Below are 55,640 nucleotides of genomic sequence, written 5' to 3'. Positions count from 1 at the left end.
GCTGAAATCGCAAAGCAAGCAGGTGTTTCGCAAGCATTTGTGAGTAAGCATACTAACTACTCGGAGTTGAAAATTGCTCGCTTGGCTACGCAGGAAAATTCTATTGAAGAAGAAGAGCTTGAAATCTTGTTGGAAAAAATTAAGTTTGATATAGAAATCGAATATAGCCTTAAAAAGCAAAAAATAACAAAGATTTATTCTATATAATAATTATCTTGTAGCAAGCTTGGGCATGGGATTTAAAATTTCAAATATTGTTTTTTAAATTCTAACGTGCTTGTTGGCTTTATCAAAATTTGTCGACACAGGCGTCGGAGATATACGTTTAATTTCTAATCGCTGAGCTTCAATGATTTTATCTTTGGCCTTAATTTTGGCTTCAAGCTCTTGAATCGTTTTTAGCTTATTGCCGTGATACTCTATCTTTTTGGATGCCTCTTCAATCTGTTTTTTGGCCTCTAATTTTAGTTTTTCAATCAGCTTGTACTCTTGTTCTCGATCCAGCTTAACCAATGATTTAAGAGCTTTGTTGCTTTTTGCCAATATTTTTAGCTTTGGAATGAGTTTGGCGGAAATGGCTTTTTCAACTACGGCTTTGGTATTCACGTATATTTAGCTCACTTAGCACAGCGTCTACCATTTTTTCAATAGTGCTGCTGTAATCCTCACTCATTGCGAATTTAACGAGCTTTTCATATTCTTTGGGTGCGATTTTCTCAGTCATAGAATCCTCCACGGGTCTTTTTAGGTTAAATTTTTCATTGGCTTTGGCATAGGCCGTTAAGAATTTCTTCCAAAAAACTGGGTTCCAGCGATTTGCGTTTAAACTGGTCACAGTTTTTTCTTGGGTGCCGTACTGGTTCCTGTATTTAAGGGTCTTGGTTTGCTCGGGGGAGAGCATCAAATGGATGTAAGGGGTCTTCTCGTCCAAATGCAAAACTGCGAATTTCAAAGCATCCGGCCCAAAGTGCCTTCTAATGAAATCCATTTGGACCGGCAACCACGCATCTAACTTGGCTTTGGCGGCTGGTGTTAATGCACCATTTTGGTGCAAAGCATCGCCCCAGAACTCGGGGCTGGTTGTTAACACCAGATCAATCAAAAAAACGCTATCGCTTTTCATTTGTATCACGTTTGCTTCCCAGTGTTGTTCAAAACACCGGGCCATGCTTTTGGATAGTTTAGGATCGATGCCGAGCGGGTTTTCTAAAATCCTATTTAGCTCGGTGCGTGCTGGGTCAATTCTCTTTTTATCTGCCACGCTCAAATGCAATCGAAGATTGTGATTTGCCATCGCTGTTATTTTTCGTGTGTCTTTGACTTTTTCAAATTGCGCTATACAATACATAAATGCCTCCCTGTTTTTTTGTTATTGGTCTTTCTATTAAAACAGAATGCATTGGAAAGGCAACAAATCCCCTTGCGGGGATTTGTTGCCTTTCCATTACTTAAAATGGAAACCCTCAAAAAAGCTGGCGCTTTTTCTCTGGGTTTCCACCGCAAAGCCTACGGCTTTACTTTTCAAGCCACCGTGCCGGTGGATCGCTAATACCAAACGCCGCACATAAAAAACCCGCTGTACGCGGGTTCTTTTATTAGCGTGTCTTGAATCAAAAGCCAATGATTTTCAAGAGCCCTCGTTGGCACGGAACCACCATTTCTGCCAATTCGTCCAATGAATAATCTTTCCCATAAACCTGAACATTAACGTGATTCAGCTCGTGCCCAATGATTTGGCAACGTGCTTCAAGTGGCACCTTGTTGTGTTGAAGGTAAGTGTTGAAAGTTTTTCGAAGACTATGGAACGTCTGTTTTTCGCCTTCATAACCGATGGCGTTCTTATGTGCATCCAAGAGTTTGCGAACAGGGTCACTGGCTCCCTTCCCATCGGGACGCACTACAAATCCGAACCCGCCACTTGATTTAATAAATTCGAAAAATAGCACAAAAAATTCTTTGGGCAGAGGCACGGCCAGTAGCAATGTAATCAGTTTTCGTGGCATCGGTCAAAGTACTTTTGAGCGAAAAGAATTTGCCAACCAACCCGAGCAGTGTGAGCGCCTCTTGGGCGTCTGCAACCTGTGCCACAGGCTCAACAACGGCCGCAGGCCGAGGGCTCTGCGAAGCTTTGGCCATCAGCTTCAATGCCTGCATGAGGCGTTTGTGATCCTCTGGGTCCGTGGCGTTGGCGATCCCCCGGGACAGATCAATCTCGTACCTTGACCGATCAGCCTCGTTGAATTTGAAGTCGCCCAGCTTGGGTTTGTGCATATCAATCACCCGCAGGAACTCGATGGCTCGCAGTTTAGCGATGAGCGGATCACTCGTTCCCAGGCTGCGTTTGAAGTGGATGCCGCTGATGCGGGTGTGAAAGTAGTAGGTGTGCCCCCGCAGGTACACAGGCAGTTTGAGCATGATTTGCTACCAAAACTGCTACCACCCCAAAAGGAAAAGCCCCTGCAAGTCATTGACTTACAAGGGCTTCCATAGCTGGCGGAGTGGACGGGACTCGAACCCGCGACCCCCGGCGTGACAGGCCGGTATTCTAACCAACTGAACTACCACTCCTGGTAGACAACGTTCACTCCTCGCGGAGCCAAGTGCTGACGACTTGTGCCTGCTTCACCGAAGTGAAACTGGCGACCCTACGGGGATTCGAACCCCGGTAGCCACCGTGAAAGGGTGGTGTCCTAGGCCTCTAGACGATAGGGTCAAAACCTTAGGAACCGCGTTGCGATCAACGCTTAGTCTTCTCGATACCGCAATCAATGGTGGAGGTAAACGGGATCGAACCGATGACCTCTTGCATGCCATGCAAGCGCTCTCCCAGCTGAGCTATACCCCCGTTGGTATCGAGACTCGAATTATATACCTATATTTCGAGACCGCGCAAGCGCATCGAAATTTCTTTGGAAGAAAAGAGCGCGAGCACCGCGTCGAGCGACGGCGTCTGGGGCGTGCCCAGCACCAGCACGCGCACGGGCATGGCCAATGCGGGCATCTTCAGGCCGTGCACGGCGAGCGTTTCCTTGATGGCCGCGGCGATCGGCGCCTTCTCCCATGCGGCCACCTGCTCGAGCTTGTCGGCCAACGTCGCCAGCGCCGGGCGCACGGCATCGGTCACGTGCTGCGCGATGTCGGCCGGCGCCGGCGTGATGCCGGCGTAGAACTTCGACGCCCACGCCGCCAGCGCCACGGTGGTGTCGCAGCGGTCGCGGAACAACGCGCAGATGTCGGCCAGGCGCGCGTCGGCGTCGATGCCGTGCCGCTTCTTCAGTTGGGCGGCGACCAGCGTCGTCAGCGCGCCGATGTCCATCTGCTTGATGTGGTGCGCGTTGACCCACTTGAGCTTGGCCGGGTCCCACTGGGCCGGGCTGCGCGAGAGGTGGCTGCCGTCGAACCAGGCGACCATCTGCTCGCGCGTGAAGAGCTCCTCGTCGCCGTGGCTCCAGCCCAGGCGCGCGAGGTAGTTGAGCATCGCCTCGGGCAGGTAGCCGTCCTCCTCGTAGGCCGTGACGCTGACGGCGCCCTTGCGCTTGGAGAGCTTGTGGCCGTCGTCGCCCAGGATCACCGGCACGTGGCCGAACAGCGGCAGCGGCGCGCCCAGGGCGTTGAAGATGTTGATCTGCCAGGGCGTGTTGTTGACGTGCTCGTCGCCGCGGAAGACGTGGCTGATCTGCATGTCCCAGTCGTCGACGACGACGCAGAAGTTGTACGTCGGCACGCCGTCGGGGCGCACGATGATCAGGTCGTCGATCTCGCGGTTGTTGATGGTGATCGGGCCCTTGACGAGGTCGTCCCAGGTCACGTCGCCGTCGACCGGGTTGCAAAAGCGCACCACGGGCTTCACGCCCTCGGGCACGGGCGGCAGGATCTTGCCGCGCTCGGGGCGCCAGCGGCGGTCGTACAGGGTCTTCTCGCCGCGCGCGCGCTGCGCCTCGCGGGCTTCGTCGAGCTCCTGCGGCGTGCAGTAGCAGTGGTAGGCGCTGCCCTCCTCCAGCATGCGCGCGATGACGGCGGCATAGCGGTCGAGCCGCTGCATCTGGTAGATCGGACCTTCGTCGTGGTCGAGGCCCAGCCAGCGCATCGACGCCAGGATCTGGTCGACGGCGTCCTGCGTGGAACGCGCGACGTCGGTGTCCTCGATGCGCAGCACGAACTGGCCGCCGTGATGGCGCGCGTAGGCCCACGAGTAGAGCGCGGTGCGGGCCGTGCCCAGGTGGAGGAAGCCGGTGGGCGACGGGGCGATGCGGGTTCGGACGGGACGGGTCATTGGGAAACGGAGGGTGAAGCCGGCAGCGTGGCGAGCCCGCGCGCGAGGTCGTTCTTGATGTCCTCGATGTGCTCGAGGCCGACGGCCAGGCGGATCAGGCCCTGGCCGATGCCGGCGGCCTGGCGCTGCACCTCGGTCAGGCGGCCGTGCGAGGTCGTGCCCGGGTGCGTGATGATCGACTTGGTGTCGCCCAGGTTGGTGGCGATGCTGATCACGCGCGTGCTGTCGATGACGTGGAAGGCGTTGGCGCGCAGGGTCTCGGGCGAGTCGCCGTGGACGTCGAAGGAGACGACCGCGCCGCCGAGTCCCGACTGCTGGCGCATGGCCAGCTCGTGCTGCGGATGCGAGGCCAGTCCGGGGTAGTAGACGCGCGCCACCGACGGCTGCGCCTCCAGCCATCGCGCCACGGCCAGCGCGTTGGCGCACTGCGCCTGCATGCGGATGCCCAGCGTCTCCAGGCCCTTGAGCACGACCCAGGCGTTGAACGGCGACAGCGCCATGCCGGCGGTGCGCACCACGGGCCCGAAGACGTCGACGATCAGCTTCGACGGCCCGCAGATCGCGCCGGCCATGACGCGCCCCTGGCCGTCGAGGTACTTGGTGCCCGAATGGATGACCAGGTCGGCGCCCAGCTCGACGGGGCGCTGCAGCGCCGGCGAGCAGAAGCAGTTGTCAACCGCCAGCAGCGCGCCGCCCGCGTGGGCGATCTCGGCCAGGGCGGCGATGTCGCAGACGTCGGTCAGCGGGTTGGTGGGCGTCTCGGCGAACAGCAGGCGCGTCTCCGGACGCATCGCGGCGCGCCATTCGGCGACGTCGGTCTGCGAGACGAAGGTCGTCTGCACGCCGAACTTGCCGAACTCCTTGCCGAACAGGTTGAGCGTCGAGCCGAAGACCGAGCGCGAGCACACGACGTGGTCGCCCGCCTTGAGCAACCCCATGCACATCATCAGGATCGCGGCCATGCCGGTGGACGCGCCGATGGCGGCCTCGGTCCCTTCGAGCGCGGCGAGGCGCTGCTCGAAGCTCACGACCGTCGGATTGGAGGTGCGCGAGTAGGTGAAGCCCTCCTCGGTGCCGGCGAAGCGGCGCGCGCCGGTGGCGGCGTCGGGCTGGACGAAGCCGCTGGTGAGGAACAGCGCCTCGGAGTGCTCGCCGTGCTGGCTGGGCGCGAGCGCGGTGCGCAGTGCGAGCGTGTCGCGGTGCAGGCCTTCGGGCAGGGTGCGGTCGGTCATGGCGGGGCGGGGTCGGATCGGGTTCAGGCGGGATTGGGCAAGGCAAGGCGCGAGGAGTCCTCCTCGGTCTCCTCCACGCGCGGGCGGCTGCCGTTCATGCGGGTGATGGCGGCGAGGTCGATGTCGCCGGTGACGTAGGTGCCGTCGAAGCACGAGGCGTCGAAGCCGTCGAGCGCCGGATTGAGCGAGCCCACGGCGCGCTTCATGGCCGCGACGTCCTGGTAGATCAGCGCGTCGCAGCCGATCAGGGCGCGGATCTCCTCGACCGTGCGGTCGTGCGCGACGAGTTCGTCCTTGGTCGGCATGTCGATGCCGTAGACGTTCGGGAAGCGCACCGGCGGCGCGGCGCTGGCGAGGTAGACCTTGTTGGCGCCGGCGTCGCGCGCCATCTGCACGATCTCGCGGCTGGTGGTGCCGCGCACGATCGAGTCGTCCACCAGCAGCACGTTGCGGCCCTTGAACTCGCTGCCGATGACGTTGAGCTTCTGGCGCACCGACTTCTTGCGCACGCCCTGCCCCGGCATGATGAAGGTGCGGCCGACGTAGCGGTTCTTCACGAAGCCTTCGCGGTACGGGATGCCCAGCAGGTGCGCGAGCTGCGTGGCGCTCGGGCGGCTCGACTCGGGGATCGGGATGATGACGTCGATCTCGTTGGGCGGCACGGTCGAGACCACGCGCTTGGCCAGCGCCTCGCCCAGGTTCAGCCGCGCCTGGTAGACCGAGATGCCGTCGAGCACCGAGTCCGGCCGCGCGAGGTAGACGAACTCGAAGATGCACGGATTGAGCGTCGGCGAGTCGGCGCACTGCGCGGACTGCACCTGGCCCTGCAGGTCGACGAACACCGCCTCGCCCGGCGCGATGTTGCGCTCGAACACGTGGCCCGAGCCCTCGAGCGCGACCGACTCGCTCGCCACCATCACGGTGCCGTCGGCGCCGCGGCCCATGGCCAGCGGCCGGATGCCGTAGGGGTCGCGGAACGCCAGCAGGCCGTGGCCGGCGATCAGCGCCACCACCGCGTAGGAGCCGCGCAGGCGCCGGTGCACGCTGCGCACGGCCTCGAAGAGCGTGTCGGAGTTGAAGAAGCCGCCGCGCGTGGAGCGCTCGATCTCGTGGGCCAGCACGTTGAGCAGGACCTCCGAGTCGCTCTCGGTGTTGGTGTGGCGGTGATCGGTGGAGAACAGCTCGGCGCGCAGCGCGTGGGCGTTGGTCAGGTTGCCGTTGTGCACCAGCACGATGCCGAACGGCGCGTTGACGTAGAAGGGCTGCGCCTCCTCCTCGCTGTAGGCGTTGCCGGCCGTGGGATAGCGCACCTGGCCCAGGCCGACGTCGCCCGGCAGCGCCCGCATGTTGCGTGTGCGGAAGACGTCGCGCACCATGCCCTTGGCCTTCTGCATGAAGAACTTGCGTTCCAGCAGGGTGACGATGCCCGCCGCGTCCTGGCCGCGATGCTGCAGCAGCAGCAGGGCGTCATAGAGCAGTTGGTTGACGGGCGCTTGACTGACGACGCCGACGATTCCACACATGAAACGATCCTCTCAAGGCAGATAGCTTGCCAATTTGTCCGGCAGCGAGGGCTTGAGCCCCTGCAATGCCGCATCCAGAACCCCGGCGCTGCGCGATTCGTGCCACCAGGCACCCTCGCTCAACGCCAGCAAATGAACCATCACCGCCAGCACCAGCAGCACGACCGCGCCGCGCGCCATGCCGAAGGCCCCGCCCAGCGCCCGATCGACCGGCGACAGCCCGACGGCCGACACCAGCCGCCGCATCAGCGACGCCGCCATGCCGACGCCGAACGCGACGCCGACGAACACCACCACGAAGGCCAGCGGATAGCGCCAGGCCGCGTCCGCCTCGCCGATCGGCAGCCAGGCCGCCACGGCGGCCGCGAAGGTCTGGGCGCACAGGAAGGCGGCACCCCAGCCCAGCAGCGAAATCACCTCGAACACCAGTCCCCGCGTGAAGCCATAGAGCGCCGACAGCCCGATCAGCGCGAGAGCCAGCCAGTCGAACGCAGCCACGACACCGCGCGCCCGGCTACAGGCCGAGCACCGAAGCCGGCAGCGCGAGTCCCTTGACCTTGCCCGCGGCCTGGTCGGCCTCCGTGCGCGAGGCGAAGGGGCCGACACGCACCCGCGTACGCTCGCCGTCGGCCGTCTTCGCGACGTTGGTGTAGGTCTTCAGACCGGCGCGTTCGAGCTTCTGGCGCACCTCGCGCGCCTTGGCCGCATCGGCGAAGGCGCCCACCTGGATCACGAAGCGGCCGTTGGCCTCGGCGGCCGGAGCCGGCGCCGGGGCCGGCGCGGCGGCCTGGCGTGCGGCGGCGGCGTTCTGGCCTTCGAGCAGGGCCCGGGCGCGGGCGCCGTCGTCGGCCGTGGCCGGCTTCGGCGCGGGGGCGGGCTTGGCGACGGTCTCCGGGCGGGTCTCGGTCTTCGGCTTGGGTTTGGCCTCGGGCTTGACCTCCGCCTTGTGCGGGGTCTCGGCCTTCGCGGCGGGAGCGGGAGCTGGAGCCGGCACGGACGTCGCGGCCGGCGCGCGCGTCGGGGGGCGTTCGGTGGGCAGTTCGGTGCCGTCGGCGGACTCGGTGATGATGGCGCCGGACGACGGCGCCTGGGCGATGCGGCTGTCGCCGCCGGATGCCGCCGGCGTCTCGGACTTCGCGGTCGCGGCGGGCTGCGGCAGGGGCGCGACCTTGTTGCGATCCGGGATCTCGATCGGGATGTCGACCGCGATCGGGCGCGGCTGGGTGTCGAACAGCAGCGGGAAGCCGATCACGCCGACCAGCAGCAGGATGGCGGCGCCGAGCAGCCGATGGCGCGCGCGGCGGCGCATGGATTCGACGCTCTCCGCCGGCACGGCGGCAGCGCTGGTGTTGCGCCCCTCGTTGGCCTGGGGGCCACGGGAGCGAAACTTGAAGAACGCCATGAAATTCGATTCCTGATGAGCAGCGTGGGAGGAAACAGGGCGTCGTGCCATCAGGCCGATCGGGAGCCGGGCAGCAGGTGCTTGGCCTGCAGGCGGGGTGTGCCGTGTTCGAGCACGCCACCCACGGTGAAGAACGATCCGAAGACCACGATTCTATCAGCCGGGTCGGCCGCCTCCAGGGCGGCGGCGAGGGCCGGCAGGGGCGCCGCGTGCACGCTGGCGGCGGCATCGGTGCGGGTGTTCTGCGCCTGCCACGCCGCCATCACGTCGGCCGCGCGGGCCGCGCGCGGGGTGGGCAGGTCGGTGAAGTACCAGCGGTCGATCTGCGGACCGATGCGCGCCAGGATCGGCGCGAGATCCTTGTCCGCCATGACGCCGAAGACGGCGTGCGTGGTCGGATAGAAGCCCATGGCGTCGAGGTTCTCGGCCAGCGCCGCGACGGCGTGCGCGTTGTGCGCCACGTCCAGCACCAGCACCGGCTCGCCCGGCACGATCTGGAAGCGCCCCGGCAGTTCGACCAGCGCCAGCCCGGTGCGCACGGCCTGGGCCGTGATCGGCAGGATCGGCCGCAGGGCCTCCAGCGCGGCCAGCACGCCGGCCGCGTTGATCAGCTGGTTGGCGCCGCGCAGGGCCGGATAGGCCAGGCCGCTGTAGCGCCGGCCGCGGCCGCTCCAGCCCCACTGCTGCTTGTCGCCTGAGACGTTGAAGTCGTGTCCGAAGCGCCACAGGTCGGCGCCGATGGCGCGCGCGTGGTCGATCACGCTCTGCGGCGGCATCGGGTCGCTGACGATGGCCGGGCGGCCGGCGCGCAGGATGCCGGCCTTCTCGAAACCGATGCTTTCGCGGTCGGGGCCCAGCAGGTCCATGTGGTCGAGGTCGATGCTGGTGATGACCGCGCAGTCGGCGTCGACGATGTTGACGGCGTCGAGCCGGCCGCCGAGGCCGACCTCCAGGATCGCGACGTCGGGCTTGGCCTCGGCCATGCAGTGCAGGATGGCCAGCGTCGTGAATTCGAAGTAGGTGAGCGTGGTGTCGCCGCGCGCGCGTTCCACGGCCTCGAAGTGCGCCAGCAGGTGATCGCCCTCGACCGCCTCGCCCCGCAGCCGAAGCCGCTCTTCGAAGCGCACCAGGTGCGGCGAGGTGAAGACCGCCGTCTTGTAGCCCGCGTTGGCGAGGATCGACTCGAGCATCGCGCAGGTCGAGCCCTTGCCGTTGGTGCCGGCGACCGTGATCACCGGGCAGTCGAAGGTCAGGCCGAGCGCTTGCGCCACCGCGCGCACGCGGTCGAGGCCCATGTCGATCGTCTTGGCGTGCAGTTGCTCGACGTAAGCGAGCCAGTCGGCGAGGGTTTTCATGGAGCCCGGCATTGTCGCCCACTCGACACGCCGGCATGATGGCGCGATGACGACGACCCTCTATGGCATCCCGAATTGCGACACCGTCCGGCGCGCCCGGGCCTGGCTCGACGCGCGCGGCGTGCCCTACCGCTTCCACGATTTCAAGACCCACGGCGTGCCCGAGGCCGAACTGGACCGCTGGCTCGCCGCCCAGGGCTGGGAGGCGCTGGTCAACCGCCGTGGCACCACCTGGCGCCGGCTCGACGAGGCCACGCGCGCGGGCGTCGTCGACGCGGCCTCGGCGCGGGCCGTGCTGCTCGCGCACCCGAGCCTCGTCAGGCGCCCCGTGGTCGACTGGGGCCCGGGCCGCGAGGCGACGATCGGTTTCGACGCCGCACGCTGGGAGGCGGCCACCGGCTGACGGGTCGGACGCGCGACGCATTGAACCCGGGCGCGGCAAACGCCTCCAACCGGTCCACGGGCGCCATCGTCCCGTCACTTTTCCCCTCCAAGGAGATCGACATGCAAGACAGCAACAAGAAGATGCCCCTGGCCGCCCTCGGCCTCCTGATCGGCACGGCGCTGCTCGCCGGCCCGGCGGCGGCCCAGACCCAGGCCCCCTCCTCCACCTATTCCACGTCGCCCTCCCCGTCCTCCCAGCCCACCCGCCAGGTCCAGGCCCGTGTGACCTCGGTCAACCAAGTCACCGACTCCAATGGCGGCACCGCCTACAACGTCACCTATCAGTACGAGGGGCGCTCCTATTCGATGCGCACCGCCACCTACCCCGGCCCGACCGTGCCGGTGGAAGTCAATGCCTACGGCGTCGCCACGCTGCCCGTGGGCGAACCGGCGGGGTCGAACACCGTGACGTCCACGGACGCCGTCGACGACCGCTCGCCGTGGGACCGCGTCGTGCCGGAGCAAGGCATGGTGGTGTCGGCCGGCGCCGCGCCCGCGCAGACCGCGTATTACGCGGCCCCCGGCTACGTCGCGGCGCCGCCGGTCTACGTGGCGCCACCGGTCTACGTGCACCCGGGCTACGGGTACGGCTACGGCGGGTACGGCTATGGCTACGGCTCGCCCTTCTACTCGCCCATCGGCCTGTCGTTGAACCTGGGCTACTCGCGCGGCTGGGGCGGCGGCCACCGCCACGGCGGCTGGCGGCGTTGAGCACGGCCGGGGGCGCGCCGGCCTAGAATTCCGCTCCTTCCAACACCTTCTGCGCCACCGAACGGACGCGCTGGTGCGAAACATGCTTTCCCTCCGGCGGAAACGCACCCCTCGCACCACGGCCGGGCACTCCGCTATGACGATCAACGAATCCCTGGCCTGCACGGCCGTCGCCACCAAGGCCAACGTGTACTTCGACGGCAAGTGCGTCAGCCACAGCCTGACGCTCGCCGACGGCAGCAAGAAATCGGTCGGCGTGATCCTGCCGTCCACCCTCACCTTCAACACCGGCGCGCCCGAGGTCATGGAAGGCACGTCCGGCCGCTGCGAGTACCTGCTCGCGGGGAGCAGCGAATGGATCGGCGCCGGCCCCGGCGACAAGTTCGACGTGCCCGGCGATTCCTCGTTCCAGATCCGCGTCGCGGGCGAGCCCTACAGCTACATCTGCCATTTCGGCTGAACCCGGAGTTCCATTCGCATGTCGACGATCCTGCAAAACGTACCCGCCGGCCAGAAGGTCGGCATCGCCTTCTCCGGGGGCTTGGACACCAGCGCCGCGCTGCACTGGATGAAGCAGAAGGGCGCGATCCCCTATGCCTACACCGCCAACCTCGGCCAGCCCGACGAGCCCGACTACGAGGAGATCCCGCGCAAGGCGATGCAGTACGGCGCCGAGCGCGCCCGGCTGATCGACTGCCGCAGCCAGCTCGCCGCCGAGGGCCTCGCCGCGCTGCAGGCCGGCGCCTTCCACGTCACCACCGCGGGCGTGACCTACTTCAACACGACGCCGCTCGGCCGCGCCGTGACCGGCACCATGCTGGTGTCGGCCATGAAGGAGGACGACGTCCACATCTGGGGCGACGGCAGCACCTTCAAGGGCAACGACATCGAGCGCTTCTACCGCTACGGCCTGCTGACCAACCCGGCGCTGAAGATCTACAAGCCCTGGCTCGACCAGCTGTTCATCGACGAGCTGGGCGGCCGCGCCGAGATGTCGGCGTTCATGACGGCCGCCGGCTTCGGCTACAAGATGTCGGCCGAGAAGGCCTACTCGACCGACTCCAACATGCTGGGCGCCACGCACGAGGCCAAGGACCTGGAAGACCTCGCCACCGGCATGCAGATCGTCAATCCGATCATGGGCGTCGCCTTCTGGAAGGACGAGGTTCAGATCCAGCGCGAGACCGTCACCGTGCGCTTCGAGGAGGGCCGTCCGGTCGCCTTGAACGGCACCGAATATCCCGACCTGGTCTCGCTGATCCTGGAGGCCAACCGCATCGGCGGGCGTCACGGCCTGGGCATGAGCGACCAGATCGAGAACCGCATCATCGAGGCCAAGAGCCGCGGCATCTACGAGGCCCCCGGCCTGGCGCTGCTGTTCATCGCCTACGAGCGCCTGGTCACGGGCATCCACAACGAGGACACCATCGAGCAGTACCGCGACAGCGGCCGCAAGCTCGGCCGGCTGCTCTACCAGGGCCGTTGGTTCGACCCGCAGGCCATCATGCTGCGCGAGGCCGCCCAGCGCTGGGTGGCGCGCGCGGTGACGGGCGAGGTCACGGTCGAGCTGCGCCGCGGCAACGACTACTCGATCCTGAACACGGTGTCGTCCAACCTGACCTACAAGCCCGAGCGCCTGAGCATGGAGAAGGTCGAGGACGCGCCCTTCTCGCCGGCCGACCGCATCGGCCAGCTGACCATGCGCAACCTCGACATCGTCGACACCCGCGACAAGCTGGGCATCTACACCCGCACCGGCCTGCTCTCGCAGAGCGCCGGCGCTTCGCTGCCCCGCCTGGCGAACGACGACGAAGCCGCCGAATAAGCCCGTCGGCTTCCGATGAAAAAAGCCACCGCGACGCGGTGGCTTTTTTCATTCAGACCACGACGGGCTCGGGTTCCAGGCGAATCCCGAAGCGCTCGTACACGCTGGTCTGGATCGCCTTGGCCAATGTCATCACCTCGCCCCCTGTCACCGGGTTCTCCGTGCCGCCCCGGTTGACCAGCACCAGCGCCTGGCGCTCGTAGACGCCGGCGTTGCCGACCGACTTGCCCTTCCAGCCGCAGGCGTCGATGAGCCAGCCGGCGGCCAGCTTCACGCTGCCGTCGTCCATCGGGTAGTGCACGATCCGGGGCTCGCGCGCGATGATGTCGGCGCACTGCTCGGAGGTGACGGTCGGGTTCTTGAAGAAGCTGCCGGCATTGCCCAGCACGCGCCAGTCGGGCAGCTTGGCGCGGCGGATCTGGCAGACCCACTCGAAGACGTCGGCGGCGTCGGGCGTGAAGTTGCCGGCCTCCTCCATCTTGCGTTCGAGATCGAAGTACCCCACCACCGGCTTCCACGGCTTGGGCAGCCGGAAGCGCACCCGCGTGATCAGCGCCCGCCCGGCCAGGCCGAAGTCGTTGGCGCCGCTGGCCACGTGCTTGAAGACCGAATCGCGGTAGCCGAAGGCGCACTGCGCCGCGTCGAGCGTGAAGGTGCGGCCGGTCTCGAAATCGATGGCGTCGAGCGAGTCGAAGCGGTCCTGCAGTTCGACCCCGTAGGCGCCGATGTTCTGCACCGGCGAGCCGCCGACCGTGCCGGGGATCATCGCCAGGTTCTCCAGGCCGGGAAAACCGTTCTCCACCGTCCAGCGCACCGTCTCGTGCCAGTTCTCGCCGGCGCCGGCCTCGATGATCCAGGCGCGCGGGGTTTCCTCCACCAGCCGCCGGCCCATGATCTCCACCTTGAGCACCAGTGGCTTGACGTCGCCCGTCAGCACGATGTTGCTGCCGCCCCCGAGCACGAACTTCGGCGCCTCGCGCCAGCGCGCGTCGGCCTGCAGGGACAGCACGTCGGCCTCCGACGCGACGCGCGCCAGGTGCTGCGCGCGGGCGACGATGCCGAAGCTGTTGTAGGGCTGCAGGGGGACGTTGGACTCCACGATCATGTGAGAATTGTCGCATTCACCCCGCGCCATCCCAGGACCCGCCATGCCTTCATTCGACACCGTCTGCGAACCCAATCTCCCCGAAGTCAAGAACGCCGTCGAGAACACGGCCAAGGAGATCGCCACCCGCTTCGACTTCAAGGGCACGTCCGCGTCGGTCGAGCTCAAGGACAAGGAGATCACGATGATCGGCGACGCCGAGTTCCAGCTCGTGCAGGTCGAGGACATCCTGCGCGCCAAGCTGACCAAGCGCAGCGTCGACGTGCGCTTCCTCGACAAGGGCGACGTGCAGAAGATCGGCGGCGACAAGGTCAAGCAGGTCATCAAGGTCAAGAGCGGCATCGAGACCGAGACCTCCAAGAAGATCCAGCGCCTGATCAAGGACAGCAAGCTCAAGGTGCAGGCCGCCATCCAGGGCGACGCCGTGCGCGTGACCGGCGCCAAGCGCGACGACCTGCAGGCCGCCATGGCGCTCATCAAGAAGGACGTGCCGGACATGCCCTTGAGCTTCGACAACTTCCGCGACTGAAGCGCCGCCGGCGGCACGCCCCGCCCCGGTCGCGTGCTACCGCCCTCCTCTCCTTCCTCCCCGCCAGCCGGCCGGCCCGACGCCGCTCGTCGCGAGAACCCCTCATGCGCATCGCCCGGGCCCTCCCGCTGCCGACCCTGCTTCTGGCCGGCCTGCTCGCGCTGGCGGGCGCGGCGCGGGCCGCGTCGTCGGTCACGCTGACCGGCACCATCGGCAACCGCGCGATCCTGGTCGTCGACGGCGCGGCGCCCAAGACCGTGGCGGTCGGCGAGCGGCACCGCGACGTGCGGCTGGTGTCGCTGGCCGACGGCCAGGCCGTTGTCGAGACCGGTGACGGCCGGCGCGCCACCCTGCGCATGGACACGCCCGTCAGCATCGGCGGCACGGCGCGCGGCGCGGGCGGCAACGGCACGCGCATCGTGCTGCCGGCGGGCAGCGGCGGGCATTTCATGGCCGACGGCGCCATCAACGGGCGCGCGGTGCGTTTCCTGCTCGACACCGGCGCCACGTCCGTGGCCCTGTCGGTCGCCGACGCCGAGCGCATCGGCCTCGACTACCAGGGCGGCCCGCCGGTGCGCATCGGCACGGCCAACGGCGTGGTGCAGGGCTGGCAGGTGCGGCTCGACGCGGTGCGCGTGGGCGACGTGGAGGTCGCCGGCGTCGAGGCCATCGTCGCCCCGCAGCCGATGCCCTACGTGCTGCTGGGCAACAGCTTCATCGGCCGCTTCTCGATGCGGCGCGACAGCGACCAGATGGTGCTGGAGAAGCGCTACTGAAATCGTCGGATGCGGCTCAGCGCTGCGCGGCCGTCACCACGATCTCGATGAGGTAGGCCGGGTTGGCCAGCGCCGCCTGCACGGTGGCGCGCGGCGGCGTGTGGCCGGCCGGCACCCAGGCGTCCCAGACCTCGTTCATCTCGCCGATCCGGCCGATGTCGGTCAGGAAGATCTGCGTCGCGAGGATGCAGGTCTTGTCGCTGCCGGCCTCGGCCAGCAGGCGGTCGACCATCGCCAGCACCTGGGCGGTCTGGCCGCGCAGGTCGGCGGCGGTGTCGTCGGCGACCTGGCCGGCGAGGTAGACGGTGCCGTTGTGCACGGCGGTCTCGCTCAGCCGTGCGCCGACGTGGAAGCGTTGGATGTCGCCCATGGGGTGGTGATCTCGATGAGGTGTTGGAAAAGGGAAGGACGATCGGTGGCCGGGGCGGCTAAGGCTTCTTCCTGCTCCCGAGCTTCGACTCGGTGCCCGCCGCCAGGCGTCGGATGTTCTCGCGGTGCCGCCAGATCAGCAGCAGGCTCATGACGATCAGGCTGACGAGCACCGTGCGGTCCGGCACCCAGGCGATGGTGCCGCCGACGACCAGGTAGAAGGCCGGCGCGAAGAAGGCCGCGACGATCGAGGCGAGGGACGAGTAGCGGAAGAAGAAGGCGACGATGGCCCACGTGGTGCCGGTGGCCAGCCCCAGCAGCCAGTCGATGCCGAACAGCGCGCCCGCCGCCGTCGCCACGCCCTTGCCACCCTGGAAGCCGAAGAACACCGGATAGAGGTGGCCGAGGAAGGCCGCCAGCCCGGCCAGCGCGGCGGTGCCCGGCCCCATCCCCAGGTCGGGTCCGACCAGCCGGATGATGAAGACCGGCACCCAGCCCTTGAGCGCGTCGAGCAGCAGGGTCGCCAGCGCGGCGCCCTTGCGGCCCGAGCGCAGCACGTTGGTCGCGCCGGGATTGCCGCTGCCGTAGCTGCGCGGGTCCTCCATGCCGAGCGAGCGGCTCACGATCACGGCGAAGGACAGCGAGCCCAGCAGGTATGCCAGGACGATCGCGATGAACGAGGGAAGGTGGAAGCTCAAGGGGGGTCTCCGGGACTGACGGCGCCGCGCCGCGATCGCGGCGTTTCGGCCGTCGGCGGGCCGGCTATTCTGCCAGCGCGCACTGCACCGGCCGCGCGCCCAGCAGCGTCGTGCACACCCGCGGATCGATGCCGATCAGGTAGCCGCGCCGCCCGCCGTTGATGGCGATCCACGGCAGCGCGAGGATGGTCGACTCGACGAACACCGGCATGGCGCGCCGGGTGGCGAAGGGCGAGGTGCCGCCCACCCGGTAGCCACTGTGACGGTCGGCGACCTCGGGCTTGCAGGGCTCGACCGACTTGGCGCCGATCTGGCGCGCGAGGTTCTTGGTCGAGACGGTGCGGTCGCCGTGCATCAGCACCAGGAGCGGCTTGGCGTCCTGGTCCTGCATGACGAGCGTCTTGACGACGGTGGCCGGGTCGAGGCCGAGCACGGCGGCGCTGTGGCGGGCGCCGCCCTTGTCGAGGTACGCGTAGGGATGCTCGGTGAAGGCGATGCCGTTGGCGCGCAGCAGTTGCGTCGCCGGGGTTTCCGAGACGTGGGCCTTGCGAGTCGCCATTCATCCTCCTCGTGACGATAAAACGGATACGAGTCGATCCTTGGATTCAATTCGCCGGATCGCGCAACTCCCACCGGATCCGATCGATCTCCGCCAGCACCTCCGCCGACAGCGTCGTGCCCCACGCATCCACGTCCTCGTCCAACTGCGCCACCGAGGTCACGCCGATGATCGTGCTGGCCACCTGCCATTTCGTGTAGCAAAACGCCAGGGCCAGCTGCGTCGGCGTCAGGCCGTGGTCGCGCGCGAGCTGGTTGTAGCGGCGGGCGGCGGTCAATGCGTCCGGCCGGCCCCAGCGCTGCTTGCGTACGGACTCGTAGCTCGCGATGCGGGCGCCCTTGGGTGCCTCCGGTCCGTCGATGCCGCTCTGGTCGTACTTGCCCGTCAGCAGGCCGAAGGCGAGCGGCGAATAGGCCAGCAACGAGACGCCCAGCCGGTGCATCGTCTCGTCCAGGCCGTTCTCCAGTGCGCGGCTGACCAGGCAGTAGACGTTCTGCACCGTCGCCACACGCGGCAGGCCGTGCTGCTCGGCCAGGCGGACGAACTCGTGCACGCCGTAGGGCGTCTCGTTGGACAGGCCGATGTGGCGCACCTTGCCGGCCTTGACCAGACCACCGAGCGCTTCGAGCTGCTCGTGGATCGGCGTGGCGGAGGTCTCCTTGGCCGGGTCGTAGTACAGGGTGCCGAAAGCCGGCACGTGGCGCTCGGGCCAGTGGATCTGGTAGAGGTCGATGACGTCGGTCTGCAGGCGGCGCAGGCTGGCGTCGCAGGAGGCGACGATGTCGGCTGCGGTCATGCCCGTGCCCTTGCGCACCCACGGCATACCGCGCGACGGGCCGGCGACCTTGGTGGCCAGCGTGACCTTGCCGCGCGCGCCGGGGCGGCTGGCGAACCAGCGGCCGATGATGGTCTCGGTGGCGCCGTAGGTCGCCTCGCGCGCGGGCACCGCATACATCTCGGCGGTGTCGAGGAAGTCGATGCCGCGTTCGAGCGCGCGGTCGAGGATGGCGTGGGCGGCGGCCTCGTCGACCTGCTCGCCGAAGGTCATGGTGCCGAGGCAGATGGGGGTGACGTGCAGATCGCTCTGCCCGAGTCGGATGCGTTGCATGGTGGAGGCGGCCGTTGCGAGACGGTCCGGGATGGAGAGGAACAGGAGAGGCACTCTAACGCCCTCCTCCACCCCCGTCGGGCGCCGATCGCCCGCGAAGCGCGACCCGCGCCGCGCGCCCCTCGCAGGCTTCCTATGATCGGTCCCATGTCCCTCTACGAACCCCGCTTCCCCTCCCGCAGCGAGACCGTCGACGTGCGCGGACTGCCCTATCACGTCCGGCTGTGGGGCGAACCCTCCGCGGAACGTCCGCCGCTGGTGTTGCTGCACGGCTGGATGGACGTCTCGGCCTCGTGGCAGTTCGTGGTCGACGCGCTGGCGGAATCGCGTTTCGTCGTCGCGCCGGACTGGCGCGGCTTCGGCCGCACGCCGGGAGGTCCCGGCGGCGCGGTCGACAACCACTGGATGCCCGACTACCTCGCCGACCTCGAATGGCTGCTCGACCGCTTCGCCGGCGACGCGCCGGTCGACCTGGTCGGCCACAGCATGGGCGGCAACATCGCGATGCAGTACGCCGGCGTGCGGCCGCAGCGGGTGCGGCGACTGGTGAACCTCGAAGGCTTCGGCATGCCGGCCCTGGCGCCCGAGGACGCGCCCCGGCGCTACGCCGACTGGATCGACCAGCTCAAGCGCCTGCACCGCGGCGAGCTGGCCCTGCAGACCTACGACGGCCCGGAGGGCGTGGCGCGGCGCCTGACGAAGACCAACCCGCGCATCGCGCAGGACAAGGCGCGGTGGCTGGCGCGCCACTGGGCCGCGCCCGTGGACGACGCGCGCGACCCGGTCGGCGACGGCGGCACGCGCTGGGCGATCCTGGGCGACGCCGCGCACAAGGTGGTCAACGCGAACATCTACCGCGCCGACGAGGCCGTCGCCCTCTACGCCTGCATCGCCGCGCCGGTGCTGGCCGTCGAGGCGGCCGACGACGGCTTCGCGCGCTGGAAGGGCCGCTACACGCGCGCCGAGTACCGCGCGCGGCTGGCCGCCGTGCCCGACGCGCGCATCGCGGTGGTGGAGGACGCCGGCCACATGCTCCACCACGACCAGCCGCTGCGCGTCGCGCGGCTGATCGAGGATTTCCTGCGGCCGTCGCCGACCGCCTGACCGGATCGCCCCGGCGCGCCCCGGGCCACCTCGCGTTCTTTTCCCACAGGATCACGGCCCGCGTCCCTGGCAGACTCGACGGCTTTTGCCTTCGAGCGCCATGCCCCCATGAACAAGACCGATCCCGTCGTCGATCCGCACGCCTTCGAACGGATGCTCTCGCGCAACGTCAAGCTGCCACTGCTCGGCGGCCTGTTCGGCGCGGTGCTGTTCGTCGCGCTGATCGCCTACCTGCTCTCGGTCATCGGCTGGGTCGAGCACACCGACCGCGTCACGCACAACGTGAGCGAGGCGCAGCGCCTGAGCGTGGACCTGGAGACCGGCATGCGCGGCTTCGTCATCACGGGCGAGGAGAGCTTCCTGTCGCCCTACGACAGCGCGCAGCCGCAGATCGCCAAGAGCCTCGCCATGGTGCGCGAGATGGTCAAGGACAACCCGGCGCAGGCCGAGCGCATCGACCGCATCACGACCCTGCAGACGGCCTGGAACCAGTACGCGAGCGAGGTCATCGCCCTGCGCCGCGGCGGCGGCGACTACCTGAGCGCCATGCGCCGCGGCCAGGGCAAGCGCCTGACCGACGCCATGCGCGCCGACTACGCCGAGGTCATGAACGTCGAGCAGCAATTGCGCTTCCAGCGCAACAGGCAGGCCAACAACACCAGCCTGGGCGTCATCGGCCTGTTCCTGCTCTTCACGGTCACGGCGACCGGCCTGCTGGCCTACTTCGGACGGCGGCAGCTGGTGCGGCTGTCGGAGGACTACGGGCGCACGCTGGCCCGCCAGGAAGCCGCGGCCACCAAGCTGGCCGAGCAGGCGTGGGTGCGCAGCCGCCAGACCGAACTCGCCGGCCGGCTGGTGGGCGAGCTGGGGCTGCAGGAGGCCGGCGCCCAGGTGCTCGACTTCTTCGCCCGCCACATCGACAGCACGGTCGGCGCGATGTACGTACGCGACAACGCGGGCGGCTTCGGCCGCATCGCCAGCTACGGCTTCTCGCCCGAGGCCGAGGCCGAGCCCCAGGTCTTCGGTCCGCACCAGGGGCTGGTCGGTCAGGCGGCCGTGGGACGCCGGCTGATGCGCGCGGAGCCGCTGTCGGCCGATTACCTGAAGGTCAACTCCGGCCTCGGCAGCATGGCGCCGACGGCCGTGCTGCTGCTGCCGGTGGTCGCCGACGGCCACGTCAACGGCGTCGTCGAGCTGGGCTTCCTGAGCCCGCCGGACGAGCGCGCCACGCAGCTGCTCGAACTGGTGGCCGACGACGTCGCCAACGCCATCTCCGCCGCGCGCTACCGCGAGCAGCTCCAGGAGGTTCTGGCCGAGACCCAGCAGCTCAACGAGGAGCTGCAGGTGCAGCAGGAGGAGCTGCGCACCTCCAACGAGGAGCTGGAGGAGCAGTCGCGGGCCCTGCGCGAGTCGCAGGCGACGCTGGAGAACCAGCAGGCCGAGCTGGAGCAGACCAACGACCAGCTCGCCGAGCGCACCGAGGCGCTCGACCTGCGCAACGCCGCCCTGCGCCGCGTGCAGGCCGACCTGGAGGACCGCGCCCGGGAACTGCAGCGCGCGAGCCGCTACAAGTCGGAGTTCCTGGCCAACATGTCGCACGAGCTGCGCACGCCGCTCAACAGCGCGCTCATCCTGTCGAAGCTGCTGGTCGACAACCCGCAGGGCAACCTGACGCCCGAGCAGGTGCGCTTCGCGCAGTCGATCCACTCGTCGGGCAACGACCTGCTCGAACTCATCAACGACATCCTCGACATCGCCAAGGTCGAGTCCGGCAAGCTCGACATCGTCACGGAGACGGTGTCGCTCAACGCGCTGGCCGACGGCCTGTCGATGACCTTCGCGCCGCTGGCCAGCCAGAAGCGGCTGGACTTCCGCGTCGAGCTGGCGCCGGACGCGCCACCGACCCTCCTGACCGACCGCCACCGCGTCGAGCAGATCCTGAAGAACCTGCTGGCCAACGCGATCAAGTTCACCGAGCACGGCGCGGTGTCGCTGCAGATCTCGGGCGCGGACGGCGGCGGCGCGGCCTTCGCCATCACCGACTCGGGCATCGGCATCGCGGCCGACCAGCAGGAGATCATCTTCGAGGCCTTCCGCCAGGCCGACGGCACGACGAGCCGGCGCTACGGCGGCACCGGCCTGGGCCTGTCGATCTCGCGCGACCTCACGCGGCTGCTCGGCGGCACGCTCGGGGTGCGCAGCACGCCCGGCGCGGGCAGCACCTTCACGCTGAGCCTGCCGGCCGCCGCGCCGCAGGCGGCGGGCGGCGCGGCGCAGGCGGGCGCGAGCGGGGCGGCCCCGGCGGCCCCGATGTCCGCCGCGTCCTCCATGTCCCACGCGCGCGCCGGGACGGCGGCGCAGACCCCGCACGGCGCCTCGCCGGCATCGGCATCGGCATCGGCATCGGCATCGGCATCGGCATCGGCATCGACCTTTCCACCCACGGCCCCGGCATCCCGCGCCGCGTCGCCGACGCCATCGGCACCGTCCACCGCGGGCGCGCGCCCCGGCGCCACGACTGCCCTCCCCTTCGCGGACGATCGCCTCTCGACGCAGACCGAAGGCCGGCGCGTGCTGGTGATCGAGGACGAGCCGCAGTTCGCCCACATCCTCTACGACCTCGCGCACGAGCTGGGCTACCGCTGCCTGGTGGCGCACGGCGCGCACGACGGCTTCGACCTCGCGGTGCAGTTCCTGCCCGACGCCGTCCTGCTGGACATGCGCCTGCCCGACGCGCCGGGCCTGAGCGTGCTGCAGCGCCTGAAGGACGAACCCCGCACGCGCCACATCCCGGTCCACGTCATCTCCGGCACCGACCACGTCGAGACCGCGCTGCACATGGGCGCGATCGGGTACGCGATGAAACCGACCTCGCGCGAGCAGCTGCGCCAGGTGTTCGACAAGTTCGAGCAGAAGCTGACGCAGAAGCTCAAGTCGGTGCTGCTGGTGGAGGACGACGCGCTCCAGCGCGAGGCCGTGACGCGGCTGATCGGCGACGACGACGTCGCCATCACGGCGGTCGCCTCGGGCGAGGAGGCGATGGCGCTGCTGCACGAGCGCGTCTTCGACGTCATGATCACCGACCTGCGCCTGCCCGACATGCAGGGCAGCGACCTGCTCAAGCGCATGTCGAGCGAGGACATCTGCTCGTTCCCGCCGGTGATCGTCTACACCGGGCGCAACCTCACGCGCGACGAGGAGGCCGAACTGATGCGCTACTCGCGCTCGATCATCATCAAGGGCGCGCGTTCGCCGGAGCGCCTGCTCGACGAGGTGACGCTGTTCCTGCACAAGGTCGAGGCCGACATGACCACCGAGCGGCGCAGCATGCTGCGCACCGCGCGCGGACGCGACCGCGTCTTCGAGGGCCGGCGCGTGCTGCTGGTGGACGACGACGTGCGCAACATCTTCGCCCTCACCAGCGCGCTGGAGCAGCGCGGCGCCATCGTGGAGATCGGCCGCAACGGACGCGAGGCGCTGGAGAAGCTCGACCGCGTGGCCGACATCGACCTGGTGCTGATGGACGTCATGATGCCGGAGATGGACGGCCTGGAAGCCACGCGCCGGCTGCGCCAGGACCCGCGCTTCGCCAAGCTGCCGGTGATCACCATCACCGCCAAGGCCATGAAGGACGACCAGGAGCAGTGCCTGGCCGCCGGCGCCAGCGACTACCTGGCCAAGCCGGTCGACCTCGACCGCCTGTTCTCGCTGATGCGCGTGTGGATGCCGCGCCTGGAGCGCCTGTGACGCGGCCGGCGACGGGGCCGGGGCCACGGTCGATGCCGCCGCCGTCGGCCGGCGAGATCGAGCTGCGGCTGCTGATGGAGGCCATCTACCTGCGCTACAGCTACGACTTCCGCGACTACACCGGCGCCTCGCAGAAGCGGCGCGTGACCTATGCGCTGGGCCAGCTCGGCCTGGTGAGCGTCGCCGAGCTGCAGGACCGCGTGCTGCGCGATCCGGCCGTGTTCGCGCAGCTGCTGCAGTTCCTGACGATCCCGGTCAGCGAGATGTTCCGCGACCCGGCCTACTTCCTGGCCCTGCGCCGGCAGGTGCTGCCGGTGCTGGAGACCTATCCGTCGATCAAGATCTGGATCGCCGGCTGCAGCACCGGCGAGGAGGCCTGGTCGATGGCCATCATGCTGCGCGAGGAAGGCCTGCTGCAGCGCGCGCAGATCTACGCCACCGACATCAACCCGGTCTCGCTGGAGAAGGCGCGCCAGGGCATCTTCCCGCTGGAGGCGGTGCGCGGCTACACCACCAACTACCAACGCTCGGGCGGCCGGCGCTCGTTCTCCGACTACTACACCGCCGCCTACGACGCCGCCCGCTTCGACCCCTCGCTGTGCGCCGACGTGATCTTCGCCGACCACAGCCTGGCCACCGACAGCGTCTTCGCCGAGACGCAGCTGGTGTCGTGCCGCAACGTGCTGATCTACTTCAACCGCACGCTGCAGGACCGGGCCCTGGGGCTGTTCCACGAGTCGCTGTGCCACCGCGGCTTCCTCGGCCTGGGCTCCAAGGAGAGCATCGACTTCTCCGCCTACGCCGGCCGCTTCGGCCCGCTCGCGCGCGACGAGCGCATCTACCGCAAGGCGTCATGACGGGGCCGGCGATTCCGAAGCCGCGACCGGGCGCGGCGGCCCGGCGCGTCGAGGCGGTCGTCATCGGCGCCTCCGCCGGCGGCGTCGAGGCGCTGCTGACGCTGCTCGGCGGCCTGACGGCGGCCTGGCGCCTGCCCGTCGTGGTGGTGGTGCACCTGCCCGAGCACCGCGAGAGCCTGCTCGCCAAGGTCTTCGCCCAGCGCCTGGCCGTGCGCGTGCTGGAGGCCGCGGACAAGGCGCCGGTCGAGCCCGCCACGGTGTATTTCGCGCCGTCGGGCTATCACCTGTCGATCGAGCGCGAGCGCGTCTTCTCGCTGAGCTGCGAGCCGCCGGTGCTGTGGTCGCGACCTTCCATCGACGTGCTGATGGCTTCGGCCGCCGACGTCTACGGCCCCGCGCTCGCGGGTTTCCTGCTCACCGGCGCCAACCAGGACGGCGCCGAGGGCCTGCTGCGCATCCACCAGGCCGGCGGCCTCACCGCCGTGCAAGACCCCGCCGACGCGGAGGTCGATACCATGCCCCGTGCGGCCCTCGGCCGCCACGCGCCGGACGCCGTGCTGCCGCTTCGCGGCCTGCGCGACCTGCTCGTGCAACTGGATCCATTTCATGCCGATTGATGTCGAGAGCAAACTGCTCATCGTCGACGACCTTCCCGACAACCTCCTCGCGCTCGAAGCCCTCGTGCGCGGACCGGAGCGCCGCGTCTTCCAGGCCACCTCCGCCGACGACGCGCTGGCGCTGATGCTCGACCACGAGTTCGCCATCGCCATCCTGGACGTGCAGATGCCCGTCATGAACGGCTTCGAGCTCGCCGAGATGATGCGCAGCACCGAGCGCACGCGCCACATCCCCATCATCTTCGTCAGCGCCGCCGGGCGCGAGCTGAACTACGCCTTCCGCGGCTACGAGAGCGGCGCGGTCGACTTCCTGCAGAAGCCGCTCGACCCCCAGGTGGTGCGCAGCAAGGTCAGCGTCTTCGTCGACCTGCACCGCCACCGCAAGGCCCTGCGCCACGAGATGGAGGCCCTGGCCGCCTCGCACCGCGAGCAGGACGCGCTGGTGCACCAGCTGCAGGCCGCGCAGGGCGAGCTGCAGCGCGCCGTGCGCATGCGCGACGACTTCATGTCGATGGTCTCGCACGAGTTGCGCACGCCGCTCAACACGCTCTACCTGGAGACGCAGGTGCGAAAGATGCACCTCGCGCGCGGCAATCTCTCGCCCTTCGCGCCGGAGCACCTGCCGGCCATGATCGAGCGCGACCAGCGCCAGATCCAGAACATGGTGCGCCTGATCGACGACATGCTCGACGTCACCCGGCTGCGCCAGGGCGCGCTGTCGATCCGGCCCAAGCCCTTCGATCTGGCCGCGATGGCGCGCCGCGTGGTCGAGAGCCTGGCCAACCAGGCCGAGGCCGCCGGCTCGGCGCTGGAGCTGCACGCCCCGACCGACGTGCCCGGCACCTGGGACGAGTTCCGCATCGAGCAGGTGCTGACCAACCTGCTGACCAACGCCCTGCGCTACGGCGGCGGCAAGCCGGTGGCCATCGAGGTCGCGCCGACGGCCGACGGCCGCGCGCGCATGAGCGTGCAGGACCGCGGCATCGGCATCGCGCCGCAGGACCAGGCGCGCATCTTCGAGCAGTTCGAGCGCACCGACGACAGCCGCAGGCATGCCGCCGGTCTCGGCCTGGGACTGTTCATCACGCGCGAGATCGTGCGCGCCCACGGCGGCGCGATCACCGTGGAGAGCACGCCGGGCGAGGGTTCGCGCTTCGAGGTCGCGCTGCCGACGCGGCCGCCGGCCGAGCCGGTGACGGCCCCGATGCCGCAGCCGATCGTGCCGGCCGCGCGGACGTGAGAAAATTCGCGGTTTCCCCCGACCACTTTCAGGACACTCCATGGACGCAGAACAAATCAACCACATCGGCGCAACCCTCGCGGACCTGAGTGTCAGGACGGTCGATCTCCGGAGGTATCTTTGACTACGATGCCAAATCCGAACGCCTGAGGACCGTCAACGCCTCGCTCGAGGACCCGACGGTCTGGAACGATCCCAAGAAGGCCCAGGAGCTCGGGCGCGAGAAGAAGTCGCTCGACGACGTCGTCGTCACGCTCGACCGGCTCACCAGCGGCCTGTCGGACAACACCGAGCTCTTCGAGATGTCCAAGGCCGATGCCGACATGGACGGCCTGGCCTCCATCGCCGATGACGCCGCCCTCCTCGAGGCCGACATCAAGCAGCTCGAATTCCGCCGGATGTTCAACAACCCGGCCGACCCGCTCAACGCCTTCGTCGACATCCAGGCCGGCGCCGGCGGCACCGAGGCCTGCGACTGGGCCAGCATGCTGCTGCGCCAATACCTGAAGTACGCCGAGCGCAAGGGCTTCAAGACGCAGATCGAGGACGAGACGCCGGGCGACACCGCCGGCATCAAGGGCGCCACCATCAAGGTCGAGGGCGACTACGCCTTCGGCCTGCTGCGCACCGAGACCGGCGTGCATCGCCTGGTGCGCAAGTCGCCCTTCGATTCCTCGGGCGGGCGCCACACCAGCTTCGCGAGCATCTTCGTCTACCCGGAGATCGACGACTCGATCGAGATCGAGATCAACCCGTCGGACGTGCGCACCGACACCTTCCGCGCCTCCGGCGCCGGCGGCCAGCACATCAACAAGACCGACTCGGCCGTGCGGCTCACGCACATCCCGACGGGCATCGTGGTGCAGTGCCAGGACGGCCGCAGCCAGCACAGCAACCGCGACGTCGCCTGGAAGCGCCTGCGCTCGCGGCTCTACGACCACGAGATGCGCAAGCGCCAGGAGGAGCAGCAGAAGCTCGAGGACAGCAAGACCGACGTCGGCTGGGGTCACCAGATCCGCAGCTACGTGCTGGACAACAGCCGCATCAAGGACCTGCGCACCAACGTCGAGATCTCGGCCACGCAGAAGGTGCTCGACGGCGACCTCGACGCCTTCATCGAAGCCTCGCTGAAGCAGGGCGTCTGATGGACGCCCCCGCCGCCGTGCGACCCCGTGTCGAAGCCTTCATCTTCGACATGGACGGCACCATGATCGACTCCATGCCCTGGCACACCAAGGCCTGGGGCGAGTTCGCGCGCCGGCGCGGCCTGGCGCTCGACGTCGACGACCTCATGCGCCGCACCACCGGGCGCAACGCCTTCGAGTGCGCCTGCGAGCTGATGGCGCGCACCGTGAGCGCCGAGGAGAGCGCGGCGATCACGCACGAGAAGGAGTCGATCTACCGCGAGCTCTTCGGCGCCGTCTTCGCCGAGGTCGCGGGCTTCCGCGCCTTCGCCGCCGATGCGGCCGCGCGCGGGCTGAAGGTCGCCGTGGGCACGGCGGGCGACCGCCACAACATCGCCTTCGTCATGTCGCGCCTGGGCATGGACCCGTTGCCGCTGGCCATCGTCGGCGGCGACGAGGGCCTGTCGGGCAAGCCCGAGCCGGCCATCTTCCTCGAGGCCGCGCGCCGCATCGGCGTCGCGCCCGAACATTGCGTCGTGTTCGAGGACGCGCCCTTCGGCATCGAGGCGGCGCGGCGCGCGGGCATGCGCGCCGTGGCCGTCTGCACCACCCACACCCCGGACGAGCTCGCGGGGCCGCACGTCGTGGCGGCCGTGCGCACCTACGACGACCTCGTCCTTTCCGACTTTCTGGAGACATTCGATGCTGCAACTGCGTGATGGACAGGCCCCCGTCGACCCGCTGGCGATCCTGCGCGAGGACTACGTCGCGCCGGCCTGGTGGATCGACACCGTCGAACTGACCTTCGACCTCGACCCGGCCAAGACGCGCGTGCTCAACCGCATGCGCCTGCGCCGCAACCCCGACGCCCCGGCGGGCGCGCTGCGCCTGGACGGCGACGAACTCAACCTGGCGCGCGTGCTGGTCGACGGCCAGGGCGCGTCGTTCCGCATCGAGGCCGACCAGCTGGTGATCGACAACCTGCCCGAGAGCTTCGAGCTGGAGATCTTCACCACCTGCTGCCCGGTCAAGAACACCAAGCTCATGGGCCTGTTCGTGAGCGAGGACACCTTCTTCACGCAGTGCGAGGCCGAGGGCTTCCGTCGCATCACCTACTTCCTCGACCGGCCGGACGTGATGGCCAACTACACCGTCACGCTGCGCGCCGACAAGGCCGCCTACCCGGTGCTGCTGTCCAACGGCAATCTGGTCGACAGCGGCGAGCTGCCCGACGGGCGCCACTTCGCGCGCTGGGTCGATCCGTTCCGCAAGCCCAGCTACCTGTTCGCGCTGGTCGCGGGCAAGCTGGTGGCGCGCGAGCAGCGCATCACCACGCGCGCGGGCCGCGACCACCTGCTGCAGGTCTACGTGCGCGCGGGCGACCTCGACAAGACCGAGCACGCGATGAACTCGCTCATCCACTCGGTGCTGTGGGACGAGGCGCGCTTCGGCCTGCCGCTGGACCTCGACCGCTTCATGATCGTCGCCACCAGCGACTTCAACATGGGCGCGATGGAGAACAAGGGCCTGAACATCTTCAACACGAAGTACGTCCTGGCCAGCCAGTCCACCGCCACCGACGCCGACTTCGCCAACATCGAGAGCGTGGTCGGCCACGAGTACTTCCACAACTGGTCGGGCGACCGCGTGACCTGCCGCGACTGGTTCCAGCTCTCGCTCAAGGAAGGCCTCACGGTCTTCCGCGACCAGGAGTTCAGCATGGACCTGTGCGCCGACGCCTCGGCGCGCGCGGTCAAGCGCATCGAGGACGTGCGGGTGCTGCGCACCGCGCAGTTCCCCGAGGACGCCGGCCCGATGGCGCACCCGGTGCGGCCCGACAGCTACATCGAGATCAGCAACTTCTACACCGTCACGATCTACGAGAAAGGCGCCGAGGTCGTGCGCATGATGCAGACGCTGGTCGGCCGCGCCGGCTTCGAGCGCGGCATCACGCTGTACTTCGACCGCCACGACGGCCAGGCCGTCACCTGCGACGACTTCGCCCAGGCGATCGCCGACGCCAACCCCGACACCGAACTCGCGCGTCTGCTGCCGCAGTTCAAGCGCTGGTACGCCCAGGCCGGCACGCCGCGCCTGAGCGCCAGCGCCAGCCACGACGCGGCCGCCGGCACCTACACGCTGCGCTTCGAGCAGCGCTGCCCGCCGACGCCCGGCCAGCCGACCAAGCTGCCGGTGGTCATCCCGGTCAACCTGGGGCTGCTCGACGCCGACGGCCGCGAGATCGCGCTGCGGCTCGAGGGTGAAGCCGACAGCGGCGACACGCGCCCGGGCACCCGCACGCTGGTGCTGACGCAGCCGTCCGAGACCTTCACCTTCACCGGCATCGACGCCGAGCCGGTGCCCTCGATCCTGCGCGGCTTCAGCGCGCCGGTGATCCTGGACTTTGACTACACCGACGCCCAGCTGCTCGCCCTGCTCGCCCACGACACCGACCCGTTCAACCGCTGGGAGGCCGGCCAGCGCCTGGCGCTGCGCAGCGCCATCGCCGCCATCACCGGCCCCGGCGACGACGACGCGGCCGTGCTCGACGCCAGCTACGTCGAGGCCATGCGCGGCGTGCTGCGCGACGCGACGCTCGACGCGGCGTTCAAGGAATTGGTGCTGACGCTGCCCTCGGAGACCTACGTCGCCGAGCAGCTCGACGTGGTCGATCCGCAGCGCGTGCACGTCGTGCGCGAAGCCATGCGCGCGCAGCTGGCCACCGCACTCGCGCCCGAGTGGGAGACGGTCTACGAAGACAACCGCGACACCGGCGCCTACACGCCCGACCCGCTGTCCGCCGGCCGGCGCGCGCTCGCGGGCGTGGCGCTGGCGAACCTGTGCCTGGCCGCGCGCCGCTCCGGCGACACCGTCTGGCCCGGCAGGACATTGCAGCGCTTCAAGGACGCGGCCAACATGACCGACCGCTTCAACGCGCTGTCGGCCCTGGTCTCGTCGGCCCATCCGCTGGCCGAGCAGGCGCTGGCGCGCTTCCACGCCCTGTTCAAGGACGAGGCGCTGGTCATCGACAAGTGGTTCTCGCTGCAGGCCGGCGCGCCCGACCGTGGCGGCGACATCCTGCCGCAGGTGCGGCAGCTAATGAAGCACCCCGATTTCTCGCTGAAGAACCCCAACCGCGCCCGTAGCGTGATCTTCAGCTACTGCAGCGCCAACCCCGGCGCGTTCCACCGCGCCGACGCGTCGGGCTACGTGTTCTGGAGCGACCGCGTGATCGAGCTCGACGCCATCAATCCGCAGGTGGCCGCCCGCCTGGCGCGCGCGCTCGACCGCTGGAACAAGCTCGCCGAGCCCTATCGCGGCGCCGCGCGCGAGGCGATCGTGCGCGTCGCCAGCCGGCCGGGGCTGAGCAAGGACACGCAGGAAGTCGTCACCCGCGCGCTGGCCGATCCGGCCGGCGCACCCTGAACTTTTCCATCGAACGCAAAGGACCCGAGGAACCCACCATGGCCCCGACACAGAAGATTTCACTCACCCGCTACCTCGTCGAGAAGCAGCGCGCCGACGGGCTCATCCCCGGCCAGCTGCGGCTGCTGCTCGAAGTGGTCGCGCGCGCCTGCAAGAGCATCAGCCAGGCCGTCACCAAGGGCGCGCTCGGCAGCGCCCTGGGCACGGCCGAGAGCGAGAACGTGCAGGGCGAGATCCAGAAGAAGCTGGACATCATCGCCAACGAGGTGCTCATCGAAGCCAACGAATGGGGCGGCCACCTCGCCGCCATGGCCAGCGAGGAGATGGACAGCATCTACGTGGTGCCCAACCGCTATCCGCAGGGCGAGTACCTGCTGCTGTTCGATCCCCTGGACGGCTCGAGCAACATCGACGTCAACGTCAGCATCGGCACCATCTTCAGCGTGCTGAAGAAGCCCGACGACCACCCCGGCGTGCAGGAGTCCGACTTCCTGCAGGCCGGCGCCAGGCAGGTCGCGGCGGGCTACTGCATCTACGGACCGCAGACCACCCTCGTCCTCACGGTGGGCAACGGCGTCGCGATGTTCACGCTTGACCACGAGCAGGGATCGTTCATCCTGACGCAGGAGGACATCCAGATCCCGGCCGACACCAAGGAGTTCGCGATCAACATGAGCAACCAGCGGCACTGGGACGAGCCGGTGAAGCGCTACATCGACGAATGCCTGGCCGGCAAGGACGGCCCGCGCGGCAAGGACTTCAACATGCGCTGGATCGCCAGCATGGTCGCCGACGTGCATCGCATCATGATGCGCGGCGGCGTCTTCATGTACCCGTGGGACAAGCGCGAGCCCGACAAGCCGGGCAAGCTGCGCCTGATGTACGAGGCCAATCCCATGGGCTGGCTCGTCGAGCAGGCCGGCGGCGCCGCCACCAACGGCCGCGAACGCATCCTCGACATCCAGCCGACCAAGCTGCATCAGCGCGTGAGCGTCATCCTCGGATCGAAAAACGAGGTCGAACGCGCGACACGCCTCCACGATCCGCTATAATCGAAGGCTTAGCCGGTGTAGCTCAGTCGGTAGAGCAGCTCATTCGTAATGAGAAGGTCGGGTGTTCGATTCATCTCTCCGGCACCAAGTGCAGTAAGGAAACCCTGCTATCAACTCGATAGCAGGGTTTTTCGCTTTCCGACTTGTGTAGCCACCATGTAGCCGTCGTGCTAGCTTAGTGGTGGTCAACTCTGCGTTATTCTGACCACGTAGACGACAAAAAGCCCGCATCAGCGGGCTTGGGGGTGCATAGAGGGATCACCAGCTAGGGACTGACAGGGAAGCAGAGAAGCTTCACTCGCACTTAAAAAGCACCTCAGCTTCGGGCCAACCACCGAACGGTTTTGGGGGGCGCTGGGTAATGTCAACCAGACGGTACTTCCTGCCATCCTTTTCGCAAGACGCTGAAGCTTCCCTTACAGCCTCCAGTTTCAGTTGCTCAGGGTTGTAAAACGCCCCCGCGTTCGTCGAGTGGGTGACTTTGCGGAGCCCGTCACCGAGTGGAACCACCCCAGTCGTAGGAACGGCACAGCCGGCCAAGGCAGCAAGCGGTAGCAGAGTGACAGACAGAAACCTGTTCATTGTTTCTTCCAGCCCATGCGTTCATAAGCAGCCCCACAGGTGTTGATTTCGTTTTGCGCGATGATGGGAAACACTCCCGGCGTGCTTGCGTTGCACTGAGCTACATTGCCCGTTTTTGGGTCTTGATAGACCGCAGGCGCAGCGCAGCCGACCAGCGGCAGCAAGACAAGCATCAGTAGCTTTTTCATCATTCCTCTCTCTCGCGGCCACACGGACCGGGCTAGTTTTTTGGTTTCGTATCTACAGAGAACCTCATTCTGCTTCCAAGAAACAGAACAACCTGTTGTCCGTTCGAGGTAGCCATTGTTTCTCTTCCTTGGCACGCTCGTGAACGACTGGCGATGTAAGTTTAAGCAAGGCTTGACCGGCATTCATCTACATATCGACGTTGCTCGGACAACATACGCGACAAACTGCGTAGCACTTCGCGGTTTCCTCCCTTCCAGCCGTTATGCGATGAAACGGCTTTGCCTTCTTCAGTACGCGGGCCTGTGGACTGCTGCCATGGGCTCCAGCGCCTTATCGCTTCTGACTGCTGCTGTCGTTGGGCGGGTGTCCATTTGCGTGCGGCCATGGCTTGTTTCCTCTAAAAGTTCGGTCGGCGTAATTTTTCTTTTGCCTGCGTGCGTGTGCGCGGAATGTTCCGCGTTGCTTTGTGGAACACCATTGTTTACTTGCTGAGAGCCGCTGGTGATGTTGGCTTGCTTGGCATAAATCACAGGCGGGTTCTTGATTGCGGCAATCGTTTCAACGGTCGCCCTACTCTGTCCCTGAGCCTTGAGCGCAAGGCGCATATAGCTCTCTGTTGCAGCAAGGTGCTGACCCATGTTCAAAGCGGCACGCCTTGCCATCTCGGCAAAAATGGCATTCAAGGCAATGGCTTGGGCAGCAAGCATTTGCTCGGCAGCTGAAAGGTCGTTGGCGCTGACGCGCTTGCCGTGGTCTTGCAAGCTTGCCACCAGTTCAGACAGCGATACGTTCGGCTGCGATGCCTCCAAAAACGTTCTGGCCGTAACCGCGTTAGCCACAACTCCATCAGTTGCTAGGTCTGCAAGCTGGCGGTCCTCAGTGACTCCCGGACGGGTCCTTATTTGCAAGGTGTTCTTTGACGTGTGCATGGTCGCCTATCGATTGCTTGTTGGTGTTTTTGCAGGCTAGTCCCACAGGTTCGAGTCGTGGCTGTATTCGTCACGTTCACGGGTCCAGCCATCGTCGCCAACGTGCAGAGATGGTCTTACGACTTGCTGCTGTGCAGTGCGAGCTACACGCAGCCGGTCTTGATACGGTCCAGCGGACTGAGTACGCCAGCCCACCGCGCGCCACAGTTGATCCAACGAAGCAAGGACACGCACGCGCTCTTTAGAGTCCGGAGATTGGGCAAACCCTACACAGGATAGGGTTCGAGGTTTCTGCCGCTTGTTTTGAAACCCTATGGGGTTCGAACCAATCGCTATAGGGTTCAGCGGACTTTCATCGAGCGGCGACTTGTCCGATGGGCGGATGGTGTTCACATCGATTCCCAGCGCCAACATTGCGCCAGTTGGGTCGCGCTCGATACATGCTGCCATGTAAGGCCATAGGGGGCCGATGGCAGTAGACACTTCCAACAGCTTACAGCGTCGAAAGACGGCTGCAATGGCCCATTGCTTGGCAATGCCGCGCATCTTGGCCCCCGCATGTTTCAGGCCAGCCAGCCCAGCCACTTTCGCAAAAAAGTTCTCACGCAAGCGTTTGAGGGCTGCGCGGTCGATAGGTGCGCTTCCTACATGTGCGCCACCCTTCACAGGCAGCAGCAACACATGAAGGTGCATTGCCGATTCGTCTAGGTGGACCACTGCACTTAGTACCGGCAGGTCCAAGGCACCAGCCAACCAGCTAAGGCACTTTGCGAAGTAATCGGTAGGGTCAGCGACTGCAGTATTTTCAGGCAAGCTAAAGACCGCTTCTATCGCTTGGCAATGGTCACGGCGCAGTTTGCCAGGAACAATGCCCGCATCGGCCTGCAGAGCTGCTGCTTGGACGCATACCTCAGCCGCCGTGGAAGGCCCATGCAAGACCATGTTGCTGTGGATGCGCGTCGGGTCGATGCGGCCTGTAGCGCCTTGCTCTGCCTGTATTTCCCGGAGGTTATGCCGGGCTGCATCCAGCAGAGTGCAGGGCTTGCGTCCATTCACGCGAGATAGGCCAATGCTCTTTACAGCAAAGTGGGCAATGCTCTCAGCCATGAGCCCCCCCTTGCTTGCGCTTGGCAAGCCATTGCAAAACAACGCGGCGGCCTTGCGGCGTCAACCAATAAATGCCAGGGCGGGCAATGCAGCCGTCGCGGTCAACGACAACTATGCGGGTGCAGGGCAAATGCGCTTTTCCAAGCCCATACTCACGCAGCCGCCGTATCAAATCAGGGCCGTTCGCACAGCCCACTTCCCAGTCAAAAGCTTCGCGCGTCACAGATGGACGACGCAGCAGGAAATCCAGCGCGCGAAGCTCGCGAGGGTTGTCCGTGCCATGAAATTTCGCCGGATAGTCACTAGAATTGTGGGCAGCGACCTCAGGAAAGAAGCCCACTTGAGTTTTTGACGGTGCGGTAGCCTTAGTCATCTGGAACCCCCTTTGCGGAACCAATGGGACGGGGCAGCACACCACAATGTCAATAGCAGGCGGTTGATTGCGGCGCTCATTTACAGCACCTTTAGCGCAGCACGGATGCCCGCCGTAGGCCAACCAAGGCGGCCATTAATGCGTACAGGCTGAAGGCCTTCGGGAGATTTTGACGCGGATGCCCAGCCCCTCAAGGTCTGAGGGCGGCGCAGCAGATAGTAGGCGGCTTGCTCAGTCGGCACCGTGGGACGGTTGACTAGCTCCAACGGTGGAAACCGTTGATCCTCAGATGGAGCACAGCGGGTTGCGCGGTTGTTGTCGGATGCGGTCAGCACTTGCGGCTGTAGCGTGGTCGTAGATTGCATTAATAATCTCCTGCGCCATCTCGGCGTTAGGGTTGTCCCAGCCAACGTAGCTGGGGTACGGGCGGCGCATAACTGCGTTGACTCGTTACGAGCACTATAGAGGAACTGGCCTCTCGTTGAGGACAGGGAATGCTGGAATCATTTGTCCGTACCCATTTTTTCCAAACGCCTTGCGTCTTGAAGCACCTCAACCGACCACATTTCGGTTGTTTTGTACTGCTTCACCAAGGCAGCCATCGTCATTTCCCTAGCCTGCTCCGCCCATCGGGGCTGACGAATTGCCAGCTTGATAGCTTCGGAAAGAGATAGCTTGGCGTCAGAGATGATTTCGTCCACGTCGATCCGAAACGCAGCTTTTTCGGCTAGCTCCCATTTTAGTGGACGACCAGCAGGGGCGTTTACCTGAAATCCTGGTACGTGTGCCTTGGCAAGTTCGAAAGCTAACCGCATCCAATTTCCAGCCTCAACTTGATGTGCCTCGAAAAGTGCTGGTAGCTTTGAAAGCATTTCGATGTTGATTCGTTGCTGCTCTGCATTCAGGTCAGACAAAAGACCATGATGTTGTTGAACGATTGGTTCCTTGAGCTTGCCTTCGTACATCATTTCATACCCTCAGAGAGTTTCAGAATAGGTGTTCCAGCAGGCAGGCAACAAAACCCGCCTTTGCGCTCATCAGTTCATTCCGGGCGGAACATCAACTCACCGCGCGAAGCTTCCCGGGTACTACATCGACCACAAACGCGATGCCAGCTAGATTCAAGATATGTGCTTCGATTCGCTCTAGGTACGGGCGCAGTGCATCCACGCTTCGGGGCCGATAGCCCTCGGCAGTGGCACTAGGCTTATGCCCCATGACTTGTGCGATGGCTCCGGCAGGGGCTCCAGCGGCCTCACCAAGCAACGAGAACGAGCGGCGTAGACCGTGGATGGTTAGCCTGTCGATGGCAGCACTCTGCAGGGCTTTGGTATGGCTTGCGCGAGTGTCTGTGATACGCCCAGCCCTTCCTGTGCTGGCGAAAACAAATGCGTTCGCGCGAGGTAGGGTCGCCAGTAGTTGCGCCAAGTACGGAGTCAATGGGATGGTTCGGGTCGCGTCTACCTTGTCGGCAATCGTCAACTTGCGCCACTGGAAGTCCACGTTTGCCCATGTCAATGCAGCCAGTTCTTCACGGCGAGCGCCTGTCAGCAGCAAAGCCCGCAAGTAGACCGATGCTGTTCGATTGTTGAGTTGCTCCACACTATTCCACCAGCCGAGCACCTGTGCAGTCTCCAATGCATCGGTACGGCGCGTATTGCTCGGAAGGCTTTCCACGATGGCAGCGGCTCTGCCAGCATCGCGGTTTGTCAGCCCCCGATATTCAGGACGGGCCGTGCACCAGCGAAGAAAGCCCCGGAACATCATCAGGGCGCGAGTAGCTTGGTGTTTGCCTGCAAGGGCTTCGCGGTCGTACCAAGCCTTTAAACTGTCTTCGTTCACCGCAGCCAGCGGTACCGCCAACAGGGGATAGAGGGGGCCCGGTCGAGTTAAGCCTTCCCCTCTCTTTTTCTTCGTCCCGCCGGCACCAGCCATTGCTTTCAAGTCTGCAAGGTAGCGCGGCTTCCAAGAATCGCGGCGCTTGGGTCGGCCTTGCTCTAGGTACAGCGGCCACACCTCACCAACGGTCAGAGCTTGGGCGATTGCAGCGGCTGCTTTAGACGCCTTGTCGGCTTGTTGCTGACGTTCTACTTCGCGGGGGTCGTTACCGGAATCGACGCTCACCCGTAGACGGTTCGCTTCCTGTCTAGCTCGCTCAATGCTCCAAGTGCGAACGTCGCCAATCGTGCGACGGATGGTCTGTCTGTGTAGCTTTGCCTCAAACACATAGGACTTGGCTCCCGCAGCAGTTACGCGCACGCGAAGGCCGGGTGCTTTGCAGTCGCGAAGAAAGGCTTGCTGCTTGCCGTCTGGACACGTCAGGCGCTCGATTGCACCGTTTGACAGGTCACATGCTTGCGAAAGGTCAGGGGTATCAGTCTTGCGCGGGCGGACCATGTTCTATCCCCTTGGTAGTGGCTACACCCAAACTCCGTGTAGCCACCATGTAGCCAAAATCCCTCAGTTTTGAGGAATACCGATCAACACAGATGCTGTACTTCCAACCAGTAAAGTGAACACAACCTGTTGATTTACATAGATTCTATCAACGGCAATCAACATAGGGAAATGTATCTATCCGGTCATTCGTAATGAGAAGGTCGGGTGTTCGATTCATCTCTCCGGCACCAGTCTCCTTCCCAGGGAGCGCCCCTCGCGGGGCAGTTCTGGGACATCAAGCCTCCTTCGGGAGGCTTTTTCGTGCCCGCTCGCATTCCGAACCCCGAAGTCCCTGATCGACGGCGGCAGTGATGTACTACGCAAGTAGTCATTCTTCTGTTCACATTTTGAAACATCGGGACTAGACTGTCTTCTTTTCGCGCTCCGCGAGACGATGCGCATGGAGGGGCCACAGTGTGAAGAAACGACTTCCCGCCGGATTCATCGACGGCCGCACGGTGGCCGAGGGCACGCGGTTCGAGGCCGACGTCTGCATCGTGGGCGCCGGACCGGTCGGGCTGTCGATGGCCGAGGCGCTGGTGGCGCGCGGTCTCACGGTGTGCATCGTCGAGAGCGGCGGCTTCGAGTACGACCCGGCGGAGCACGCGCTGTGTCGCGGCGAGAAGGCCGGCGACGCCACGGTGGACCCGTACGCCATCCGCACGCGGCAGTTCGGCGGCCTGTCCAACGTCTGGTCGATCATCTTCGACCGCCCCCGCATCGGCGTGCGCTACGTGCCGCTCGATCCTATCGACCTGGAGGCGCGCGACGAGATCCCGCACAGCGGTTGGCCCTTCGGGTTCTCCGAACTGGCGCCCTGGTACGAGCAGGCGCACGCGGTGTGCGAGCTGGGCGCCTTCGACTACGAAGGCGCGTCGCGGGCGACGCCCGCGGCCGGCTGCATCGTCTCGCCCGACGGCGAACTCAGGACCAGCCTGTTCCAGTTCGGTCCGGCCGACCGCTTCTTCGGCCGCTCGCCGGCGATCCTGGCGCGCTCCGGCCAGGCGACGGTGCTGCTGCACACCAGCGCCCTGGAGATCGACGTCTCCGACGACGGTGCCCATGTGACCGGCCTGCGCGCCGGGTGCCTCGACGGCCGGCGGCTGTCGGTCGCGGCACGCGGCTACGTGCTCTCGACCGGCGCGCTGGAGAACGCCCGGCTGATGCTGCTGTCGAACCGCCACGATCCCGCCGGCGTCGGCAACCGCCACGGCCTGGTCGGCCGCTACCTGATGGATCACCCGCAGGACTATGCCAGCCACATCGTGCCCCGGAGCCGCGATCTCTTCGACCGGCTCGCGATGTACGACCTGCAGGCCGACAAGGGCGTGGGCTACATGGCCAAGCTCGGCTTCACCGAAGCGGCGATCCGGAAGCACGGCCTGCTCAACATGACCTTCCTGATGATCCCGCTCGAAGCCACGACCCTGACGCCGGCGGTCAACAGCTTCCGCGCGCTGCTCACCGGCCACTCGCGCTTCAAGGCGCCCGAGGGCCTGTTCGCCAAGGTGGGGGCGATGGCGCGCGATCCGTTCTCGATCGCGCAGCACCTCTACCGCTTCTACGCCACGCCGGGCGTGATCTCCTCGATCGGCTACGGTGGCTGGTCGCGCGTGGCCGACAAGGCGCACACCTTCGTCGACCACATCGAGGTGGTGAACCAGCTCGAGCAGTACCCGCACGCCGACAACCGCGTGACGTTGGGCGACTCCGTCGACGCCTTCGGCCAGCGCCGGCTGCGCTACGACTTCAGCTGGCGCGCCGAGGACCAGGAGCGTTTCGTCCACAGCCGCCGCCACTTCGCCCGGCTGGTGTCGGACTCGGGACTGGGCACCTACCACTTCGACCCGCAGGCGCGCCCCAGCGAGCCGACGTCGCACCATCCGATGGGCACCACCCGCATGCACGTCGATCCGACCGAAGGCGTGGTCGACGCGAACTGCCGGGTCCACGGCATGGACAACCTGTTCGTCACCGGCGCGTCGGTGTTTCCCACCGGCGGCTACGCCAATCCGACGCTCAGCGCGATCGCGATGGGACTGCGGCTGGCGGCGTTCCTGGCGGTCGTCGTTCCGTTGCTCGACCTGGGCGGCTAACCTGCGAACCATGCCCGCCACCGCACCCGCCTTTTCCCTGTCCACCGATGCCACGGCCCGCATCGACTGCCACGTCCACGTCTTCGACCCGGAACGCTTTCCCTACGCGCCCGATGCCTGGTACGTGCCGACCCCGGCCGAGACCGGCACCCCGGCGCAGCTCGACCGCGTGCTCGACGCGCACGGCGTGCGCCACGCGCTGCTGGTCGGTCCCAATTCGGGTTACGGCACCGACAACCGCCTGCTGCTCGACACGCTCGCGCGCGGTCGCGGGCGGCACAAAGGCATCGCGGTGCTGCGCAACGACGCCGGTCGCGACGAGCTGCAGGAACTGAAGGCGCGGGGCGTGGTCGGCGTCGCCTTCAACGCGGCGCTGCTGGGCGTCGATTTCTATCGCGACGTCGGCCCCCTCCTGGAACGGCTGCGCGACCTGGACCTGTGGGCCGACGTGCAGGTGGAAGGCGACCAGCTGGTGACGCTGGCACCGATGCTCGAAGGCAGCGGCGCGCGGCTGGTGTTCGACCATTGCGGTCGCCCGGTGCCGGCCCGTGGGGTCGGTCAGGCCGGGTTCGCCGCCCTGCTCGGACTCGCGCGGACCGGTCGCGCGGCGGTCAAGCTCTCCGGCTTGGCCAAGGTGTCGACGCTGGCACCGCCGCACGACGACGTCCGACCCTGTCTGGAGGCATTGATCGAGGCCTTCACGCCGAGGCAACTCGTCTGGGCCTCGGACTGGCCCTTCCTGCGCGCGCCGGCGCGCATCGACTACGGCCCGCTGCTCGACGCTCTCGACGACCTGCTGCCCGATGCCGCCGCACGGCACGCGGTGCTGTGGGAGACGCCACGACGGCTCTTCGGCTTCGGCACCGCCGGGGACTGAACGGGTGCCCTTACCCGTGGCGCTGCTGCTCCTGGTCGGGACGGGGCCAGAACACGGGGATGTCTTCGCGCGCGCACAGGGCGCGAGCCTCCAGCTCGCTCAATTCGGTCACACTCAGTTGCTCGACCGCATCGATGTGCGGCTCGTCGTCGTCCAGCGGCATCGGCTGGCTCACTTCGGGGAGATCGGTCGCGGACTGGTCGACTCGAGTGGCGCTTCTGCGTCTCAGGAATGCAATCATGCGGTCATTGTGAGCGGTTGCTTCCGATGTGCAGTCGAGCGTTTCACGACGTTACTTCCAAGGGTTAACACGCTTGCATTCAGCTGTAACAAGCCATGGACAGGTTCGTGCCCGGATGTAAAAGGCACGCTCCTTTCCAGGCCTCGCCGGGGTCGCCGCGCCACACTGCGATGTGGCGCGCGCGCCACCGATCCTCCCGTTTCCTCCGACGCACACACACCATGACCCCATCGCGTACCGGCGGCCAGATCCTGGTCGACCAACTCATCCTCCACGGCGTCCGGCAGCTCTTCTGCGTGCCCGGCGAGAGCTTCCTGGCCGTGCTCGACGCCCTGCACGACGCCGCCATCGACGTCACGGTATGCCGCCAGGAGGGCGGCGCGGCCATGATGGCCGAGGCCCAGGGCAAGCTCACCGGCCGGCCCGGCGTGTGCTTCGTGACGCGCGGCCCCGGCGCCACCAACGCCGCCGCCGGCGTCCACATCGCGCACCAGGACTCGACGCCGATGCTGCTGTTCGTCGGCCAGGTGGCGCGCGGCGCGCTCGGGCGCGAGGCCTTCCAGGAACTCGACTACGGCGCGGTCTTCGGCACCCTGGCCAAGTGGGTGGTGGAGATCGACGATCCGGCACGCGTGCCCGAGCTGGTCTCGCGCGCCTTCCACGTCGCCTGCTCCGGGCGCCCCGGCCCGGTGGTGATCGCCCTGCCGGAGGACATGCTGACCGAGGCCGCCGCCGTCGCCGACGCCCTGCCCTTCGCCGTCGCCGAGACGCACCCCGGCGCCGCCGACATGGCGCGCTTCCAGGAACGCCTGGAGGCGGCCGAGCGGCCGGTGGTGATCCTCGGCGGCAGCCGTTGGTCGGAAGACGCCACGCGCGAGGTCGCCGCCTTCGCCGCCGCCTTCGCGCTGCCGGTCTACTGCTCCTTCCGCCGCCAGATGCTCATGAGCGCCGAGCACCCGTCGTACGCGGGCGACCTCGGCCTAGGCGCCAACCCGAAGCTGCTCGCGCGCATCCGCGACGCCGACCTGATCGTGCTGCTGGGCGGACGGCTGTCGGAGGTGCCCTCGCAGGGCTACGATCTGCTCGACATTCCGGTGCCGCGCCAGGCCCTGATCCATGTCAACGCCGACGCCGACGAACTCGGCAAGCTCTACCGCGCGGCGCAGTCCATCCACGCGACGCCGCAGGGCATCGCGCCCGCGCTGGCCGCCCTGCGCCCGGGCGCGCCGCCGCGCTGGTCCGCCCACACGCAGGCCGCGCGCGCCGAGTTCCTGGCCTGGAGCGACACGGCGCCGATCCGCATCCCCGGGCCGCTGCAGATGGGCGAGGTCATGCGGCACCTGCACGAGGTGCTGCCGGCCGACACCATCTTCTGCAACGGCGCGGGCAACTTCGCGACCTGGGTGCACCGCTTCTGGCCGTTCCGCGCCTTCGCCAGCCAGCTCGCGCCGACCAGCGGCTCGATGGGCTACGGTCTGCCCGCGGGCGTCGGCGCCAAGCGGCTCTGGCCGCAGCGCGAGGTGGTGGTGTTCGCGGGCGACGGCGACTTCCTGATGCACGGCCAGGAGTTCGCCACCGCCGTGCAGTACGGCCTGCCGATCATCGTGGTGCTGCTGGACAACGCCATGTACGGGACCATCCGCATGCACCAGGAGCGCCACTATCCCGGCCGCGTCAGCGCCACGCGGCTGCGCAACCCCGACTTCCGCGGCTATGCCGAGGTCTTCGGCGGCCACGGCGAGCGCGTCACGGACACGGCCGAGTTCGCCCCCGCCCTGGCGCGGGCGCGCGCGAGCGGCAAGCCGGCCCTGCTGCACTGCCTGCTCGACGCCGAGGCCATCACGCCGGGCAGCACGCTGCAGTCGATCCGCGAGGCGGCGCTCGCCAAGGGCTGACGCGCGCGGAGGTCGCGGGGCATCGTCGGGCGCGATGCCGACACATCGGCGGCGCCGGAATCCCCGGGTGATGGGCGATGCGGGACTACGTGAGCAGACGCTTGCGCGACCCGGGAGGGATCGGGATTCGACGCCATGATCCGGCTCGTTCCCATCCAGGGCCACAGAGCCTCAACCACAACGTCGATCCAGCCATGAACACTCCTTACGCCAACACCGCCGCCAACCGCGCCATCGACCCCCCCGCCTGGAAACGCGTTTCCTGGGGCGCCATCGTGGCGGGCGTCGTCATCGCCATCGTCGTCCAGATGGTGCTGAGCCTGCTGGGCGCCGGCATCGGCCTGAGCACGATCGATCCGATGCGCTACAGCAGCCCCGATGCCTCCACCTTCGGCATCGGCGCCGGTGTCTGGTGGGCCGTGAGCAGCATGATCTCGCTGTTCGCCGGCGGCTGGGTCGCGAGCCACCTGGCCGGCGTGCCCGAGAAGACCGACGCCCTGCTGCACGGTCTGGTGACCTGGGGCCTGGCCGCCATCGTGACGGCCTACCTGCTGGCCTCGGCCGTGGGCGCCGTGGTGCGCGGCGGTGCCAACGTGGTCGGCACGGCCGCCTCCGTCACGGCCACCGGCGCCGCGGCCGCGGCCGCTCCCCTGGCCAACATGGCCAAGGAACAGCTGCAGTCGAGCGGCATCTCCTGGGATTCCATGAAGGACGAGGCCGAGAAGCTCCTGAAGCAGACCGGCAAGCCGGCCCTGCAGCCCGAAGCCATCGCCAACAAGGCCGAGAACGCCGCCGACCAGGCCACGGGCACCGCCTCGGCGGCCGCCAACGGCCGGGCGTCGACCGACGACCTGCAGAGCGTGATCCAGAAGATCATCACCTCGGGCAAGAGCACCGTCGACCAGGTCGACCGTGACGCCGTCGTCAACGTCGTGATGGCCCGCGCCAACGTCGACCGCGCCGAAGCCGAAGCCCGCGTGGACGGCTGGATCAAGAATTACCAGCAGGCCCGCGCCAAGTTCGACGAGCAGAAGGCCGCCGCCGAAGCCAAGGCCCGCGAAGTGGCCGACGCCACCGCCAAGGCTTCGTCGCAAGCCGCGCTCGCCGCCGCCCTCGCCCTGGTGCTGGGTGCCATCGCCGCCGCCCTCGGCGGTCTGGCCGCCCGCCGCGATCCGATGGTTCGCACCACCGCCCGCGCCTACAACTGATCCACTCCACCTCAAGGAACCACGCCATGTTCGGAAAACTCTTCAAGATCGCGACCGTCGGCTGGATGGCGCTCAAGTGGTATCGCTCGCGCAACGGCGGTGCCCGTGGCACCACCTCGGCGAGCAACGTGAACCAGCCGTTCCGACGCCGCTGATCACGCACCGCGACGCCACGGCGTCGCGACCGTCACCAGAAAAAGCCGGCTCCATCGCCGGCTTTTTTTCGTCTATCCAGTGCCGGCCCGTGGCCCGGACGAGCTGGGCTCGGTCGCGTTCCGGCATCAGCAGGTTGAAGCCGTCGAGCGTGGGCGAGACGAGGACCTGCAAACCGATCCGATGGATCGATCCATTGGTGCCGTGCTGGCTCAGGGCCGTGACCGCGAGCCGTCCGAGCGCCCATGCCATCGCACTCGGCCGCGACGGCGGGCACCGCCGTTCCACGCCTCACATCCGGTTCAGACGCGATGGCGACAGGGTCTCCGCGTCCAACCCCTCGGCCCGCAGCGACTCGGGCAGCGCCTCGCCCAGCAGCAGGCTGCGCGCCAGCGCCGCCGCGCCGGCGGCGCTCTGGATGCCGTAGCCGCCCTGCCCGGCGAGCCAGAAGAAACCCTCGCGCGCGTCGTCCCAGCCGATCGCCATGTCGCCGTCGGCCACGAAGGAGCGCAATCCGGCCCAGACGCGGTGCGGGCGGCGGATCGTCATCGTGGTGGCCAGCTCGATGTGGTGGATGCCCAGCGCGACGTCGAACTCCTCGGGCACGACGTCGTGCGGGTGCACCGGGTCGGCATTGGCCGGCGAGCCCAGCAGCTGGCCGGCGTCGGGCTTGAAGTAGTAGCGCTCGTCGATGCCGACCACCGCCGGCCAGCGCGCGGCGTCGACGCCCTCGGGCGGCGCGAAGGTGAAGGCCGTGCGCCGGCGCGGCTCCAGGCCGATGCGGCGGGCGCCGGCGAGTTCGGCCAGTTCGTCGGCCCAGGCGCCGGCCGCGTTGACGAGGTGGCGCGCGCGCAGGGCGCGGCCGTCGGCCAGGGTCACGGTCCAGGCGCCGCCGTCGCGCACGAGGCCGATGACGTGGGCGTCGGTCCAGACGCGGCCGCCGTTCCGGCGGAAGCCGCGCAGGTAGCCCTGGTGCAGGGCGTGCACGTCGATGTCGCTCGCGCCGTCCTCCGCCAGGCCGAAGGCGGCGGCCTCGGGACGCAGGCAGGGCACGGCGGCCAGCATCTCGTCCTGGCCGAGCCGGCGCACGTCGCGCGAGCGTTCCGACAGCTCGCGCCAGGCCGCTTCCAGCAGGTCGCCCTGCTCGGCCGAGGCGACGTGCATCACGCCGCGCGGCGTCAGGATCGGGTCGGTGCCGAAGGCGGCCGGCGGCCGGTCGAAGAAGGCGCGGCTCGCGCGCGTCAGCGCCCGGATCGCCGGCGTGCCGTAGGTCTCCATGTAGAGCGCCGCCGAGCGCCCGGTGGTGTGGTAGCCCGGCTGGCTCTCGCGCTCGAGCAGCACGGTCGGCGCGTGGGCCGCGAGTTCCCAGCCGGTCGAGGCCCCGGCGATGCCGGCGCCGACGATGGCGAATTCGAAGGTGTCCATGAAGCGGGGATTTCTCCGGATGGGGTTCAGACGGCCGAGGCGCTGCCGCCCGAGACGGCGCCGCCCAGGATCGGCGGCGCGGTGACGATCGAATCGAGCGCCGGCACCGGAGGGCGCAGGCGGTCGGCGTCGGGACGCGGGCGGCGCAATGCCGGCGTGGCGGCGAAGGCGCGCTCCATCGCGTGCGCCACGCCCAGCGTGTGGCGGTCGGCGCGGAAGCGGCCGACGATCTGCAGCCCGAACGGCAGGCCCGCCGCGTCGGTGCCGCACGGCAGGCTCAGCGACGGGTGCGTGGTCAGCGTGGTGACGTAGGTCAGCGACAGCCAGCGGTAGTAGTTGGCCTGCGCGCGGCCTTCGACGTGCGTGGCGTGCGGCTCGGTCCAGGGGAACGGCGAGACCGGCGTCGTCGGCGCCAGGACGATGTCGAACTCGCGGTAGGCGGCCTGGAAGCGCGCCAGGATGCGCGTCTGCTCGGCCTGCGCCCAGGCGCAGTCGAGCAGGCTCATGGCCGCGCCCATCTCGTAGTTGGCGCGCGGATTGGCGCCCAGGCTGGCCGGGTCGCGCTCGTAGGCCGCGCGCGTACCGGCGACGAAGGCCTCGGCGCGCAGCACGTCGAAGCAGCGGTGCACCTCGCCGAGGTCGAAGTCCACCGGCTCGCAGCGGCGGAACAGGTGGCGCATGGCGGCGATCTTCTCGCGGAAGGTGGCGCGGATGCCGGGGTCGACGTCGCAGGCGCCGAAGTCCTCCGTGTAGCCCACGCGCAGGCCGCCCAGGTCGACCTCCGGCGGCAGCAGGAAGGACAGAGGATCGAGTTCGTACGTCAGCGGGTCGGTGGCCGAGACGCCGGCCGTGGCGGCGAGCTGCAGGCAGGCGTCGGCGACCGTGCGGCCCATCGGCCCGACCACCGAGATCGGCGTCCAGCCCAATGGCTTGCGCGAGCTGGGCACCACGCCCGGCGAGGGCCGGAAGCCCACCACGCCGCACTTGGCCGCCGGGATGCGCAGCGAGCCGCCGGTGTCCGAGCCGGTGCACACCGGCAGCATGTCCAGCGCCAGCGCCGCCGCCGAGCCGCCGGACGATCCGCCCGCGTTCAGCCGGTTGTCGAACGGGTTGCCGGTGGCGCCCCAGACCGGGTTGCGCGTGTTGGCGCCGGCGCCCATCTCGGGCACGTTGGTCTTGCCCGCGACGATGGCGCCGGCCGCGCGCAGGCGCCCCACCAGCACGTTGTCGGCCGCCGGCACGTTGGCGCGATGGATCGGCGAGCCGAAGGTGGTCAGCAGGCCGGCCGTGTCCTCCAGGTCCTTCACGCCCAGTGGCAGGCCGTGCAGCAGGCCCAGCGGCGCGCCGGCCATGACGGCCGCCTCGGCGGCGCGGGCCTCGTCGCGGGCGCGCTCGAAGCAGGTGGCCGTCACGGCGTTGACGTACGGATTGACCGCCTCGATGCGCGCGATGCAGGCGTCGAGCAGCTCGACGGGCGAGAGCTGCCTGGCGCCGATCAGGCGGCGCAGTTCGGTGGCGGGCAGCGCGATCAGGTCGCTCGATGGGCTCATGGCGTTCGTCTCCGTGGCGGGTTCATTCCGCCTTGATGTTGGCACGCGCGGCGACGGCGCGCATCATTGGCAGCTCGCGCTCGATCAGCGTGGCGACGGCCGCGCCGCCCTCGAACTTCGGCTCCAGCCCGGCGGCGAGCAGCTTCTCGCGCACCTCGGGCACGGCCAGCGTGTCGGCCAGGGCCTTTTCCAGCCGCGCGCGCACGGCCGGCGGCAGGCCGCGCGGCGCGACGACGGCGATCCAGGTGTCGGCGTCGACGTCGAAGCCCGATTCGGCGAAGGTCGGCACGTTCGGCAGCAATGCCGAGCGCTTCGCGGTGGTCACGGCGATGGCCTTGATCTTGCCGGTCTTGAGCTGGGGGATGGCGGCCGAGACGGTGTCGACCGAGAACGGCACCTGGCCGCCCATCAGGTCGGTCATGGCCGGCGCGCTGCCCTTGTAGGGAATGTGGACCAGCTGCGTCCCGGTGGCGCGCAGGATCTGTTCGCCCGTGAACTGCGAGGTGGTGCCGGTGCCGTAGGAGGCATACGAGTACTTGCCCGGCGCCGCCTTGGCGAGCGCGGCGAACTCCTTCGGCGTGGACGCCGGCACGTCCTTGTGGGCCAGCAGCACGAGCCCGGTGCGCCCGACCATGCCGATCGGCTCGAAGCCCTTGACCGGGTCGTAGGGCAGCTTGGGTTGGATCGCCGGATTGACGGTGAAGGTGGTGCCCGAGCTGATCAGCAGCGTGTAGCCGTCCGGCGCCGCCTTGGCGACGTAGCTCGCGCCGATGATGGTGCCGGCGCCGGCGCGGTTGTCGGCCACCACGTTCTGGCCGAGCTTCTCGCCCAGGGTCTTGCCCACCAGCCGGCCGACGACGTCGGTCGCGCCGCCGGGCGGGAACGGAATCACCAGCTGGATCGGCTTGGACGGATAGGCGTCGTCGGCGTGGGCGACGCCGGCCGGGAGGACGAGGCTGGCAGCCAGCGCGACGCCGGCCAGGATCAGGGTGGAGTTCATGGGAGAGGCTTTCCGGGGTCGGGTTTGGCGGGGGATGCGCAAAAGTGCGCGGAGGTGCGCGGAGGGCGGGTGAAAGGGGGGATGCGGGCCGGCCGCGTCAGGCCATGGCGGCCGAGCGGGCGAGACCCGCCGCGCCGCGGTCGCGGAAGCGGGCGTATTCGTCGTCGGGCACGAACAGCCCGCCGGTGGTCCAGGCGATGTGGGTGGAGCGCGCCAGACGGGCGGCATCGATGCCGTGGCGCGCCAGGTAGTCGCGCCCGTCGGCCGAGCCCAGCAGCATCGCCGGCCCGCCCAGGCCGGCGGCGGCCGAGGGCTCGATGCGCAGGTCCTCGGTCGCGGCGGCGAGTTCGAGCCACGGGAACAGGGCTTCGTCGTCGACCGTGCAGACACCGGCGAGCAGCGGCGCCACCGCCGCGGCCGCCAGCAGCGAGGCGCGCGGCACCGCCAGGCCGTCGGCCTCGGTGCGGTTGTCCAGGCCGATGTCGTAGACCGACGGATGCGGCCCCAGGTGCGCGCCCTCCGCCGTGCCCGCGAGCATCTGCACCAGGAAGCACGGCGAGCGGGTCGGCTCGACGAAGACGCAGTGCGCGTGCGGACCGTAGTGCTGCGCCAGCCCCAGCGCGATGCCGCCCGGCGCGCCGCCCACGCCGCACGGCAGGTAGACGAACAACGGGTGCCCGGCGTCCACCGGCCGGCCCAGCATCGCCAGCTGCGCGGCGAGGTGCGGCGCCGCGGCGGCATAGCCCAGCAGCAGCGACAGCGAGCGCTCGTCGTCGACGAAGTGGCAGCGCGGATCGGCGGCGGCGGCCTCGCGCCCGGCCGCCACGGCCTGCGCGTAGTCGCCCGCGTGCTCGACCACCGTGACGCCCCGGCGGCGCAGGCGCTCCTTCTTCCATTCCTTGGCGTCGGCCGACATGTGGACCACGGCCCGGAAGCCCAGCGCCGCGGCCATCACGCCGATCGACAGGCCCAGGTTGCCGGTCGAGCCGACGGCGATCTCGTGCGTGGCGAACAGCGCCCGCGCGGCCGGCGACACCAGCGCGAGCGGGTCGCCCCCGACGTCGATGCCGTGACGCATCGCGAGCGCCTCGGCATGCTCCAGCACCTCGTGGATGCCGCCGCGCGCCTTGATCGAGCCGGCCACCGGCAATGCGTGATCGCCCTTGACCAGCAGCGTGCCGGCCTCGGGCGGCAGGCCCAGTGCCGCCTGCAGGCGCGGCACCGGCCGCAGGGCGGATTCGATGACGCCGGCCCCGGCGCGCAACTCCGGGAACAGTTCCTGCAAGGCCGGCGCGCAGCGGCGGAAACGCGCCACGGCGCCCGCCACGTCGGCCGGACCGACGAGGGACGGCGTGGCGGCCAGGGCGACGGCGCGATCGACGTGGGAGGCCCACAGCACGGGCTCGGCGGCGCGCAGGGCGTCGAGTGAAAAATCCGCGATGGCGGGAGTGGCGAAGGAATGAGGCATAAGGTGGGGAAATTCTCCGGTCCGTCGTCGGCGGGCACAACGCATTGGTATTGCGCCGGCCATTAGCCGGACTCATCGCCGCATGGACATCCGCCTCACGCCTTCGCTCCTCGCATGGTTACGGTGCTTCGAAGCCACCGCACGGTGCCGCAGCTTCACCCGCGCCGCCTCGGCGTTGTGCGTGACCCAGGGCGCGGTCAGCCAGCAGGTCAAGCACCTGGAGGACTGGCTCGGCCGCCCGCTGCTGCTGCGCACGCCCCGCGCGCTCGTGCCCACGCCCGAGGGCCAGTGGCTGGCGGTGGTGCTGCGCGAGTCGTTCCAGGCCATCGAGGGCACACTCGGCCAGCTGCGCGAGGCCCGGCCCGACCAGCCCACGGGCCTGAGCTGCGCGCCCTCCTTCGCCATGGGCTGGCTCACGCCCCGGCTGGGCGACTTCTACCGCGCCCACCCGGACGTGGGCCTGCGCGTGGTGGGCGAGTTCCACGCGCTCGACCGCGAGCGCATGGCGCGCGACGACGTCGAGGCCGCCGTGCGCTTCGACCTCGGCGACTACCGCGACCTGCAGGCCACGGCCTTCCTCGACGAGTGGCTGGTGCCGGTGGCGAGCCCCGCCTTCCTGCTCGCCCACCCCGACCTGCGCGAGCCGGGCGACCTGCGTCCCGCGATGCTGCTGCACGACGACAGCCCCTGGGCCGGCGCCGGCCCGACGCAGGAATGGGGCGACTGGCTGCGCCATGCCGGCGTCGACCCGCCCGACCTGGCGGCGGGCCACCACTTCAATCTCTCCCAGCTCGCCGTCGGCGCCGCGCTGGCCGGCCAGGGCGTCGCCATCGGCCGCGCCGCGCTGGTGCTCGACGACCTGGTCGCCGGCCGGCTGGTGGCGCCCTTCGGCCGGCCGATGCGTTCGCGCGCGTCGTACTTCTTCGTCACCGGCATGGCGCCGTCGGCCGCGGTGCTGCAGGTGCAGGCCTGGCTCGGCGCGCAGGCCGCGCGCTTCCGCGTGCGGCGCGACGCCGTCTTCGCCGGGCTGCGGCCGCTGTCCGCGCCGGGTGCCGCGCGCGACATCGACGACGCCGCGCCGACGCCTACGATGGCGGTCCCTTCTCCCTCGCCCGGGTCAGGTCCGCCATGAACATCCACGACGCCGTCGCCAGCCGCCGCTCGGTGCGCCACTTCCTTCCCACGCCGGTGCCCGCGCCGGTCATCCGCCGCGTGCTCGAACAGGCCCTGCGCGCGCCCTCGGGCGGCAACCTGCAGCCCTGGCACCTGCACGTGGTGGGCGGCGCGAAGCTCGACGAACTCAAGGCGCTGATGCGCGAGCGCCTCGAACAGACGCCGCGCGGCGAGGGCGCCGAGTACGACGTCTATCCGCGCGAGCTGACGTCGCCCTACCGCGAGCGTCGCCACGCCGTGGGCGAGCAGATGTACGAGCGCCTGGGCGTGCCGCGCGAGGACCGCTTCGCGCGCCTGCGCTGGTTCGCCCGCAACTACCAGTTCTTCGGCGCGCCGCTGGCGCTGTTCTGCAGCGTCGACCGGCGCATGGGACCGCCGCAGTGGTCGGACCTGGGCATGCTGCTGCAGACCGTGATGCTGCTGCTGCGCGCCGAGGGGCTCGACAGCTGCGCGCAGGAATGCTGGGCGGCGTTCCCGAAGACGGTCGGCGACTTCCTGGCGCTGCCGCCCGAGCGGATGCTCTTCACCGGCATGGCGATCGGCCGCGCCGACCCGGACCACGCGCTCGAGGGCTTCCGCTCCGAGCGCGCGCCGCTGGACGAGGTGGCCGAATTCGTCGGCCTCTGACGCTTCACCGCGTCGTCGCGACACCCGACGCGCGCCACGACCATACTCGGCCCCGTCCCCTTCATCGCCCTTCCCATTCCCTTTCCCGCGCCCGCCATGACCTCCTCCCTCCCGGCGTCCGAGTCCCCGTCGTCGAACGATCCCCACGCCGCCGGAGCGCCTCCGCACGCGCGCGCGGGCGTCGGCGTGACCGTCGCCGCGCTCGGCGTCGTGTTCGGCGACATCGGCACCTCGGTGCTCTACGCCTTCAAGGAGACGCTCAACCCCGCGCACGGCGTCGGCTTCTCGCCCGACGCGGTGCTGGGCCTGCTGTCGCTGATCTTCTGGGGCCTGATGGTGGTGGTGACGCTCAAGTACGTGGTGTTCGTGCTGCGCGCCGACTACGACGGCGAGGGCGGCATCCTGGCCCTGCAGGCGCTGGCGCGGCGGGCCCTGGGCACGCGCGAGGACGCCCCGCGCCTGTGGGGCCTGGTCGGCCTGCTGGGCCTGGTGGGCGCGGCGATGTTCTACGGCGACAGCCTCATCACGCCGGCGATCTCGGTGCTGTCGGCGGTCGAGGGGCTGGAGGTGCAGGCGCCGCAGTTCGAGCGCTTCATCATCCCCGTGACGATCGCCATCCTGGTGGCGCTGTTCGCCGTGCAGCGCAAGGGCACCGAGCGCGTGGGCCGGGTGTTCGGCCCGGTGATGCTGCTGTGGTTCGGCCTGCTGGCATTGAGCGGCGTGCTGCAGATCGTGCAGGAGCCGCGCGTGCTCGCCGCGCTCGACCCGCGCCACGCCGTCGGCTTCCTGTGGACGCACGGGCCGCAGGCGCTGGCGGTGCTGGGCGCGGTGTTCCTGGCCTTCACCGGCGGCGAGGCGCTCTATGCCGATATGGGCCACTTCGGCGCCCGGCCGATCCGCCTCGCGTGGCTGTTCATCGCCCTGCCGGCGCTGGTGCTGAACTACTTCGGCCAGGGCGCGCTGGTGCTGGCCGACCCGGGCGCGGTCGACAACCCGTTCTTCCGGCTCTTCCCGTCGTGGGCGGTGCTGCCGATGGTGGTGCTGGCGGCCATGGCGACCGTCATCGCCTCGCAGGCGGTGGTCTCGGGCGCCTTCTCGCTGACCGCGCAGGCCATCCGCATGGGCTACCTGCCGCGCCTGCGCGTGGTGCAGACCTCGGGCACGGCGATCGGCCAGATCTACGTGCCGTCGATCAACTGGATCCTGATGACCGGCGTGATCCTGCTGGTGCTGGGCTTCGGCAGCTCCAGCGCGCTGTCGGCCGCCTACGGCATCGCGGTGTCGATCACGATGGTGACGACCACCCTGCTCGCGGGCATCGTCGCCTTCGGGCTGTGGCGCTGGAACCGCGTGGCGGTGGCCGTCGGCGTGGCGGTGTTCGTCGCCATCGACCTCGCCTTCGTCACCGCCAACAGCCTGAAGATCGCCGACGGCGGCTGGCTGACCCTGGCCGTGGCGATCGCCGTGATGGCGATCTTCACCACCTGGGCGAAGGGCCGGCGCATCGGCCTGGGGATCGTGGAGGCCGACGCCATCGCGCTCGCGCCCTTCGTCGAATCGCTCGCCGCGCACATGCCGCACCGCGTGCGCGGCACCTCGGTGTTCCTGCATCCAGGGGAGGACTCGGTGCCCTACGCCCTGCTGCACAACCTCAAGCACAACCAGGTGCTGCACGAGCGGGTCGTGGTCCTGGTGGTGCGGTCGCGCCCGGTGCCGCGCGTGGACGCGCGCGATCGCATCTCGGCGCGCACGCTGGGCCACGGCATCTGGGTCGTGACCGCGCGGCACGGCTTCATGGAGACGCCCGACGTGCCCGAGTTCATCCGCGTCTTCGCCTACCAGCAGGGCGTGGCCTGCGACTCGATGACGACCTCGTACTTCATCTCGCGCGCCTCGCTCACGGTGGGGGAGTTGCCCGGCATGAGCCGGTTGCGCCAGGCCCTCTTCGGCTGGCTGCAGCGCAACGCCGGGCGCGCGTCGGACCACTTCCGGTTGCCGGGCAACCGCGTGGTGGAGATGGGCCAGCGAGCGTGAAACAGGCTCGCCCCCAGGCTTCGCGCACTTCGTGTCGCTTCGCCCACCCCCTACCGGGGGCGACACCGGAGGCCCGGCGAAGCCGGTTCCTCGGTGTCCTGGGCTCGCCCCCGGGCTTGTGTACTGCGGGTCGCTTCGCCTACCCCCTGCCGGGGGCGACACCCGAGGCCCGGCGGAGCCAGTTCCTCGGTGTCCTGGGCTTGCCCCCAGGCTCGTGTACTGCGGGTCGCTTCGCCTACCCCCTGCCGGGGGCGACACCGGTGGTCCGGCGAAGCCGGTTCCTCGGTGTCCTGGCACTGGATCGCGCCGGCTTCATCGGTCAGGGTTGCGGATATCGCATCGTGCCGTGATCGCCGGCATCGGCGCCGGCGGTTCTCGCGCGGGCGCTATCGCCGGTTGAACAGCACGCCGAGGTCGATCGCCTGGCCCATGGCCAGGTAGCCGGTGCGGTTGGGGTGGAGCTTGTCGCCGGGGCCGCCGGTGGTGCTCTCGGGGACGAACTCGTCGCGCAGGCCGCCGGTGGCGGGGTCGAGGGTGGCACCGTCGAAATCGGCCACGCCGTCGAACAGGCCGGAGGTGCGGATGAAGGCGTTGAGCGCCTTGCGCTTCTCGTCCTGCTCGGCGTGGCCGTGGGCGGCGCTGCTGCTTCCCAATGCCGAGGTCAGGGTCGCGCCGATGACGCGCACGCCGGGCAGGCCGGCGCGCAGGCGCGCCACGCCCTTGGCCATGCCGTCGCGCACGGCCTCGAAGGAGGCGCCGCCGTTGCGGCTGAAGTCGTTGATGCCTTCGAGCCAGATCACCGTCGACACGCCGGAGAGCGACAGGACGTCGCGCTGCAACCGGTCGCGCGACGACGGACCGCCGGGGAACGGCTTCTGCGGCGAGTAGGCCGCCGGGCCGACCACCTGGTTGCCGCCGATGCCGGCGTTGACGACCGCGACGCGGTTGCCATGGATCGCGTGCAGGCGCCGCGCGAGCACGTCGGGCCAGCGGTCGTCGCCGTTCATGGTGCTGGCCGTGCCGTCGGTGATCGAGTCGCCGAAGGCCACCACCACGCGCGTGTCGGCCGGCGCGCGCATGTCCACCGCGTCGAGGAAATACCACGACGCGGTGCTGAAGGGAAAGGCGGCCTCGTCCTCGGACGCACCGACCGCGCCGGCGCCGGGGCGACCGACGTAGGAGGTGTTGAGCGCCTTCGCGTGCCACGTCATCGGCCCGCTCTCGCCGGCCACGTGGAAGCTCACGGCCAGGCGCCGGCCCGCGAGCGCCACGGCCTCGGCGCTCGATCCCGGATCGCGCACGAACGGCAGCGCCACGGCGTCGCTCCAGACCGATTCGCCCGGCGGCACGGTCACGCCCGGCTGGCCGCCGAAGGTCACGGGACGGTTGGTGCCGGCGACGATCGCCGCGCTGCCGCGCTGCAGGCCGACGAAGGCGCCGTCGAAGGTCACGGGCCGGGTGCCCAGCGCGTTGGAGAAGCGCAATCGCACCTGGCGGCCCCAGACATCGGGCCGCACGATCAGGCGGAAGCTCTGGTCGCGCGCGCCGGCCTCGGGCGACGGAAAGGCGAAGCGCAGGTCGGGCTGCGCCGACGGATTGCCGATGGGGTACGGGCCCTGGACGGCGCCGGTCCATGCCGTCGCCCACTTGTCGGTGGACGCCGGCACGGCACGGGGTGCCGCGGTCTGCGCGGCGGCGGCGAAGGCGACCAGGGCAGCGGTCAGGATTGCGAGGGAGCGAGGGATTCGCAGGGTCATGGAAAAGTCTCCGGAGTGAGGAATCGGACGATCTCCCTCGTCGCACTTCGGAGTATGGACAGCTTCCCGGAAACGACGTGCGTCGAGCGGCCGCCCGCCCATTCCCAGGCCCCATGGAAAAAGGGTCCACGACCTTGCGTCGTGGACCCTTTGATCCGACCTGCCGGTCGACGAGGCGTCAGTCGACCTGCTTGAGCGACGACAGGTCGACGCTGCCGTTCTGGCTCGTGAAACTGGGCGAGCCGTCGCCGGAGCCGCCCTGGGACTGGCTCACGCCGGAGATCTGGTGATCACCCGTGTCGTACTGGGTGACCTTGCCGTTCTGGTCGATGGCCAGACGATGCTGGTCGGGGAAGAACGCATAGCGCATGCCGTTCTGCGAGCCGCTGCTCGACGGATTGGACAGGCCTTGCGGCCACCAGCTCGAATCGGGCGGGTCCATCGGTTTCATGGGCTTCATGGGTGCCATGGGCTTCATCGGTTCCATGTGGATTCCTGGGAAGTGGGGGTGGGAGAAATGCGGATGTCGACGATCGGGCTCAGTAGCGGCGATCGCCGCCGATGAACTTGATGAACAGGGCCGTGAGCAAGGCACCGCCGGCCGCCGCGATCAGCACCGACTTCACGGGTTCGTCGCCGACGTAGCGCACGCTGGCGCTCTGCAGGTCGGCGGCCTTGTGCTTGAGATCGGTGATCTTCTTGCCCGCCGCGTTCACCGCGCCGGAGGCATAGGTGCGCGTGGTCTCGGCCGCATCGCTGGCGATGTCCTTGGCGTCCGCCGCCAGACCCTTGGCCGTGTCGACGGCTTCGCGACCCGTGGCCTTGGCGTCCTCGACCGCCGGACGCAGGGAACGCGCGGCATCGGCACCGATGCTCTTCGCTTCGTTGGCCAGACCGTTGGCCGCCTGGGCGGCGTCGCGTCCCACGTGCCTCGTGTCGTCGGCGAGTTGCGAAGGGGTCTTGAAGTCGTCTGCCATGGAAATCCTTGAAAAATTTATTGCCGACAAAACGCGGTAGTTAATACATATTCACTCATGAATGATTAATTACTCATGTGAGAAATGTCAATATTTCGATGTAGTCAAAATTCAACTTAAGAAATTCTTATTCGAATAGATACTTATATATTTCAAACAAAAGTCACAGTTATTTTCCCGAATTTGCGCAATTTGCCACACGTCGGCCGAAAACGCGCTTTCATCGGGATGTAGGACGATGTCTCTTCTTGTGTAGGACTGCGCCTTGTCAAAATTCGCACACTGTCTAACACAAGGGGTTTTAAGTGACGAAAGTATTAAAGAGTGTACGTTTGGGTACATTTTTGGCCATCGCAGGCTTTTCGGCAGCTCCCACCTGGGCGGCCGATCTGTTGCAGCTGACGGTGCAGGGCAAGTCCTTCACGCTGACCTCGGCGACCACCGTAAGCTACGGGGCCAATAAC

The 55,640-nt window shown here is 67.8% G+C and carries 53 protein-coding genes and 4 tRNA genes (1 of these 57 running past the window's edge); 25 read left to right on the top strand and 32 right to left on the bottom strand.

The window, feature by feature from the left end:
- A protein-coding gene (locus tag ABID77_RS00285; RefSeq protein WP_429589207.1) for a hypothetical protein crosses the window boundary here: on the top strand, window positions 1-207 show its 3' portion. Its footprint begins 9 nt before the window's first position; the window shows 207 of its 216 coding nt (coding positions 10-216); the start codon falls outside the window, past its left edge; the stop codon is at window positions 205-207.
- Between the two features lie 54 nt (window positions 208-261).
- Here the strand turns inward: ABID77_RS00285 and ABID77_RS00280 are convergent, their stop codons facing one another.
- The 13 genes from ABID77_RS00280 to folC all read right to left on the bottom strand — a co-directional run bounded on the left by ABID77_RS00280 (window position 262) and on the right by folC (window position 9,797).
- Entirely contained in the window at window positions 262-606 is a 345-nt protein-coding gene (locus ABID77_RS00280) for a hypothetical protein (protein WP_429589204.1), read from the bottom strand.
- Window positions 584-1,348, bottom strand: a complete 765-nt coding sequence (locus ABID77_RS00275) for a plasmid recombination protein (protein WP_429589201.1) — start codon at window positions 1,346-1,348, stop codon at window positions 584-586. Before ABID77_RS00275 ends, ABID77_RS00280 begins: the two co-directional genes overlap by 23 nt.
- Window positions 1,349-1,610: 262 nt before the next feature.
- Window positions 1,611-1,946 carry a hypothetical protein gene (locus tag ABID77_RS00270; RefSeq protein WP_429589198.1) on the bottom strand — a complete coding sequence of 112 codons (336 nt, stop codon included), beginning with the start codon at window positions 1,944-1,946 and terminating at the stop codon, window positions 1,611-1,613.
- Window positions 1,924-2,415 (bottom strand): hypothetical protein, encoded by a 492-nt coding sequence (locus ABID77_RS00265; protein ID WP_429589195.1) that lies wholly within the window; start codon window positions 2,413-2,415, stop codon window positions 1,924-1,926. Before ABID77_RS00265 ends, ABID77_RS00270 begins: the two co-directional genes overlap by 23 nt.
- 76 nt (window positions 2,416-2,491) lie before the next feature.
- Window positions 2,492-2,568: transfer RNA gene (locus tag ABID77_RS00260), tRNA-Asp, on the bottom strand.
- Between the two features lie 69 nt (window positions 2,569-2,637).
- Window positions 2,638-2,713: transfer RNA gene (locus tag ABID77_RS00255), tRNA-Glu, on the bottom strand.
- A gap of 56 nt (window positions 2,714-2,769) precedes the next feature.
- Window positions 2,770-2,845 (bottom strand) — tRNA-Ala (locus ABID77_RS00250).
- A gap of 27 nt (window positions 2,846-2,872) precedes the next feature.
- Window positions 2,873-4,273 (bottom strand): glutamate--tRNA ligase, encoded by a 1,401-nt coding sequence (gltX, locus tag ABID77_RS00245; protein ID WP_429589192.1) that lies wholly within the window; start codon window positions 4,271-4,273, stop codon window positions 2,873-2,875.
- The gene (locus ABID77_RS00240; protein ID WP_429589189.1) at window positions 4,270-5,505 is read right to left on the bottom strand and encodes an O-succinylhomoserine sulfhydrylase; all 1,236 of its coding nucleotides are present in this window, start codon (window positions 5,503-5,505) and stop codon (window positions 4,270-4,272) included. Before ABID77_RS00240 ends, gltX begins: the two co-directional genes overlap by 4 nt.
- Before the next feature lie 23 nt (window positions 5,506-5,528).
- Window positions 5,529-7,028, bottom strand: a complete 1,500-nt coding sequence (gene purF / locus ABID77_RS00235) for an amidophosphoribosyltransferase (RefSeq protein WP_429589186.1) — start codon at window positions 7,026-7,028, stop codon at window positions 5,529-5,531.
- Window positions 7,029-7,040: 12 nt separating this feature from the next.
- Complete coding sequence (locus ABID77_RS00230; RefSeq protein ID WP_429589183.1) at window positions 7,041-7,526, bottom strand: CvpA family protein; 486 nt, start codon at window positions 7,524-7,526, stop codon at window positions 7,041-7,043.
- Window positions 7,527-7,542: 16 nt separating this feature from the next.
- Window positions 7,543-8,430 carry an SPOR domain-containing protein gene (locus ABID77_RS00225; RefSeq protein ID WP_429589180.1) on the bottom strand — a complete coding sequence of 296 codons (888 nt, stop codon included), beginning with the start codon at window positions 8,428-8,430 and terminating at the stop codon, window positions 7,543-7,545.
- A gap of 50 nt (window positions 8,431-8,480) precedes the next feature.
- A complete protein-coding gene (folC, locus tag ABID77_RS00220; protein WP_429589177.1) occupies window positions 8,481-9,797 on the bottom strand; it encodes a bifunctional tetrahydrofolate synthase/dihydrofolate synthase in 1,317 nt (438 codons plus the stop codon).
- A 34-nt stretch (window positions 9,798-9,831) separates the two neighbouring features.
- Here folC and ABID77_RS00215 point away from each other — a divergent pair, with 34 nt between their 5' ends.
- The 4 genes from ABID77_RS00215 to argG all read left to right on the top strand — a co-directional run bounded on the left by ABID77_RS00215 (window position 9,832) and on the right by argG (window position 12,765).
- On the top strand, window positions 9,832-10,188 hold the full coding sequence (locus tag ABID77_RS00215; RefSeq protein WP_429589174.1) for an ArsC family reductase: 357 nt from the start codon (window positions 9,832-9,834) through the stop codon (window positions 10,186-10,188).
- Between the two features lie 101 nt (window positions 10,189-10,289).
- Complete coding sequence (locus ABID77_RS00210; RefSeq protein ID WP_429589171.1) at window positions 10,290-10,940, top strand: hypothetical protein; 651 nt, start codon at window positions 10,290-10,292, stop codon at window positions 10,938-10,940.
- A gap of 136 nt (window positions 10,941-11,076) precedes the next feature.
- Window positions 11,077-11,400 (top strand): pyrimidine/purine nucleoside phosphorylase, encoded by a 324-nt coding sequence (locus tag ABID77_RS00205; protein WP_429589167.1) that lies wholly within the window; start codon window positions 11,077-11,079, stop codon window positions 11,398-11,400.
- Window positions 11,401-11,418: 18 nt separating this feature from the next.
- Window positions 11,419-12,765, top strand: a complete 1,347-nt coding sequence (gene argG / locus ABID77_RS00200) for an argininosuccinate synthase (RefSeq protein ID WP_429589164.1) — start codon at window positions 11,419-11,421, stop codon at window positions 12,763-12,765.
- A 52-nt stretch (window positions 12,766-12,817) separates the two neighbouring features.
- On the opposite strand, the gene murB is transcribed toward argG, so the two are convergent.
- Window positions 12,818-13,870 carry a UDP-N-acetylmuramate dehydrogenase gene (gene murB, locus ABID77_RS00195; protein WP_429589161.1) on the bottom strand — a complete coding sequence of 351 codons (1,053 nt, stop codon included), beginning with the start codon at window positions 13,868-13,870 and terminating at the stop codon, window positions 12,818-12,820.
- Between the two features lie 43 nt (window positions 13,871-13,913).
- Between murB and ABID77_RS00190 the strand changes: the two genes are divergently transcribed.
- Together ABID77_RS00190 and ABID77_RS00185 are read left to right on the top strand one after the other, a co-directional pair.
- Entirely contained in the window at window positions 13,914-14,399 is a 486-nt protein-coding gene (locus ABID77_RS00190) for a YajQ family cyclic di-GMP-binding protein (protein WP_429589158.1), read from the top strand.
- 104 nt (window positions 14,400-14,503) lie between these two features.
- Window positions 14,504-15,175, top strand: a complete 672-nt coding sequence (locus ABID77_RS00185) for a retropepsin-like aspartic protease family protein (protein WP_429589155.1) — start codon at window positions 14,504-14,506, stop codon at window positions 15,173-15,175.
- A gap of 16 nt (window positions 15,176-15,191) precedes the next feature.
- Here the strand turns inward: ABID77_RS00185 and ABID77_RS00180 are convergent, their stop codons facing one another.
- From ABID77_RS00180 to ABID77_RS00165, 4 genes are all read right to left on the bottom strand, one after another.
- Window positions 15,192-15,545: a RidA family protein gene (locus ABID77_RS00180; protein WP_429589151.1), complete on the bottom strand. Its 354-nt coding sequence runs from the start codon at window positions 15,543-15,545 to the stop codon at window positions 15,192-15,194.
- Window positions 15,546-15,603: 58 nt separating this feature from the next.
- Window positions 15,604-16,242 carry a glycerol-3-phosphate 1-O-acyltransferase PlsY gene (plsY, locus tag ABID77_RS00175; protein WP_429589148.1) on the bottom strand — a complete coding sequence of 213 codons (639 nt, stop codon included), beginning with the start codon at window positions 16,240-16,242 and terminating at the stop codon, window positions 15,604-15,606.
- 64 nt (window positions 16,243-16,306) lie between these two features.
- The gene (locus ABID77_RS00170) at window positions 16,307-16,801 is read right to left on the bottom strand and encodes an aminoacyl-tRNA deacylase (protein ID WP_429589145.1); all 495 of its coding nucleotides are present in this window, start codon (window positions 16,799-16,801) and stop codon (window positions 16,307-16,309) included.
- A gap of 46 nt (window positions 16,802-16,847) precedes the next feature.
- The gene (locus ABID77_RS00165) at window positions 16,848-17,909 is read right to left on the bottom strand and encodes an aldo/keto reductase (protein ID WP_429589142.1); all 1,062 of its coding nucleotides are present in this window, start codon (window positions 17,907-17,909) and stop codon (window positions 16,848-16,850) included.
- Between the two features lie 147 nt (window positions 17,910-18,056).
- Between ABID77_RS00165 and ABID77_RS00160 the strand changes: the two genes are divergently transcribed.
- From ABID77_RS00160 to ABID77_RS00115, 10 genes are all read left to right on the top strand, one after another.
- Entirely contained in the window at window positions 18,057-19,013 is a 957-nt protein-coding gene (locus ABID77_RS00160) for an alpha/beta fold hydrolase (RefSeq protein WP_429589139.1), read from the top strand.
- A gap of 108 nt (window positions 19,014-19,121) precedes the next feature.
- Window positions 19,122-22,760 (top strand): response regulator, encoded by a 3,639-nt coding sequence (locus tag ABID77_RS00155; RefSeq protein ID WP_429589136.1) that lies wholly within the window; start codon window positions 19,122-19,124, stop codon window positions 22,758-22,760.
- A gap of 32 nt (window positions 22,761-22,792) precedes the next feature.
- On the top strand, window positions 22,793-23,617 hold the full coding sequence (locus ABID77_RS00150) for a CheR family methyltransferase (RefSeq protein WP_429589133.1): 825 nt from the start codon (window positions 22,793-22,795) through the stop codon (window positions 23,615-23,617).
- A complete protein-coding gene (locus ABID77_RS00145) occupies window positions 23,614-24,234 on the top strand; it encodes a chemotaxis protein CheB (protein WP_429589130.1) in 621 nt (206 codons plus the stop codon). Before ABID77_RS00150 ends, ABID77_RS00145 begins: the two co-directional genes overlap by 4 nt.
- Window positions 24,224-25,474, top strand: a complete 1,251-nt coding sequence (locus tag ABID77_RS00140; RefSeq protein WP_429589127.1) for a hybrid sensor histidine kinase/response regulator — start codon at window positions 24,224-24,226, stop codon at window positions 25,472-25,474. The genes ABID77_RS00145 and ABID77_RS00140 overlap by 11 nt, the downstream gene beginning before the upstream one ends.
- A gap of 40 nt (window positions 25,475-25,514) precedes the next feature.
- Window positions 25,515-26,619 (top strand): peptide chain release factor 2 gene (prfB, locus tag ABID77_RS00135; RefSeq protein WP_429589125.1). Its coding sequence is split into 2 segments (ribosomal slippage): window positions 25,515-25,595 and window positions 25,597-26,619, totalling 1,104 coding nucleotides; the frame shifts between segments, so codons are not numbered across the junction.
- Complete coding sequence (locus ABID77_RS00130; protein WP_429589122.1) at window positions 26,619-27,317, top strand: HAD family hydrolase; 699 nt, start codon at window positions 26,619-26,621, stop codon at window positions 27,315-27,317. The genes prfB and ABID77_RS00130 overlap by 1 nt, the downstream gene beginning before the upstream one ends.
- The gene (gene pepN, locus ABID77_RS00125) at window positions 27,301-30,024 is read left to right on the top strand and encodes an aminopeptidase N (RefSeq protein WP_429589119.1); all 2,724 of its coding nucleotides are present in this window, start codon (window positions 27,301-27,303) and stop codon (window positions 30,022-30,024) included. Before ABID77_RS00130 ends, pepN begins: the two co-directional genes overlap by 17 nt.
- Before the next feature lie 38 nt (window positions 30,025-30,062).
- Window positions 30,063-31,076: a class 1 fructose-bisphosphatase gene (locus ABID77_RS00120; protein ID WP_429589116.1), complete on the top strand. Its 1,014-nt coding sequence runs from the start codon at window positions 30,063-30,065 to the stop codon at window positions 31,074-31,076.
- 11 nt (window positions 31,077-31,087) lie between these two features.
- Window positions 31,088-31,163, top strand: a tRNA-Thr gene (locus tag ABID77_RS00115).
- Between the two features lie 491 nt (window positions 31,164-31,654).
- Here the strand turns inward: ABID77_RS00115 and ABID77_RS00110 are convergent.
- From ABID77_RS00110 to ABID77_RS00085, 6 genes are all read right to left on the bottom strand, one after another.
- Window positions 31,655-31,846, bottom strand: a complete 192-nt coding sequence (locus tag ABID77_RS00110; protein WP_429589114.1) for a hypothetical protein — start codon at window positions 31,844-31,846, stop codon at window positions 31,655-31,657.
- Window positions 31,847-32,134: 288 nt separating this feature from the next.
- The gene (locus ABID77_RS00105; protein ID WP_429589111.1) at window positions 32,135-32,776 is read right to left on the bottom strand and encodes a hypothetical protein; all 642 of its coding nucleotides are present in this window, start codon (window positions 32,774-32,776) and stop codon (window positions 32,135-32,137) included.
- A gap of 36 nt (window positions 32,777-32,812) precedes the next feature.
- Window positions 32,813-33,883 (bottom strand): plasmid recombination protein, encoded by a 1,071-nt coding sequence (locus ABID77_RS00100; protein ID WP_429589108.1) that lies wholly within the window; start codon window positions 33,881-33,883, stop codon window positions 32,813-32,815.
- Window positions 33,876-34,256, bottom strand: a complete 381-nt coding sequence (locus ABID77_RS00095) for a hypothetical protein (RefSeq protein ID WP_429589105.1) — start codon at window positions 34,254-34,256, stop codon at window positions 33,876-33,878. Before ABID77_RS00095 ends, ABID77_RS00100 begins: the two co-directional genes overlap by 8 nt.
- A 503-nt stretch (window positions 34,257-34,759) precedes the next feature.
- Window positions 34,760-35,224: a hypothetical protein gene (locus tag ABID77_RS00090; protein ID WP_429593371.1), complete on the bottom strand. Its 465-nt coding sequence runs from the start codon at window positions 35,222-35,224 to the stop codon at window positions 34,760-34,762.
- 91 nt (window positions 35,225-35,315) lie between these two features.
- Complete coding sequence (locus tag ABID77_RS00085; protein ID WP_429589102.1) at window positions 35,316-36,653, bottom strand: tyrosine-type recombinase/integrase; 1,338 nt, start codon at window positions 36,651-36,653, stop codon at window positions 35,316-35,318.
- 458 nt (window positions 36,654-37,111) lie between these two features.
- Between ABID77_RS00085 and ABID77_RS00080 the strand changes: the two genes are divergently transcribed.
- Window positions 37,112-38,791 (top strand): GMC oxidoreductase, encoded by a 1,680-nt coding sequence (locus ABID77_RS00080; protein ID WP_429589099.1) that lies wholly within the window; start codon window positions 37,112-37,114, stop codon window positions 38,789-38,791.
- Window positions 38,792-38,801: 10 nt separating this feature from the next.
- Window positions 38,802-39,668 (top strand): amidohydrolase family protein, encoded by an 867-nt coding sequence (locus tag ABID77_RS00075; protein ID WP_429589097.1) that lies wholly within the window; start codon window positions 38,802-38,804, stop codon window positions 39,666-39,668.
- Window positions 39,669-39,678: 10 nt separating this feature from the next.
- Here ABID77_RS00075 and ABID77_RS00070 read toward each other — a convergent pair whose 3' ends face one another.
- Window positions 39,679-39,909, bottom strand: coding sequence for a hypothetical protein (locus tag ABID77_RS00070; RefSeq protein WP_429589094.1), 231 nt, complete (start codon window positions 39,907-39,909; stop codon window positions 39,679-39,681).
- A 221-nt stretch (window positions 39,910-40,130) separates the two neighbouring features.
- Here ABID77_RS00070 and ABID77_RS00065 point away from each other — a divergent pair, with 221 nt between their 5' ends.
- The 3 genes from ABID77_RS00065 (at window position 40,131) to ABID77_RS00055 (ending at window position 43,167) form a co-directional block, all read left to right on the top strand.
- A complete protein-coding gene (locus tag ABID77_RS00065) occupies window positions 40,131-41,804 on the top strand; it encodes a thiamine pyrophosphate-binding protein (protein WP_429589091.1) in 1,674 nt (557 codons plus the stop codon).
- Between the two features lie 194 nt (window positions 41,805-41,998).
- Window positions 41,999-43,012: a hypothetical protein gene (locus tag ABID77_RS00060; protein ID WP_429589088.1), complete on the top strand. Its 1,014-nt coding sequence runs from the start codon at window positions 41,999-42,001 to the stop codon at window positions 43,010-43,012.
- A 26-nt stretch (window positions 43,013-43,038) separates the two neighbouring features.
- Window positions 43,039-43,167 carry a hypothetical protein gene (locus ABID77_RS00055; RefSeq protein WP_429589085.1) on the top strand — a complete coding sequence of 43 codons (129 nt, stop codon included), beginning with the start codon at window positions 43,039-43,041 and terminating at the stop codon, window positions 43,165-43,167.
- Between the two features lie 289 nt (window positions 43,168-43,456).
- On the opposite strand, the gene ABID77_RS00050 is transcribed toward ABID77_RS00055, so the two are convergent.
- The 4 genes from ABID77_RS00050 to ABID77_RS00035 form a co-directional block, all read right to left on the bottom strand.
- Window positions 43,457-44,590 (bottom strand): NAD(P)/FAD-dependent oxidoreductase, encoded by a 1,134-nt coding sequence (locus ABID77_RS00050; RefSeq protein WP_429589082.1) that lies wholly within the window; start codon window positions 44,588-44,590, stop codon window positions 43,457-43,459.
- Window positions 44,591-44,616: 26 nt separating this feature from the next.
- Window positions 44,617-46,140, bottom strand: a complete 1,524-nt coding sequence (locus ABID77_RS00045) for an amidase (protein WP_429589079.1) — start codon at window positions 46,138-46,140, stop codon at window positions 44,617-44,619.
- Window positions 46,141-46,162: 22 nt separating this feature from the next.
- Window positions 46,163-47,140 carry a Bug family tripartite tricarboxylate transporter substrate binding protein gene (locus ABID77_RS00040; RefSeq protein ID WP_429589076.1) on the bottom strand — a complete coding sequence of 326 codons (978 nt, stop codon included), beginning with the start codon at window positions 47,138-47,140 and terminating at the stop codon, window positions 46,163-46,165.
- A gap of 97 nt (window positions 47,141-47,237) precedes the next feature.
- On the bottom strand, window positions 47,238-48,608 hold the full coding sequence (locus ABID77_RS00035; protein WP_429589073.1) for a D-serine ammonia-lyase: 1,371 nt from the start codon (window positions 48,606-48,608) through the stop codon (window positions 47,238-47,240).
- Window positions 48,609-48,690: 82 nt separating this feature from the next.
- Between ABID77_RS00035 and ABID77_RS00030 the strand changes: the two genes are divergently transcribed.
- From ABID77_RS00030 to ABID77_RS00020, 3 genes are all read left to right on the top strand, one after another.
- On the top strand, window positions 48,691-49,740 hold the full coding sequence (locus ABID77_RS00030; RefSeq protein ID WP_429589070.1) for a LysR family transcriptional regulator: 1,050 nt from the start codon (window positions 48,691-48,693) through the stop codon (window positions 49,738-49,740).
- Entirely contained in the window at window positions 49,737-50,408 is a 672-nt protein-coding gene (locus tag ABID77_RS00025) for a nitroreductase (RefSeq protein WP_429589067.1), read from the top strand. The genes ABID77_RS00030 and ABID77_RS00025 overlap by 4 nt, the downstream gene beginning before the upstream one ends.
- A gap of 96 nt (window positions 50,409-50,504) precedes the next feature.
- Window positions 50,505-52,442: a potassium transporter Kup gene (locus ABID77_RS00020; protein WP_429589064.1), complete on the top strand. Its 1,938-nt coding sequence runs from the start codon at window positions 50,505-50,507 to the stop codon at window positions 52,440-52,442.
- A gap of 386 nt (window positions 52,443-52,828) precedes the next feature.
- Here ABID77_RS00020 and ABID77_RS00015 read toward each other — a convergent pair whose 3' ends face one another.
- The 3 genes from ABID77_RS00015 to ABID77_RS00005 all read right to left on the bottom strand — a co-directional run bounded on the left by ABID77_RS00015 (window position 52,829) and on the right by ABID77_RS00005 (window position 55,176).
- Window positions 52,829-54,199 (bottom strand): GDSL-type esterase/lipase family protein, encoded by a 1,371-nt coding sequence (locus tag ABID77_RS00015; RefSeq protein WP_429589061.1) that lies wholly within the window; start codon window positions 54,197-54,199, stop codon window positions 52,829-52,831.
- Between the two features lie 178 nt (window positions 54,200-54,377).
- The gene (locus ABID77_RS00010) at window positions 54,378-54,659 is read right to left on the bottom strand and encodes a hypothetical protein (protein ID WP_429589058.1); all 282 of its coding nucleotides are present in this window, start codon (window positions 54,657-54,659) and stop codon (window positions 54,378-54,380) included.
- A gap of 79 nt (window positions 54,660-54,738) precedes the next feature.
- Entirely contained in the window at window positions 54,739-55,176 is a 438-nt protein-coding gene (locus ABID77_RS00005; RefSeq protein ID WP_429589055.1) for a hypothetical protein, read from the bottom strand.
- Between the last annotated feature and the right edge of the window lie 464 nt (window positions 55,177-55,640).

This window comes from Variovorax sp. PvP013 (genome assembly GCF_050435945.1).
In the GTDB taxonomy this organism is placed as follows: Bacteria; Pseudomonadota; Gammaproteobacteria; order Burkholderiales; family Burkholderiaceae_C; genus Variovorax.
This window is presented reverse-complemented; position numbering and strand designations above follow the sequence as displayed.

Coding starts and splice junctions, on each gene's coding strand:
- ABID77_RS00275 (WP_429589201.1), bottom strand. CDS start 1,348: ATGTATTGTATAGCGCAATTTGAAAAAGTCAAAGACACACGAAAAATA.
- ABID77_RS00265 (WP_429589195.1), bottom strand. CDS start 2,415: ATGCTCAAACTGCCTGTGTACCTGCGGGGGCACACCTACTACTTTCAC.
- gltX (WP_429589192.1), bottom strand. CDS start 4,273: ATGACCCGTCCCGTCCGAACCCGCATCGCCCCGTCGCCCACCGGCTTC.
- ABID77_RS00240 (WP_429589189.1), bottom strand. CDS start 5,505: ATGACCGACCGCACCCTGCCCGAAGGCCTGCACCGCGACACGCTCGCA.
- purF (WP_429589186.1), bottom strand. CDS start 7,028: ATGTGTGGAATCGTCGGCGTCGTCAGTCAAGCGCCCGTCAACCAACTG.
- ABID77_RS00225 (WP_429589180.1), bottom strand. CDS start 8,430: ATGGCGTTCTTCAAGTTTCGCTCCCGTGGCCCCCAGGCCAACGAGGGG.
- folC (WP_429589177.1), bottom strand. CDS start 9,797: ATGCCGGGCTCCATGAAAACCCTCGCCGACTGGCTCGCTTACGTCGAG.
- ABID77_RS00215 (WP_429589174.1), top strand. CDS start 9,832: ATGACGACGACCCTCTATGGCATCCCGAATTGCGACACCGTCCGGCGC.
- ABID77_RS00210 (WP_429589171.1), top strand. CDS start 10,290: ATGCAAGACAGCAACAAGAAGATGCCCCTGGCCGCCCTCGGCCTCCTG.
- ABID77_RS00205 (WP_429589167.1), top strand. CDS start 11,077: ATGACGATCAACGAATCCCTGGCCTGCACGGCCGTCGCCACCAAGGCC.
- argG (WP_429589164.1), top strand. CDS start 11,419: ATGTCGACGATCCTGCAAAACGTACCCGCCGGCCAGAAGGTCGGCATC.
- murB (WP_429589161.1), bottom strand. CDS start 13,870: ATGATCGTGGAGTCCAACGTCCCCCTGCAGCCCTACAACAGCTTCGGC.
- ABID77_RS00190 (WP_429589158.1), top strand. CDS start 13,914: ATGCCTTCATTCGACACCGTCTGCGAACCCAATCTCCCCGAAGTCAAG.
- ABID77_RS00185 (WP_429589155.1), top strand. CDS start 14,504: ATGCGCATCGCCCGGGCCCTCCCGCTGCCGACCCTGCTTCTGGCCGGC.
- ABID77_RS00180 (WP_429589151.1), bottom strand. CDS start 15,545: ATGGGCGACATCCAACGCTTCCACGTCGGCGCACGGCTGAGCGAGACC.
- ABID77_RS00170 (WP_429589145.1), bottom strand. CDS start 16,801: ATGGCGACTCGCAAGGCCCACGTCTCGGAAACCCCGGCGACGCAACTG.
- ABID77_RS00165 (WP_429589142.1), bottom strand. CDS start 17,909: ATGCAACGCATCCGACTCGGGCAGAGCGATCTGCACGTCACCCCCATC.
- ABID77_RS00160 (WP_429589139.1), top strand. CDS start 18,057: ATGTCCCTCTACGAACCCCGCTTCCCCTCCCGCAGCGAGACCGTCGAC.
- ABID77_RS00155 (WP_429589136.1), top strand. CDS start 19,122: ATGAACAAGACCGATCCCGTCGTCGATCCGCACGCCTTCGAACGGATG.
- ABID77_RS00150 (WP_429589133.1), top strand. CDS start 22,793: ATGCCGCCGCCGTCGGCCGGCGAGATCGAGCTGCGGCTGCTGATGGAG.
- ABID77_RS00145 (WP_429589130.1), top strand. CDS start 23,614: ATGACGGGGCCGGCGATTCCGAAGCCGCGACCGGGCGCGGCGGCCCGG.
- ABID77_RS00140 (WP_429589127.1), top strand. CDS start 24,224: ATGCCGATTGATGTCGAGAGCAAACTGCTCATCGTCGACGACCTTCCC.
- ABID77_RS00130 (WP_429589122.1), top strand. CDS start 26,619: ATGGACGCCCCCGCCGCCGTGCGACCCCGTGTCGAAGCCTTCATCTTC.
- pepN (WP_429589119.1), top strand. CDS start 27,301: ATGCTGCAACTGCGTGATGGACAGGCCCCCGTCGACCCGCTGGCGATC.
- ABID77_RS00120 (WP_429589116.1), top strand. CDS start 30,063: ATGGCCCCGACACAGAAGATTTCACTCACCCGCTACCTCGTCGAGAAG.
- ABID77_RS00110 (WP_429589114.1), bottom strand. CDS start 31,846: ATGAAAAAGCTACTGATGCTTGTCTTGCTGCCGCTGGTCGGCTGCGCT.
- ABID77_RS00105 (WP_429589111.1), bottom strand. CDS start 32,776: ATGCACACGTCAAAGAACACCTTGCAAATAAGGACCCGTCCGGGAGTC.
- ABID77_RS00100 (WP_429589108.1), bottom strand. CDS start 33,883: ATGGCTGAGAGCATTGCCCACTTTGCTGTAAAGAGCATTGGCCTATCT.
- ABID77_RS00095 (WP_429589105.1), bottom strand. CDS start 34,256: ATGACTAAGGCTACCGCACCGTCAAAAACTCAAGTGGGCTTCTTTCCT.
- ABID77_RS00090 (WP_429593371.1), bottom strand. CDS start 35,224: ATGATGTACGAAGGCAAGCTCAAGGAACCAATCGTTCAACAACATCAT.
- ABID77_RS00085 (WP_429589102.1), bottom strand. CDS start 36,653: ATGGTCCGCCCGCGCAAGACTGATACCCCTGACCTTTCGCAAGCATGT.
- ABID77_RS00075 (WP_429589097.1), top strand. CDS start 38,802: ATGCCCGCCACCGCACCCGCCTTTTCCCTGTCCACCGATGCCACGGCC.
- ABID77_RS00070 (WP_429589094.1), bottom strand. CDS start 39,909: ATGATTGCATTCCTGAGACGCAGAAGCGCCACTCGAGTCGACCAGTCC.
- ABID77_RS00065 (WP_429589091.1), top strand. CDS start 40,131: ATGACCCCATCGCGTACCGGCGGCCAGATCCTGGTCGACCAACTCATC.
- ABID77_RS00060 (WP_429589088.1), top strand. CDS start 41,999: ATGAACACTCCTTACGCCAACACCGCCGCCAACCGCGCCATCGACCCC.
- ABID77_RS00055 (WP_429589085.1), top strand. CDS start 43,039: ATGTTCGGAAAACTCTTCAAGATCGCGACCGTCGGCTGGATGGCGCTC.
- ABID77_RS00050 (WP_429589082.1), bottom strand. CDS start 44,590: ATGGACACCTTCGAATTCGCCATCGTCGGCGCCGGCATCGCCGGGGCC.
- ABID77_RS00045 (WP_429589079.1), bottom strand. CDS start 46,140: ATGAGCCCATCGAGCGACCTGATCGCGCTGCCCGCCACCGAACTGCGC.
- ABID77_RS00040 (WP_429589076.1), bottom strand. CDS start 47,140: ATGAACTCCACCCTGATCCTGGCCGGCGTCGCGCTGGCTGCCAGCCTC.
- ABID77_RS00035 (WP_429589073.1), bottom strand. CDS start 48,608: ATGCCTCATTCCTTCGCCACTCCCGCCATCGCGGATTTTTCACTCGAC.
- ABID77_RS00030 (WP_429589070.1), top strand. CDS start 48,691: ATGGACATCCGCCTCACGCCTTCGCTCCTCGCATGGTTACGGTGCTTC.
- ABID77_RS00025 (WP_429589067.1), top strand. CDS start 49,737: ATGAACATCCACGACGCCGTCGCCAGCCGCCGCTCGGTGCGCCACTTC.
- ABID77_RS00020 (WP_429589064.1), top strand. CDS start 50,505: ATGACCTCCTCCCTCCCGGCGTCCGAGTCCCCGTCGTCGAACGATCCC.
- ABID77_RS00015 (WP_429589061.1), bottom strand. CDS start 54,199: ATGACCCTGCGAATCCCTCGCTCCCTCGCAATCCTGACCGCTGCCCTG.
- ABID77_RS00010 (WP_429589058.1), bottom strand. CDS start 54,659: ATGAAGCCCATGAAACCGATGGACCCGCCCGATTCGAGCTGGTGGCCG.
- ABID77_RS00005 (WP_429589055.1), bottom strand. CDS start 55,176: ATGGCAGACGACTTCAAGACCCCTTCGCAACTCGCCGACGACACGAGG.